50 protein-coding genes and 1 pseudogene (1 of these 51 running past the window's edge) are annotated in these 57,671 nt (G+C 61.7%); 35 read left to right on the forward strand and 16 right to left on the reverse strand.

Annotation, left to right across the window (positions count from 1 at the left end):
- Positions 1-16 precede the first annotated feature (16 nt).
- Positions 17-178, forward strand: coding sequence for a hypothetical protein (locus KVH01_RS18860; protein WP_005789305.1), 162 nt, complete (start codon positions 17-19; stop codon positions 176-178).
- On the opposite strand, the gene KVH01_RS18865 is transcribed toward KVH01_RS18860, so the two are convergent.
- Positions 175-585 (reverse strand): PA0061/PA0062 family lipoprotein, encoded by a 411-nt coding sequence (locus tag KVH01_RS18865; RefSeq protein ID WP_217882427.1) that lies wholly within the window; start codon positions 583-585, stop codon positions 175-177. The two genes, KVH01_RS18860 and KVH01_RS18865, sit on opposite strands and share 4 nt — an antisense overlap.
- A gap of 203 nt (positions 586-788) precedes the next feature.
- Between KVH01_RS18865 and KVH01_RS18870 the strand changes: the two genes are divergently transcribed.
- The 4 genes from KVH01_RS18870 (at position 789) to KVH01_RS18885 (ending at position 7,311) form a co-directional block, all read left to right on the forward strand.
- Positions 789-4,010: an efflux RND transporter permease subunit gene (locus KVH01_RS18870; protein ID WP_217882428.1), complete on the forward strand. Its 3,222-nt coding sequence runs from the start codon at positions 789-791 to the stop codon at positions 4,008-4,010.
- Positions 4,000-5,169, forward strand: a complete 1,170-nt coding sequence (locus KVH01_RS18875) for an efflux RND transporter periplasmic adaptor subunit (RefSeq protein ID WP_217882429.1) — start codon at positions 4,000-4,002, stop codon at positions 5,167-5,169. The genes KVH01_RS18870 and KVH01_RS18875 overlap by 11 nt, the downstream gene beginning before the upstream one ends.
- The gene (locus KVH01_RS18880; protein WP_217882430.1) at positions 5,153-6,571 is read left to right on the forward strand and encodes an efflux transporter outer membrane subunit; all 1,419 of its coding nucleotides are present in this window, start codon (positions 5,153-5,155) and stop codon (positions 6,569-6,571) included. Before KVH01_RS18875 ends, KVH01_RS18880 begins: the two co-directional genes overlap by 17 nt.
- Before the next feature lie 281 nt (positions 6,572-6,852).
- A complete protein-coding gene (locus tag KVH01_RS18885) occupies positions 6,853-7,311 on the forward strand; it encodes an REP-associated tyrosine transposase (protein ID WP_217882431.1) in 459 nt (152 codons plus the stop codon).
- 120 nt (positions 7,312-7,431) lie between these two features.
- Here KVH01_RS18885 and KVH01_RS18890 read toward each other — a convergent pair whose 3' ends face one another.
- Together KVH01_RS18890 and KVH01_RS18895 are read right to left on the reverse strand one after the other, a co-directional pair.
- Positions 7,432-8,715 carry a Zn-dependent hydrolase gene (locus tag KVH01_RS18890; RefSeq protein WP_043048719.1) on the reverse strand — a complete coding sequence of 428 codons (1,284 nt, stop codon included), beginning with the start codon at positions 8,713-8,715 and terminating at the stop codon, positions 7,432-7,434.
- A 163-nt stretch (positions 8,716-8,878) separates the two neighbouring features.
- Entirely contained in the window at positions 8,879-10,369 is a 1,491-nt protein-coding gene (locus KVH01_RS18895) for an NCS1 family nucleobase:cation symporter-1 (RefSeq protein ID WP_217882432.1), read from the reverse strand.
- Positions 10,370-10,962: 593 nt separating this feature from the next.
- Between KVH01_RS18895 and hydA the strand changes: the two genes are divergently transcribed.
- The 3 genes from hydA (at position 10,963) to preA (ending at position 15,122) form a co-directional block, all read left to right on the forward strand.
- Positions 10,963-12,402, forward strand: coding sequence for a dihydropyrimidinase (hydA, locus tag KVH01_RS18900; RefSeq protein ID WP_217882433.1), 1,440 nt, complete (start codon positions 10,963-10,965; stop codon positions 12,400-12,402).
- Between the two features lie 78 nt (positions 12,403-12,480).
- Positions 12,481-13,848, forward strand: a complete 1,368-nt coding sequence (locus tag KVH01_RS18905; protein ID WP_217882434.1) for an NAD(P)-dependent oxidoreductase — start codon at positions 12,481-12,483, stop codon at positions 13,846-13,848.
- Entirely contained in the window at positions 13,848-15,122 is a 1,275-nt protein-coding gene (gene preA, locus KVH01_RS18910) for an NAD-dependent dihydropyrimidine dehydrogenase subunit PreA (protein WP_124412605.1), read from the forward strand. Before KVH01_RS18905 ends, preA begins: the two co-directional genes overlap by 1 nt.
- Before the next feature lie 96 nt (positions 15,123-15,218).
- Here preA and KVH01_RS18915 read toward each other — a convergent pair whose 3' ends face one another.
- Positions 15,219-15,839: a TetR/AcrR family transcriptional regulator gene (locus tag KVH01_RS18915; protein ID WP_043048725.1), complete on the reverse strand. Its 621-nt coding sequence runs from the start codon at positions 15,837-15,839 to the stop codon at positions 15,219-15,221.
- 115 nt (positions 15,840-15,954) lie between these two features.
- Between KVH01_RS18915 and copC the strand changes: the two genes are divergently transcribed.
- The 8 genes from copC to KVH01_RS18955 all read left to right on the forward strand — a co-directional run bounded on the left by copC (position 15,955) and on the right by KVH01_RS18955 (position 23,536).
- Positions 15,955-16,320, forward strand: coding sequence for a copper homeostasis periplasmic binding protein CopC (gene copC, locus KVH01_RS18920; protein WP_043048726.1), 366 nt, complete (start codon positions 15,955-15,957; stop codon positions 16,318-16,320).
- A 3-nt stretch (positions 16,321-16,323) separates the two neighbouring features.
- Complete coding sequence (copD, locus tag KVH01_RS18925; protein WP_217882435.1) at positions 16,324-17,181, forward strand: copper homeostasis membrane protein CopD; 858 nt, start codon at positions 16,324-16,326, stop codon at positions 17,179-17,181.
- 261 nt (positions 17,182-17,442) lie between these two features.
- Positions 17,443-18,705 (forward strand): OprD family porin, encoded by a 1,263-nt coding sequence (locus KVH01_RS18930; RefSeq protein WP_217882436.1) that lies wholly within the window; start codon positions 17,443-17,445, stop codon positions 18,703-18,705.
- Positions 18,706-18,921: 216 nt separating this feature from the next.
- Positions 18,922-19,740: an NAD-dependent epimerase/dehydratase family protein gene (locus KVH01_RS18935; RefSeq protein WP_043048730.1), complete on the forward strand. Its 819-nt coding sequence runs from the start codon at positions 18,922-18,924 to the stop codon at positions 19,738-19,740.
- Positions 19,741-19,770: 30 nt separating this feature from the next.
- Positions 19,771-20,646 (forward strand): SMP-30/gluconolactonase/LRE family protein, encoded by an 876-nt coding sequence (locus KVH01_RS18940; RefSeq protein ID WP_217882437.1) that lies wholly within the window; start codon positions 19,771-19,773, stop codon positions 20,644-20,646.
- A gap of 51 nt (positions 20,647-20,697) precedes the next feature.
- Positions 20,698-21,660 (forward strand): TRAP transporter substrate-binding protein, encoded by a 963-nt coding sequence (locus KVH01_RS18945; RefSeq protein ID WP_217882438.1) that lies wholly within the window; start codon positions 20,698-20,700, stop codon positions 21,658-21,660.
- Positions 21,661-21,725: 65 nt separating this feature from the next.
- Positions 21,726-22,253, forward strand: coding sequence for a TRAP transporter small permease (locus KVH01_RS18950; protein WP_043048734.1), 528 nt, complete (start codon positions 21,726-21,728; stop codon positions 22,251-22,253).
- Positions 22,254-22,255: 2 nt separating this feature from the next.
- Positions 22,256-23,536, forward strand: coding sequence for a TRAP transporter large permease (locus tag KVH01_RS18955; protein ID WP_217882439.1), 1,281 nt, complete (start codon positions 22,256-22,258; stop codon positions 23,534-23,536).
- 140 nt (positions 23,537-23,676) lie between these two features.
- Here KVH01_RS18955 and KVH01_RS18960 read toward each other — a convergent pair whose 3' ends face one another.
- The 6 genes from KVH01_RS18960 to KVH01_RS18985 form a co-directional block, all read right to left on the reverse strand.
- The gene (locus tag KVH01_RS18960; RefSeq protein WP_043048736.1) at positions 23,677-24,828 is read right to left on the reverse strand and encodes an HlyD family secretion protein; all 1,152 of its coding nucleotides are present in this window, start codon (positions 24,826-24,828) and stop codon (positions 23,677-23,679) included.
- On the reverse strand, positions 24,825-26,471 hold the full coding sequence (locus KVH01_RS18965) for an MFS transporter (RefSeq protein ID WP_217882440.1): 1,647 nt from the start codon (positions 26,469-26,471) through the stop codon (positions 24,825-24,827). Before KVH01_RS18965 ends, KVH01_RS18960 begins: the two co-directional genes overlap by 4 nt.
- Before the next feature lie 158 nt (positions 26,472-26,629).
- A complete protein-coding gene (locus KVH01_RS18970) occupies positions 26,630-28,108 on the reverse strand; it encodes a DASS family sodium-coupled anion symporter (RefSeq protein ID WP_217882441.1) in 1,479 nt (492 codons plus the stop codon).
- A 108-nt stretch (positions 28,109-28,216) separates the two neighbouring features.
- Complete coding sequence (locus tag KVH01_RS18975) at positions 28,217-29,023, reverse strand: sulfite exporter TauE/SafE family protein (protein ID WP_043048741.1); 807 nt, start codon at positions 29,021-29,023, stop codon at positions 28,217-28,219.
- Entirely contained in the window at positions 29,024-30,268 is a 1,245-nt protein-coding gene (locus KVH01_RS18980) for an NAD(P)/FAD-dependent oxidoreductase (RefSeq protein WP_043048743.1), read from the reverse strand.
- A 51-nt stretch (positions 30,269-30,319) separates the two neighbouring features.
- Positions 30,320-30,655 (reverse strand): ArsR/SmtB family transcription factor, encoded by a 336-nt coding sequence (locus KVH01_RS18985; RefSeq protein ID WP_043048744.1) that lies wholly within the window; start codon positions 30,653-30,655, stop codon positions 30,320-30,322.
- Between the two features lie 94 nt (positions 30,656-30,749).
- On the opposite strand from KVH01_RS18985, the gene KVH01_RS18990 reads away from it, so the two are divergent.
- Complete coding sequence (locus KVH01_RS18990) at positions 30,750-31,613, forward strand: MBL fold metallo-hydrolase (protein WP_043048745.1); 864 nt, start codon at positions 30,750-30,752, stop codon at positions 31,611-31,613.
- Between the two features lie 121 nt (positions 31,614-31,734).
- Here KVH01_RS18990 and bkdR read toward each other — a convergent pair whose 3' ends face one another.
- Complete coding sequence (gene bkdR / locus KVH01_RS18995) at positions 31,735-32,223, reverse strand: Bkd operon transcriptional regulator BkdR (protein WP_003174877.1); 489 nt, start codon at positions 32,221-32,223, stop codon at positions 31,735-31,737.
- A 195-nt stretch (positions 32,224-32,418) separates the two neighbouring features.
- On the opposite strand from bkdR, the gene KVH01_RS19000 reads away from it, so the two are divergent.
- The 5 genes from KVH01_RS19000 to KVH01_RS19020 all read left to right on the forward strand — a co-directional run bounded on the left by KVH01_RS19000 (position 32,419) and on the right by KVH01_RS19020 (position 38,588).
- Positions 32,419-33,654 (forward strand): 3-methyl-2-oxobutanoate dehydrogenase (2-methylpropanoyl-transferring) subunit alpha, encoded by a 1,236-nt coding sequence (locus KVH01_RS19000; RefSeq protein WP_124401162.1) that lies wholly within the window; start codon positions 32,419-32,421, stop codon positions 33,652-33,654.
- 1 nt (position 33,655) lies between these two features.
- Positions 33,656-34,714 carry an alpha-ketoacid dehydrogenase subunit beta gene (locus KVH01_RS19005; RefSeq protein ID WP_005789444.1) on the forward strand — a complete coding sequence of 353 codons (1,059 nt, stop codon included), beginning with the start codon at positions 33,656-33,658 and terminating at the stop codon, positions 34,712-34,714.
- Positions 34,715-35,989: a dihydrolipoamide acetyltransferase family protein gene (locus KVH01_RS19010; protein ID WP_217882442.1), complete on the forward strand. Its 1,275-nt coding sequence runs from the start codon at positions 34,715-34,717 to the stop codon at positions 35,987-35,989.
- A gap of 4 nt (positions 35,990-35,993) precedes the next feature.
- A complete protein-coding gene (gene lpdA, locus KVH01_RS19015) occupies positions 35,994-37,373 on the forward strand; it encodes a dihydrolipoyl dehydrogenase (protein WP_217882443.1) in 1,380 nt (459 codons plus the stop codon).
- Positions 37,374-37,568: 195 nt separating this feature from the next.
- Positions 37,569-38,588 (forward strand): branched-chain amino acid aminotransferase, encoded by a 1,020-nt coding sequence (locus KVH01_RS19020; protein WP_043048752.1) that lies wholly within the window; start codon positions 37,569-37,571, stop codon positions 38,586-38,588.
- A 128-nt stretch (positions 38,589-38,716) separates the two neighbouring features.
- On the opposite strand, the gene KVH01_RS19025 is transcribed toward KVH01_RS19020, so the two are convergent.
- Positions 38,717-39,607, reverse strand: coding sequence for a GNAT family acetyltransferase (locus KVH01_RS19025; RefSeq protein ID WP_217882444.1), 891 nt, complete (start codon positions 39,605-39,607; stop codon positions 38,717-38,719).
- A gap of 223 nt (positions 39,608-39,830) precedes the next feature.
- On the opposite strand from KVH01_RS19025, the gene ctlX reads away from it, so the two are divergent.
- The 7 genes from ctlX to KVH01_RS19060 all read left to right on the forward strand — a co-directional run bounded on the left by ctlX (position 39,831) and on the right by KVH01_RS19060 (position 45,740).
- The gene (gene ctlX / locus KVH01_RS19030) at positions 39,831-40,757 is read left to right on the forward strand and encodes a citrulline utilization hydrolase CtlX (RefSeq protein WP_217882445.1); all 927 of its coding nucleotides are present in this window, start codon (positions 39,831-39,833) and stop codon (positions 40,755-40,757) included.
- Positions 40,758-40,768: 11 nt separating this feature from the next.
- A complete protein-coding gene (locus tag KVH01_RS19035; RefSeq protein WP_217882446.1) occupies positions 40,769-41,815 on the forward strand; it encodes an ornithine cyclodeaminase in 1,047 nt (348 codons plus the stop codon).
- A 226-nt stretch (positions 41,816-42,041) separates the two neighbouring features.
- The gene (locus KVH01_RS19040) at positions 42,042-42,821 is read left to right on the forward strand and encodes an ABC transporter substrate-binding protein (RefSeq protein ID WP_057704495.1); all 780 of its coding nucleotides are present in this window, start codon (positions 42,042-42,044) and stop codon (positions 42,819-42,821) included.
- Between the two features lie 171 nt (positions 42,822-42,992).
- Positions 42,993-43,694, forward strand: coding sequence for an ABC transporter permease (locus tag KVH01_RS19045; RefSeq protein WP_217882447.1), 702 nt, complete (start codon positions 42,993-42,995; stop codon positions 43,692-43,694).
- Positions 43,691-44,404 carry an ABC transporter permease gene (locus KVH01_RS19050; protein WP_043048764.1) on the forward strand — a complete coding sequence of 238 codons (714 nt, stop codon included), beginning with the start codon at positions 43,691-43,693 and terminating at the stop codon, positions 44,402-44,404. The genes KVH01_RS19045 and KVH01_RS19050 overlap by 4 nt, the downstream gene beginning before the upstream one ends.
- Positions 44,405-44,407: 3 nt before the next feature.
- Positions 44,408-45,238, forward strand: a complete 831-nt coding sequence (locus tag KVH01_RS19055; RefSeq protein WP_043048766.1) for an ABC transporter ATP-binding protein — start codon at positions 44,408-44,410, stop codon at positions 45,236-45,238.
- Positions 45,239-45,242: 4 nt separating this feature from the next.
- Positions 45,243-45,740 carry an Lrp/AsnC family transcriptional regulator gene (locus KVH01_RS19060; RefSeq protein WP_043048767.1) on the forward strand — a complete coding sequence of 166 codons (498 nt, stop codon included), beginning with the start codon at positions 45,243-45,245 and terminating at the stop codon, positions 45,738-45,740.
- A gap of 136 nt (positions 45,741-45,876) precedes the next feature.
- On the opposite strand, the gene KVH01_RS19065 is transcribed toward KVH01_RS19060, so the two are convergent.
- The 4 genes from KVH01_RS19065 to KVH01_RS19080 all read right to left on the reverse strand — a co-directional run bounded on the left by KVH01_RS19065 (position 45,877) and on the right by KVH01_RS19080 (position 50,043).
- A complete protein-coding gene (locus KVH01_RS19065) occupies positions 45,877-46,710 on the reverse strand; it encodes a TIGR03915 family putative DNA repair protein (RefSeq protein WP_217882448.1) in 834 nt (277 codons plus the stop codon).
- Positions 46,707-47,927 (reverse strand): putative DNA modification/repair radical SAM protein, encoded by a 1,221-nt coding sequence (locus KVH01_RS19070; protein WP_043048769.1) that lies wholly within the window; start codon positions 47,925-47,927, stop codon positions 46,707-46,709. Before KVH01_RS19070 ends, KVH01_RS19065 begins: the two co-directional genes overlap by 4 nt.
- Positions 47,928-48,101: 174 nt before the next feature.
- A complete protein-coding gene (locus KVH01_RS19075; RefSeq protein WP_217882449.1) occupies positions 48,102-49,439 on the reverse strand; it encodes a lysine N(6)-hydroxylase/L-ornithine N(5)-oxygenase family protein in 1,338 nt (445 codons plus the stop codon).
- A gap of 121 nt (positions 49,440-49,560) precedes the next feature.
- A complete protein-coding gene (locus tag KVH01_RS19080) occupies positions 49,561-50,043 on the reverse strand; it encodes a sigma-70 family RNA polymerase sigma factor (RefSeq protein ID WP_043048772.1) in 483 nt (160 codons plus the stop codon).
- A gap of 255 nt (positions 50,044-50,298) precedes the next feature.
- On the opposite strand from KVH01_RS19080, the gene KVH01_RS19085 reads away from it, so the two are divergent.
- The 6 genes and pseudogenes from KVH01_RS19085 to KVH01_RS19110 form a co-directional block, all read left to right on the forward strand.
- Positions 50,299-51,468 (forward strand): efflux RND transporter periplasmic adaptor subunit, encoded by a 1,170-nt coding sequence (locus KVH01_RS19085; protein WP_217882450.1) that lies wholly within the window; start codon positions 50,299-50,301, stop codon positions 51,466-51,468.
- Between the two features lies 1 nt (position 51,469).
- Positions 51,470-53,440 carry a MacB family efflux pump subunit gene (locus KVH01_RS19090; RefSeq protein WP_217882451.1) on the forward strand — a complete coding sequence of 657 codons (1,971 nt, stop codon included), beginning with the start codon at positions 51,470-51,472 and terminating at the stop codon, positions 53,438-53,440.
- A complete protein-coding gene (locus KVH01_RS19095; protein ID WP_217882452.1) occupies positions 53,433-54,845 on the forward strand; it encodes an efflux transporter outer membrane subunit in 1,413 nt (470 codons plus the stop codon). The genes KVH01_RS19090 and KVH01_RS19095 overlap by 8 nt, the downstream gene beginning before the upstream one ends.
- Positions 54,846-54,951: 106 nt before the next feature.
- A complete protein-coding gene (locus tag KVH01_RS19100; protein ID WP_217882453.1) occupies positions 54,952-55,698 on the forward strand; it encodes an alpha/beta fold hydrolase in 747 nt (248 codons plus the stop codon).
- 108 nt (positions 55,699-55,806) lie between these two features.
- The gene (locus tag KVH01_RS19105; protein WP_217882454.1) at positions 55,807-56,574 is read left to right on the forward strand and encodes a FadR/GntR family transcriptional regulator; all 768 of its coding nucleotides are present in this window, start codon (positions 55,807-55,809) and stop codon (positions 56,572-56,574) included.
- 226 nt (positions 56,575-56,800) lie between these two features.
- Positions 56,801-57,671: pseudogene (locus KVH01_RS19110) on the forward strand (ABC transporter substrate-binding protein) (it continues 331 nt past the right edge of the window).

Raw genomic sequence — 57,671 nt, forward strand, 5'->3', positions numbered from 1 at the left:
GCGAAAGGAGGCCCGAATGAGCCTTGCTACGACGATTTTCCTGTTGATCTGTGGTTGGCTGGCGGTCGCCGCCGCCATGCTGTGGGGCGTAATGCGCGTGACCCGCAGGCATCATCACCCCCACGTCAAACCCGCAGCCCCCGCCAAGCCTCCCAAGGCGACAGCGCATCACGCCTAGCCGGGCATGCAATTGAAGTCCTGGGTCGCCGCGATTTCCTTGCCGTGCCCATCCTCGAGGGTCGCACGCACGGTGGTGCCCAGGCTCGACTCCACCAGAGTGTAGTGTTCGCCCGCCTTGAAATGCTTGTACTCGATCCGGCCCTGGCAATCCTGCTGGTTGTCGTCGCCTGGCTCCTCTTCAAATAACGTCACGTCCAGGCGATGGTCCCCCGGGGTCACTTCAAAATAGCGGCCATCATCCACGCGCTTGCCGTCGACCCGTTCGGCCATCAGGTCATTCGGCGCTTCTTCCTTCAAGCCGATCCAGGCTTCGCTGGGGTCCGCCTTGGGGATTGGGCCGGCGCAGGCAGCTAGCAACAATACAACGCCAAGTGCGGGAATCAACATCAGTGGTTTAAGTGACATGGCAGGGCTCCAAAGGCATCAAAAAAGGGTGTATCCGATGGCTGACAAGCTTGATCAGCCCGCCTTTGTAGAACAAATGAATACATATGAAAGGATCTTCAGCCGTTAACTAAATCTTCCTTCACCTGGCTGAAAGGTGCGTGTTAGGTGGGTCGGGCAAGACTGCCGGGGTTTGCAACCCTGCTTTTCTCGGAGACTCACGCATGCTCGGGCTGGTAAAGACCGCACTGCAAAAGCCGTACACGTTCATCGTGTTGGCCATATTCATCTGCATCATCGGGCCCATGGCGGCCTTGCGTACACCTACTGACGTGTTCCCCGATATCGGTATACCGGTGGTCGCCGTGGTCTGGCAGTACAACGGCCTGTCCCCGGACGCCATGGCCGGGCGGGTGATCTACACCTATGAACGTTCCTTGAGCACCACCGTCAACGACATCGAACATATCGAATCGCAATCGTTGCCCGGCATGGGCATCGTCAAGATCTTCTTCCAGCCGGGGGTCGATATCCGCACCGCCAACGCCCAGGTCACGGCGGTGTCACAAACCGTGCTCAAGCAGATGCCGCCTGGCATTACCCCACCGCTGATCCTCAACTACAGCGCCTCCACGGTGCCGATCCTGCAAATGGCGTTCTCCAGCCCCAGCCTGTCGGAAGCCAGGATCCGCGACCTGGTGCAGAACAATATCCGCCTGCCCCTGAGCGCCCTGCCCGGCCTGGCCATGCCCACGCCGATGGGCGGCAAGCAACGGCAGATCACCCTCGACCTTGACCCACAGGCCCTGGCCGCCAAAGGCTTGTCGGCCCAGGACGTGGGCAATGCCCTGGCGTTGCAGAACCAGATCATCCCGGTGGGCACCGCCAAACTCGGCCCCAACGAATACACAATTTTGCTCAACAACAGCCCCAAGGCGATCGATGAGCTCAACGACCTGCCGATCAAGACCGTCGATGGTGCGCTGATCACCATCGGCCAAGTGGCCCACGTGCGCGACGGCTCACCACCCCAGACCAACATCGTGCGCGTCGACGGTCATCGCGCAGTACTGATGCCGGCACTGAAAAACGGCAGCATCTCGACCCTGTCGATCATCGACGGCATCCGCCAGATGCTGCCGCGCATCAACGAAACCCTGCCGCCTTCACTGAAAACCTCGCTGCTGGGTGACGCTTCGGTGTTCGTCAAGCAATCGGTGGGCAGTGTGGCCCAGGAAGGCATCATCGCCGCGTTGCTGACCAGCGCGATGATCCTGCTGTTCCTCGGCAGCTGGCGCTCGACCCTGATCATTGCCGCATCGATTCCCCTGGCGGTACTGTCGGCCATTGCGCTGCTGGCGGTCAGCGGGCAAACCCTCAACGTGATGACCCTCGGCGGGCTGGCGTTGGCTGTGGGGATCCTGGTGGACGACGCCACGGTGACCATCGAAAACATCAACTGGCACCTGGAACAAGGCAAGGCGGTGAAGACTGCGATCCTCGACGGTGCCGCACAAATCGTCGGCCCGGCGTTCGTCTCGCTGCTGTGCATCTGCATCGTGTTCGTGCCGATGTTCTTGCTGCAAGGCATCGCCGGTTACCTGTTCCGGCCGATGGCCCTGGCGGTGATCTTTGCCATGGCCAGCTCGTTCATCTTGTCGCGCACCCTGGTGCCGACGCTGGCGATGTTTCTGCTCAAGCCGCACACACCGGAGTCGGGCGTTGGGCATCATCCTGAAGATGAGTTCATCAACCACCATGAAGGCGAGCAGCACAAGCAGCCGCGCAATGCCGCGCTGCAAGCCATGTTGAATTTCCAACAAGGTTTCGAGCGCCACTTCTCGAATATCCGCGACACCTACCATGGCTTGCTGACGTTGGCCCTGGGTCATCGCAAGCGCTTTATCGTGGGTTTTCTGGCCTGTGTACTCGCGTCCTTCCTGCTACTGCCAAGCCTGGGTCAGGACTTTTTCCCGGCCACCGATGCAGGAGCCCTGGCGCTGCACGTGCGCTTGCCGCTGGGCACGCGCATCGAGGAAAGCGCCGCGGCCTTTGACCGCATTGAAGCGCGGATCCGTGAAGTGATCCCCGCCGAAGAACTGGACACCATCGTCGACAATATCGGCATCCCGCTCAGCGGCATCGACATGGCCTACAGCAGCAGCGGCACCATCGGCCCGCAGGATGGGGACATCCAGGTCACCCTGAAAAAAGACCATGCGCCCACCGCCGACTACGTGAAAAAACTGCGTGAAGCCCTGCCACAAAGTTTCCCCGGCAGCCACTTCGCCTTCCTGCCGGCCGACATCAGCAGCCAGATCCTCAACTTCGGCGCGCCGGCCCCGCTGGATGTAAAAATCTCCGGGCGCAGCGATGCAGAAAACCGCGCCTACGCCGTGGAACTGGAGCGGCGTCTGCGACATGTGCCGGGCATCGCCGACCTGCGCATCCAGCAGTCCACCGGCTATCCATCGTTGCAGGTGAATGTCGACCGCATGCGCGCCAATGGTCTGGGCATCACCGAGCGCGACGTCACCAACAGCATGGTCGCCTCCCTCGCTGGCAGCTCGCAAACCGCACCGACCTTCTGGCTTAACCCGGCCAATGGCGTGTCCTATTCCATCGTTGCTGCCACCCCGCAATACCGCCTCGACAGCTTGCCGTCCCTGGAAGCGCTACCCGTGACCGGCGCCGATGGCCAGTCGCAGATCCTTGGCGGCGTGGCCACCATTTCCCGTGTGCAAAGCCCGGCGGTGGTCACCCACTACAACATCGAACCGACCCTGGACCTGTATGCCAACGTACAAGGCCGCGACCTCGGTGGCGTCGCCCGCGACGTGCAAAAAGTCCTGGATGACACCGCCGCCATGCGCCCCAAGGGCGCGACGATCAGCCTGCATGGGCAGATCGATGCGCTGCATGAGGCGTTCAGTGGCTTGAGTTTCGGTTTGCTCGGCGCGGTGGTGCTGATCTATCTGCTGATCGTGGTCAATTTCCAATCCTGGGCCGACCCCTTTGTGATCATCACGGCCTTGCCGGCTGCACTGGCGGGCATCGTGTGGATGCTGTTCCTCAGTGGCACCTCATTGTCGGTGCCGGCCCTTACCGGAGCCATCTTGTGCATGGGCGTGGCCACCGCCAACTCGATCCTGGTGGTGAGCTTCTGCCGTGAACGCCTGGCCGAACATGGCGATGCATTGAAGGCGGCGCTGGAAGCTGGCTACACACGCTTCCGCCCGGTGTGCATGACCGCCCTGGCGATGATCATCGGCATGCTGCCCCTGGCGATTTCCGAAGAGCAGAACGCCCCGCTCGGCCGCGCGGTCATCGGCGGCCTGATCTTCGCCACCCTCGCCACCCTGTTGTTTGTTCCCGTGGTCTTCAGCCTGGTCCACGGTCGTCACCCTACTCGCGCTGCAGCTGGAGAAACCGCACATGTCGTCTGATCAAAAACCCTCGCGCAAGCGTCTGATGCTCATGGGTGCCGGCGGCCTGACGTTGGCCGCCCTGTTGGTCGCCAGCGGCCTGCACGCCCGCACGCTGCACAAACAATCGGTCACTGCCTGGACCGAGGCCGCCGCCATCCCCCAAGTGATGGTGTTTCAACCCAAGCAGAACGCCGCCGGCGATACCCTGCGCCTGCCCGCGCACCTCGAGGCCTGGAGCAAGGCGCCGATTCATGCGCGGGTCAGCGGCTACTTGAAGGACTGGAAAGTCGACATCGGCAGCCAGGTCCAGGCCGGGCAGATCCTCGCCGAAATCGACAGCCCCGACCTTGATCAACAACTGGCCCAGGCCCATGCGCGGCTGATCCAACAACAAGCGAATGCGCGCCTGGCCGCCACCAGCGCGACCCGTTGGCAAAACCTGCTGGCCAGCCACTCGGTATCGCGCCAGGAGGCCGATGAAAAAACCTCCAACGCCGCGGCGGCCAAGGCCAACGCCCAGGCCGCCGCTGCCGACTATGCGCGACTGTCGGCGCTGGAAAGCTACAAGACCATTCGGGCGCCATTCGCCGGCACTATTACTGCGCGCAACACCGATATCGGCCAGTTGATCAAGGCCGATACCGACAGCGACCCGGAGCTGTTCAACATTGCCGACACTCACCAGTTGCGCTTGTATGTGCCGGTGCCGCAGAACTATGCAGCAGTGATCCATCCTGGCCTGGAAGCCGAGCTGAGCGTGCCCGAACACCCCGGCGAGCACTTCAAGGCGCGCCTGATCGGTGACTCCACCGCCATCGACCGCCGCTCCGGCACCCTGCTCGCCCAGTTCGTCGCCGACAACCCGAACGGCGAGTTGCTGCCCGGCGATTACGCCGAAGCCACCCTGCCGATTCCGGCCGATACCCATGGCGTCAGCATTCCGGCCAGCGCCTTGATCTTCCGCGCCCAGGGCACCCAGGTTGCGGTGCTCGACAAGCACAATCATGTGCACTTGCAAGCCATTCATATCGGCCTCGACCTGGGCGAACGCCTGGTGATCGACCAAGGCCTGAAGCCCGCCGACCGCATCATCGACAACCCGCCTGACGCCCTGCGCGAAGGCGACTCGGTGCAACTGGCTGACGCCTCCGGAGGTGCCCATGCGCCCAAGGCTTAAACCCCTCGCCGCTCTGATACTGCTGGCATTGCAGGGGTGCTCGATGGCGCCCACCTACACAATTCCGAGGGTGGACCTGCCGACTCATTACCGCGAACAGACCAGCGACGGCCCGTGGCACAGCGCACAACCGTCCGATCAATTGGCGCCAGAATGGTGGAAGCGCTACAACGACCCAACCCTGGATAACCTGCAACAGCGCCTACTCGAGGCCAACCCGGACCTGGCGGCAGCGCTGGCGCATTTCGATGCGTCCCAGGCGTATGCCAGCCAGTTGCATGCCGGCCTGTTCCCGCAAATCACCGCCAGTGCACAACCGCTGCGCCAGCGACAATCGGATTCGCGACCGTTGCGCGGCAGCACGCAGCCGTCGGTGTACAACAGCAACACTGCTGGCTTTTCCCTGAGCTATGACCTCGACCTGTGGGGCAAAGTCCGCAACCAAGTGGCTGCGGGGGATGCCCAGGCGCAAGCGAGCGCCGATGACCTGGCGGTGGCGCGATTGAGCCTTCAACACCAATTGGCCAGCTTGTATGTGCAGCTCAACGGGTTGGATGCACAGGGCCGGATACTCGACAGCTCACTGGAGGATTTCAGCCAGGCGCTACAACTGACCCGCAGCCGTTATGAAGGCCAGATCGCTTCGGAGCTGGACCTGACACGCGCGCAAAACCAACTGGCGCAAGCCAAGGCCGAACGCGATGAAGTGCGCGGGCAGCGCAACCTGACCGAACATGCCATTGGTGAATTGGTGGGGGTGGCGGCCAGCGATTTTTCATTGCCGCCCAGCCCGCAGTTGCTTACGTTGCCAGGGGTTCCGTCGCAGTTGCCGAGCCACCTGCTGCAACGCCGCCCGGATATCGCCGCGGCGGAACGGCGGGTGTTTGCGGCCAACGCGAATATCGGCGTGGCCAAGGCCGCGTGGTATCCGGATTTCAACCTGACGGGGTTGATGGGCGGGCAAACCCAAGGCGTGGGTAACCTGCTGTCGGCAGGCAATCGCTATTGGGCGCTGGGACCGCTGGTGAATCTGCCAATCTTTGATGGCGGCCGGTTGAGTGCCAACGAACGCCAGGCCGAGGCCGAGTTTGAAGAGGCCTCGGCGCAGTACCGTAGTCAGGTGTTGAAAGCCGTGAGAGAGGTCGAAGATAACCTGGGCCAGCTGAGGGATTTGCAGCAGCAAGCGCAGGATGAACAAGCGGCGGCGGATGCAGCACGGCATACCCAAGCACTGGCGATGAACAGCTATCAGGCCGGAGCGGTGAGTTACCTGGATGTGGTCACCGCGCAGACGGCAGCGTTGCAGGCGCAGCGGACATTGCAGGCGGTGCAGACGCGGCAGTTGCAGGCGAGTGTGGGACTTGTGACCGCACTCGGCGGCGGCTGGCAGCCAGGGGCCTGACATCATTCTACGACCTAGCACAGCCCTAAATGTGGGAGGGGGCTTGCTCCCGATTGCGGTATTTCAAACACTGCATCATTGACTGACCGACCGTCATCGGGAGCAAGCCCCCTCCCACATTGGTTCTGCGCCAGACACACAATGTATGAACATCGCGGAACTCATGTGGGAGGGGGCTTGCCCCCGATTGCGCCCTTCCAGACACATCCGGCCAAAAGCCTGCCCAGCAGCTTCTTGCTCTGCGACCTAGCCTCTCTAGATACATCTGAGAGGGCCAGGGAATGGCAGATTTACCCGCTTCACACCGCCTGCGCATCGGTCGATTCAGCGAGCCGAATCGCATCTACCTCATCACCACCAACACCCATGAACGCCTACCGATATTCAACAACTTCCATCTCGGGCGCCTGGTGGTCTGGCAATTTCGCATCGCCCAGTACCAAGGGCTGGCGAAGTCTCTGGCATGGGTGATCATGCCCGACCACTTTCATTGGATCATCGAGCTACGAAAAGGCTCGCTGGCGGATTTGATGTGTCAGGTGAAATCGAAAAGCACGCGCACCGTGAATGGTGCAAGCGGCCGTAAGGGGCGGTTATGGCAGGAGAGCTTCCACGACCGTGCCCTGCGCAAGGAAGATGACTTGGTGAAAATGGCCCGGTATGTGGTGGCCAATCCATTGCGAGCGGGGTTGGTCGAGCGGATTGGCGACTACCCTCTGTGGGATGCCATCTGGGTATAACTTCAAATACAGTTCAAATGTGGGAGGGGGCTTGCTCCCGATAGCGGTGGTTCAGTTAATACACACGTACCTGACACACCGCTATCGGGAGCAAGCCCCCTCCCACATTTTTACCGCGTTTCAGGCCGCCAGCTTGCCACTGGCAATGGCTGCTGATGCAGCCACCATCGCACGCAACAACACCGCACACCCCGCCGCCAAATCATCCGGTGCGGCGTTCTCGATTTCGTTATGGCTGATACCACCTTCACACGGCACGAAGATCATCCCCGCCGGGCCCAGTTCGGCGACGAAGATCGCGTCGTGCCCTGCCCCGCTGACGATATCCATGTTCGACAGGCCCAGGCTGTTGGCCGCATCGCGCACGGCATCGACGCAGCCTTTGTCAAAGTACAGCGGCGGGAAATCGGCGGTGGGTTCCATCTCGTAAGTCAACCCATGTTTGGCACAGGTGTCATCGATCACCTGGCGTACCTGGGCAATCATCGAATCCAACCGCGCAGGCTCCAGGTGACGAAAGTCGAGGGTCATGCGCACTTCACCGGGAATTACGTTGCGCGAGCCCGGATACGCCTGCAGGCAACCCACGGTGCCGCATGCATGCGGCTGGTGCCCCAGCGCGGCCGCATTCACCGCTGCCACCACCGCTGCCGCGCCCACCAGGGCATCCTTGCGCAGGTGCATGGGCGTCGGCCCCGCATGGGCTTCCACGCCACGCAGTTTCAGGTCGAACCACTTCTGCCCGAGGGCGCCGAGGACCACACCGATGGTTTTCTTTTCATCTTCCAGGATCGGCCCCTGTTCGATATGGGCTTCAAAATACGCGCCAACCTTATGCCCGCTCTCAGGGCGTGTGCCCGCGTAGCCAATGGCGTTCAACGCCTCACCCACGCTGACGCCATCCACATCGACCTTGGCCAAGGTCTCGGCCAGGCTGAATTTCTTGGCGAACACCCCGGAGCCCATCATGCACGGCGGGAAGCGTGAGCCTTCTTCGTTGGTCCACACCACCACTTCCAATGGCGCCTCGGTTTCGATCTTTAGATCATTGAGCGTGCGCAGCACCTCCACGCCGGCCAACACACCAAAACATCCGTCGAACTTGCCGCCGGTGGGCTGGGTGTCGATGTGGCTGCCGGTCATCACCGGGGGCAGGTCGGGATTACGGCCCGGGCGGCGGGCGAAGATATTGCCGATGCCGTCGACGGTCACGGTGCAACCGGCCGCTTCGCACCACTGCACGAAGAGGTCGCGGGCCTTGCGGTCGAGGTCGGTAAGGGCCAGGCGACACACCCCGCCCTTGGGGGTGGCGCCGAGTTTGGCCAGGTCCATCAGCGACTGCCACAAACGGTCGCGGTTGATGTGCTGATGGGTCGATTGCAGAACGTCGATGGCAGCGTTCATGGGGATCTCCTCAGTCTGTATTTCTTATGATTGCAACAGGTGGAACGCGGTCCAAATGTGGGAGGGGGCTTGCTCCCGATTGCGGTGGGCCAGTCACACATGCATTGGCTGAATGACTGCTATCGGGAGCAAGACCGTCCCACATTTGGTTTGCATTTCACATTCACTGCAACGGTGATTTGGCAGTCACCGGGTTGATTGCACGCTTGGCATTCAAGCCGTAATACAACACTCCACCCAACGCCGAACCGGTGAACCAGCCATAGCTGTAGAACCAGCTGAACGCATCGCTGCCCAGAGACAGCAGCGTCAGCACCACCGGCACACCAAAGGCGATAAAACCGCTCCAGTTCCAGGCCGGGTACACGTCATCGCGGTACAGCCCCGCCAGGTCCAGCTGCTGTCTGCGGGTAATGAAATAGTCCACCACCATGATCCCGGCGATCGGCCCCAGCAGGCTCGAATAGCCCAGCAGCCAGTTGGAATACACCGTCTCCAGGCTCACATCGGAAACGATCAAGCCGAGTTTTTTCAGCAGCTCATGGGCCATCAGCGCCAGCCCGACCAGGCCGGTCAGGATCACCGCCGTGGTGCGGTTGATCAACTTGGGCGCGATATTCTGGAAGTCGTTGGTGGGCGAGACGATGTTCGCCGCCGTGTTGGTGGACAAGGTGGCGACAATGATCAACGCCATCGCCACGGCCACCCATACCGGGCTCTGGATATGGCCGATCAGGGTCACCGGGTCAGAGACACTGACCCCCACCAGTTTTACCGAGGCGGCGGTCATGATCACGCCGAGGGCGGCGAACAGGAACATGGTCAGCGGCAAGCCGAAAATCTGCCCGAGGATCTGGTCTTTCTGGCTCTTGGCGTAACGGCTGAAGTCGGGAATGTTCAGCGACAAGGTGGCCCAGAACCCCACCATCGCCGTCAGCCCCGCCATGAAGTAGCCGGTGAGGCTCGCGCCTTCGGGGCGCTTGGGTGGAATCGCCATCAGTTCGCTGAGGGACACATTCGGCATTGCCCACACCAGCAGGCCAACCCCCACGGCCACCAGCAGCGGCGCAGATAACGTTTCCAGGCGCTTGATCGACTCTGCGCCACGCAGCACCACCCACAGGTTCAGGCACCAGAAGATCATGAAACCGATCACCTCACCGGTGCCACCGAGGGCCTTCCAGCCGTCGAAAATCGAACCCAGGAACAGGTGAATCGCCAACCCGCCAAACATCGTCTGGATACCAAACCAGCCACAGGCCACCAACGCGCGAATCAGGCACGGCACGTTGGAACCGAGAATGCCGAATGACGAGCGCAACAGCACCGGAAACGGGATGCCGTACTTGGTGCCTGGAAAAGCGTTGAGGGTCAGCGGGATCAGCACCACGATATTGGCCAGCAGGATCGCCATCAGCGCCTCGCCCACCGACAGCCCGAAATACGCGGTGAGCACACCGCCCAGGGTGTAGGTGGGCACGCAGATAGACATGCCGACCCACAGCGCCGTGATGTGCCACTTGTTCCAGGTGCGCTCGTGCACCTTGGTGGGTGCCATGTCGTGGTTGTAGCGAGGGCTGTCGAGGACGTCGGGGCCGGCGTCGAGTTCGTACAGGCCGTTGCGCTCGATGACTTGCGATCTGTTCTGTTGCATGGCCGCTCCACGGTTTTTTTAAAATTATTGTTGCTCACCTGCACGTTGTGTCCAGGTGGCCGGAGTACCGCGTAAACAACATGACATCACGGGCTCCTGCCAGCCGCCACTGCACTCAATTACCGTGCCGACAACCCAACTTGAACCCGCACCGCTTATATAACGTGCTGATGTTATTCAACTTTCAGATTGAATTCCGGCGTCCGTCGACGTTATGCAGACTACATAACGCGAACGTTATCCGAACCGTCCGGACTCAATCTGGTGCAACACAATTATTTTTATTTGCCGACGCCGTCAAGAGGCATATCTCAAGCGTCTGATTTGCAATAAGAAATGTTGCTCAAAAGCAGAACCTGTCAAGTGCGTCAAAACGGTGAGGTATTGCTACATTTTGGTGACTTAGTATTTTTTACTCTATAAATCAGCAAGTTAACGTCAGAAAAAGCTGAAGAAAAATCTTCTTGCTCAATCTAAAAACTCGGGCTAGTTTCTATTCCTGTCACCGATGACAGGAATTAACCGACCATCGGCGTGCAGCATTACAACACTTAGAACTGGCACAAGCCGGTCAAGCCTGTGAGGAACTCGACATGTCGCTGTTGATCCGTGGCGCCACCGTTATTACCCATGATGAAAGTTACCGCGCCGATGTTTTATGCGCAGGCGGTCTAATTCGCGCCATTGGCACGGATCTGGATATTCCCGCCGGCACTGAAATACTCGATGGCAGCGGCCAATACCTGATGCCGGGCGGCATCGACCCCCATACCCATATGCAACTGCCCTTCATGGGCACAGTGGCCAGTGAAGACTTTTTCAGTGGTACGGCGGCGGGCTTGGCCGGTGGCACCACATCGATCATCGATTTCGTGATTCCCAACCCGCAGCAATCACTGATGGAAGCGTTTCACCAGTGGCGCGGCTGGGCGGAGAAGTCCGCCTCCGACTACGGCTTTCATGTGGCAATCACTTGGTGGAGCGAGCAGGTGCGCGAGGAAATGGCCGAATTGGTCAGCCATCACGGCATCAACAGCTTCAAGCATTTCATGGCCTACAAGAACGCGATCATGGCCGCCGACGACACCCTGGTGGCCAGCTTCGAACGCTGCCTGGAATTGGGCGCGGTGCCCACCGTACATGCCGAAAACGGCGAATTGGTGTACCACCTGCAACGCAAGCTGATGGCCCAGGGTATCACCGGGCCGGAAGCGCATCCGCTGTCGCGCCCGTCCCAGGTGGAAGGCGAAGCGGCCAGCCGGGCGATTCGTATTGCCGAGACCATCGGCACGCCACTGTACCTGGTGCATGTGTCGACCAAGGAAGCGCTGGATGAGATCACCTACGCCCGGGGCAAGGGCCAGGCGGTCTACGGCGAGGTGCTCGCCGGCCACTTGTTGCTGGATGACAGCGTCTACCAGCACCCCGACTGGCAGACCGCCGCCGGCTATGTGATGAGCCCGCCGTTCCGCCCGCGCGGGCATCAGGAGGCGCTATGGCACGGCCTGCAATCGGGCAACCTGCACACCACCGCCACCGACCATTGCTGCTTCTGCGCCGAACAGAAAGCCGCCGGGCGTGATGACTTCAGCAAGATCCCCAACGGCACCGCCGGCATCGAAGACCGCATGGCGCTGCTGTGGCACGAAGGCGTCAATACCGGGCGCCTGTCGATGCAGGAGTTCGTTGCACTGACCTCCACCAACACCGCGAAGATCTTCAATCTCTACCCACGTAAAGGCGCGGTGCGCGTAGGTGCCGATGCCGACCTGGTGCTGTGGGATCCGCAAGGCACGCGAACGATTTCCGCCAAGACCCACCACCAGCAGGTCGACTTCAACATCTTCGAAGGCAAGACCGTACGCGGCGTGCCAAGCCATACCATCAGCCAGGGCAAGCTGGTCTGGGCCGAGGGTGACCTGCGCGCCGAACGCGGTGCCGGGCGCTATGTGGAGCGGCCGGCGTATCCGTCGGTGTTTGAGCAGTTGAGCAAGCGGGCGGAGCATTCAAGGCCGGTTGCTGTGAAACGCTGAAACCGCAATCGGGGGCAAGTACAGGCAACAAAAATGCCCACTTAGAGGCGATCCAAAAAAAACCGTGAGGCCACCACCGTGATCCAGACCCTGACCCACCTCCCCCATCCCCGCGAAGACGGGGCTACCCTCGCCAGCCAATTCACCGACCTGGCACCGCCCCTCAACGCCCGCCAGGCCCAACTGGAAGCCTCGCGCTGCCTGTACTGCTACGACGCGCCCTGTGTGAATGCGTGCCCCAGCGAGATCGACATTCCGTCGTTCATCCGCAATATTCACACCGACAACGTCCAGGGTGCGGCGCAGAAAATCCTTTCGGCCAACATCCTCGGGGGCAGTTGCGCCCGGGTCTGCCCCACGGAAATCCTCTGCCAGCAAGCCTGCGTGCGTAACAACGCCGAAGAATGCGCCCCGGTGCTGATCGGCCTGCTGCAGCGCTACGCCACCGACAACGCGCACTTCAACGAACACCCGTTCCAGCGCGCCGCACCCACGGGCAAACTCATCGCCGTAGTCGGCGCCGGGCCGGCGGGCCTGGCCTGTGCCCACCGTGCCGCATTGCACGGCCATGACGTGGTGATCTTCGAAGCCCGGGAAAAAGCCGGTGGCCTGAACGAATACGGGATCGCCAAGTACAAACTGGTGGATGATTTTGCCCAGAAGGAACTGGATTTTCTCCTGCAGATCGGCGGCATCGAAATTCGCCACGGCCAGCGCCTGGGCGACAACCTGAGTTTGAGCGAACTGCACCAGCAGTTCGATTCGGTGTTCCTCGGCCTCGGCCTGGCCGCCAGCAAACAGCTCGGCTTACCCCACGAAGAGGCCCCGGGCCTACTCGCCGCCACCGACTACATCCGCGAACTGCGCCAGGCCGATGACCTCAGCCAATTGCCCCTGGCCGACCGCTGCATCGTACTCGGCGCCGGCAATACCGCCATCGACATGGCCGTGCAGATGGCTCGCCTCGGTGCCCGGGATGTGAACCTTGTGTACCGCCGCGGTCTGGCGGACATGGGCGCGACCCACCACGAACAGGACATCGCCAAGGCCAATCAGGTGCGGCTGTTGACCTGGGCCCAACCCGAAGAAGTGTTGCTCGACGATCAGGGGCGCGTACGCGGCATGCGTTTCGCCCGCACCCGCCTGGACAACGGTCGCCTGCTGCCCACCGGCGAAACCTTCGAGCTGGCCGCCGACGCGATCTTTAAGGCTATCGGCCAAGGGTTTGACGGCGACGCGCTGCATGACCCATTGGCTCAGCAACTGCACCGTGTGGGCGAGCGCATCTTCGTCGACGAACAGCTGCGCACCAGCATCCCTGGCGTGTATGCCGGCGGTGATTGCGTCAGCCTCGGCCAGGACCTCACCGTCCAGGCCGTGCAACATGGCAAGCTGGCCGCCGAGGCCATGCACGCTCAACTCATGCTGAATGTGGAGGCTGCGTAATGGCCGATCTCTCGATTGTATTCGCCGGTATCAAGGCTCCTAATCCATTCTGGCTGGCCTCCGCACCACCCACCGACAAAGCCTACAACGTGGTCCGCGCTTTCGAAGCTGGCTGGGGCGGCGTGGTGTGGAAAACCCTGGGTGAAGACCCGGCAGCGGTCAACGTGTCGTCGCGTTACTCAGCACATTACGGCGCCAATCGCGAAGTGCTGGGCATCAATAATATCGAACTGATCACCGACCGTTCCCTGGAGATCAACCTGCGGGAAATCACCCAGGTCAAAAAGGACTGGCCCGACCGTGCGCTGATCGTATCGCTGATGGTGCCGTGCGTTGAAGAATCCTGGAAAAACATCCTGCCCCTGGTGGAAGCCACCGGCTGCGACGGTATTGAACTGAACTTCGGCTGCCCCCACGGCATGCCCGAACGCGGCATGGGCGCCGCCGTCGGCCAGGTGCCGGAGTATGTGGAGCAAGTAACGCGCTGGTGCAAGACCTACTGCTCGTTACCGGTGATCGTCAAGCTCACGCCGAACATCACCGACATCCGCGTGGCGGCGCGGGCAGCGTATCGCGGCGGTGCGGATGCGGTGTCGCTGATCAATACCATCAACTCCATTACCAGCGTGGATCTGGAACGCATGGTCGCCCTGCCGATGGTCGGCACCCAGAGTACCCATGGCGGTTACTGCGGCTCGGCAGTGAAGCCGATTGCCTTGAACATGGTGGCTGAAATTGCCCGTGATCCTCAGACCCAAAGCCTGCCGATCTGCGGTATCGGCGGTATAGGCAACTGGCGCGATGCCGCGGAATTCGTCGCTTTGGGCTGCGGCGCGGTGCAGGTATGCACAGCGGCGATGCTGCATGGGTTTCGCATCGTTGAAGAGATGAAGGATGGCTTGTCGCGGTGGATGGACAGCCAGGGTTACACCAGCCTGCAGGACTTTTCCGGGCGGGCGGTGGGCAATACCACGGACTGGAAGTACCTGGATATCAACTACCAGGTCATCGCCAAGATTGACCAAGAAACCTGCATTGGCTGTGGGCGTTGCCATATTGCGTGTGAAGATACCTCCCACCAGGCGATTGCCAGCTTGAAGCAGGTGGATGGCACGCATAAATATGAGGTGATCGATGATGAGTGCGTAGGCTGCAACCTGTGCCAGATCACCTGCCCGGTGGCGGACTGTATCGAGATGGTGCCGATGGACACGGGCAAGCCGTTTTTGAATTGGACCCAGGATCCGAGGAATCCCTACCGGGAGGCTGTGTAGCCCTTTAGACCTCTATCGGGAGCAAGCCCCCTCCCACATTTGACTGTATGGTCCAATTCAAAAACGGCTTGCCCGTGTCCATCGGCACCATCCCACTCAAGGCTCCAACCCAATCCCCCGCAAAATCACACTGGTCACGGTCTGGATCGCCTTCTCGAACTGCATGTCCGACAACGGCTGGTGGTCGTTCAGGATCTTCACCTGGTGATCAAAGTCGGCATAGTGCTGGGTCGAGGCCCAGATCATGTACAGCAGGCTTGAAGGCTCCACCGGCAGGATGCGTTTGTCTTCCACCCACTGGCGAATTTTCGCCTCCTTCATCTTGGCCCAGTCGTACAAGCTTTCATCCAATGCCTCACCGAGGGTCGGCGCGCCGTGGATGATTTCATTGGCCCAGACCTTGGAGCCATAAGGTCGTGTCCGCGAGCGCTGCATCTTGGCGCGGATATAACTGCTGAGCACCACCCGCGGGTCGTCGAACGTCTCGAAGCTCAGGGCGTCCTGCTTCCACAACTCGAGCAGGTCGAACAGCACCGCGCTGTACAGCTCGCTCTTGGTGGTGAAGTAGTAATGCAGGTTAGAGCGCGGCAGTTGCACCTCTTCGGCGATGTCGGCCATGGCGGTGCTGCCATAGCCTTTTTCGGCGAAGACTTTTTCTGCGGCCAACAGGATTTTTTCGACGTTGACCCGACGAATTCCACTCTTGTGATTGCCCATAAGGGCTCCCTGACAACAACACGGCCTAAAGACTACCATCGGCTCTAGATCGGGGCGACAGGCGCGGTGCAAACTTCGTACACTGCTTGTCCTTCCCATTGATTGGTATTGAACAATGTTGATCAAGAAAGCCCTGACTACCGTTACGCTGTTGGCATCCCTGCTGGGCGCTTCGGCAGCGTTTGCCCATGCCCACCTCAAGAGTGCAGAACCTGCGGCCGACAGCAGCGTCGCCGCGCCGAAAGACCTGCGCCTGACCTTCAGCGAAGGCGTCGAGGCGACGTTCACCAAGGTATCCCTGAGCAAGGACGGCACCGAAGTCGCCATCAAGGGCCTGGAAACCCCGGACGCCGACAAAAAGGTCCTGGTGGTCACACCCGCTGCACCGCTCGCGGCCGGCAATTACAAAGTGGTATGGAACGCGGTGTCGGTCGACACTCACAAGAGCAACGGTGAATACAGCTTCAAGGTCGGCCAATAACCCATGGCAACGTTGCTGGTGCTGTGCCGCTTCCTGCATTTCGTGGTGGTGCTGTTGATGTTCGGGGCCTGGGTGTTCAGGCCCTGGCTGCTCGGCACTCAAAGGCAGCCGGCACTGGACCGGCAATTGCTGCGCATTACCCGTGGCCTGGCCTGGGTGGGACTCGGTTCCGGCCTGGTTTGGTTGCTGTTGATCACCGCCAGCATGGCCGGCAGTTGGGATGCGGCGCTGCAACCGGCCACAGTGCAGCTGGTGTTGGGCAAGACCTTCTTCGGCCAGGTATGGGCCTGGCATCTGCTGCTGAACCTGCTGCTGGTGATCGCGCTGATCAAGCCCTGGCCAGTCTTGCGCATGCCATTGATCGCCCTGCTGCTGGCGACCCTGGCCCCCGTTGGCCATGGCGCCATGCTCGATGGGCTGAATGGGCAATTGCTGATCCTCAACCAGGTGGTGCATTTGCTTTGCGTAGGGGCCTGGCTGGGGGGGTTGCTGGTTCTGGTGCTGATCCTCAGACACGCGCAAGAGCACCGGTTGGAGCCGATTCTGCGCCGCTTCAGCGGTGCGGGTTATGGCCTGGTCGCAGGCTTGCTGGTAACCGGCTTGATCAACGTGCGCGTGCTCACCGGGCAACTGTGGCCCACGCCGTTGTTCAGTGGTTTCGCCCTGATTCTGTTGATCAAGGTGATGCTGGTGCTGGGTATGTTGGCGCTGGCGCTGCTGAACCGGCTGCGCCTTGATCGCTGCGAACAGCGACTGGGCAGCTTGAAAGCCAGTGTGATGGTGGAGTGGCTGTTGGGGGTCTGTGCAGTGGCCGCGGTTTCACTCCTTGGCACCCTGCCGCCGATGGTCCTGGCGGGATAAAAACCCAAGTCTGACTCGGTCAAATGTGGGAGGGGGCTTGCTCCCGATAGCAGTGTGTCAGTCACATTCATTCCAACTGATACACCGCCATCGGGAGCAAGCCCCCTCCCACATTTGACCATGCCCGCTTATATCAAGGCTCGGCAGGTCATCGTATAACTTCTGCTTGACACACCCCGAAAACCCCGCAAATATCCCGCTCAATGTTGTACGACGACGTATAACAAATAATAAAAACAACAAAAGAAAGGGAGCCTCACTGTGAGTCAATTCGCCCGAAATTGCTCTGCGCGCCTGGGCCTTATCAGCCTCGGCAGCCTGGCCGTCACCCTACCCCTGGCCGTCCAGGCCGAAGGTTTTATCGACGACACCAAGGCCACGCTCAACCTGCGCAACGCCTACTTCAACCGCAACTTCACCAACCCGACCAACCCCCAGGGCAAGGCCGAAGAGTGGACGCAGAACTTCATTCTCGACGCCAAGTCCGGCTATACCCAAGGCACCGTGGGCTTCGGGATCGATGTGCTGGGCCTGTATTCGCAAAAACTCGATGGCGGCAAAGGCACCGCCGGCACCCAATTGCTGCCGGTGCATGACGATGGCCGCCCCGCCGATAACTTCGGCCGCCTGGGCGTAGCGCTGAAGACCAAGCTATCGAAGACCGAATTGAAGGTGGGCGAATGGATGCCGGTGCTGCCAATCCTGCGCTCCGATGATGGCCGTTCCCTGCCCCAGACCTTCCGTGGCGGCCAGGTCACGTCCAATGAGATAGCCGGTCTGACCCTTTACGGCGGCCAGTTTCGCGGCAACAGCCCGCGCAACGACGCGAGCATGGAAGATATGTTCATGAACGGCAAAGCCGCCTTCACCTCCGACCGCTTCAACTTCGGTGGCGGCGAATACGCCTTCAATGACAAACGCACCCAGGTTGGCCTGTGGTACGCCGAACTCACCGATATCTACCAGCAGCAATACCTCAATCTCACCCACAGCCAACCCGTGGGCGACTGGACCCTGGGCGCCAACCTCGGCTTCTTCAACGGCAAGGAAGACGGCAGCGCCCTGGCCGGCGACCTGGATAACAAGACCGTTTCCGCCCTGTTCTCAGCCAGATACAACGGCCACACCTTCTACGTCGGCCTGCAGAAGCTCACCGGCGACAGCCTGTGGATGCGTGTCAACGGTACCAGTGGCGGCACCTTGGCCAACGACAGCTACAACGCCAGCTACGACAACGCCAAGGAAAAATCCTGGCAGTTGCGCCATGACTTCAACTTCGTGGTGCTCGGCATCCCCGGGCTGACCCTGATGAATCGCTATATCAGTGGCAGTAACGTGCACACCGGGGCGATCACCGATGGCAAGGAATGGGGACGCGAATCGGAGCTGGCCTACACGGTGCAAAGTGGTGCGTTGAAAAACCTCAATGTGCGGTGGCGCAACTCCACCATGCGCCGGGATTTCAGTAATAACGAGTTTGATGAGAACCGGATATTTGTCAGCTATCCGATTTCACTGCTTTAAATGCGGGAGAGCTTTTGTAGGAGCGAGCTTGCTCGCGAGAAACCTATGGGCACCGCGTTTATTCAGGAAACACGCGTTATCGTTGCCGTTTTTCGCGAGCAAGCTCGCTCCTACATTGAAAGTCACTTGTCTGGAAGGGCGTTGACAACACAGGGAATCCCTAACACTATTTCCCCATAGTCATACGACAACCTACAACAAAAATCTGGAATGCCCATGACCACCACAACGCCCGCTCCCTTTAACCGCCTACTGCTCACAGGCGCCGCCGGCGGCCTCGGCAAAGTCCTGCGCGAACGCATGCGCCCTTACGCCAAGGTCCTGCGCCTGTCGGACATCGCCGACATGGCCCCTGCTGCCGGCGCTCACGAAGAGGTACAGCCCTGCGACCTTGCCGATAAACACGCTGTGCACCACTTGGTCGAAGGCGTCGACGCCATCCTGCACTTTGGCGGCGTATCGGTGGAGCGCTCCTTCGAAGAAGTGCTTGGTGCCAATATCAGCGGTATTTTTCATATCTACGAAGCCGCCCGCCGCCATGGGGTCAAGCGAGTGATCTTCGCCAGCTCCAACCATGTGATCGGCTTCTACAAGCAGGGCGAACAACTCGACGCCCACTCCCCGCGCCGTCCGGACAGCTACTACGGCCTGTCCAAGTCCTACGGCGAGGACATGGCCAGTTTCTACTTCGACCGCTACGGCATCCAGACCGTGAGCATCCGCATCGGCTCCTCGTTCCCGCAACCGCAGAACCGCCGAATGATGCACACCTGGCTGAGCTTCGATGACCTGACCCAGTTGCTCGAACGCGCGCTGTATACGCCCGATGTCGGCCACACCGTGGTCTACGGCATGTCGGCGAACCTCGACACTTGGTGGGACAACCGCTACGCCGCGCACCTGGGCTTTGCGCCCAAGGACAGCTCCGAAGTGTTCCGCGCCCAGGTCGAAACCCAGCCGCCAGTGGCCGCCGATGACCCGGCTGCGGTCTACCAGGGCGGGGCCTTTTGCGCGGCAGGGCCGTTCGGTGACTGAGTGCATAGCAACCCAAGGGAATGAGTAGCCATGAGCGCTGAATTGATTGTCGACGCCCGCAACGCCGTGGGCGAATGCCCGGTGTGGGTGCCCGAAGAAAACGCCTTGTATTGGGTGGATATCCCCAACGGCGGCCTGCAACGCTGGGACGCCTCCACCGGCAACCTCAGCGCATGGAAGGCGCCACAAATGCTCGCCTGCATCGCACGCACTCAAGCGGGCAACTGGGTGGCAGGCATGGAAACCGGTTTCTTTGAGCTGACGCCCCACAATGACGGTAGCCTCGACACTAGGCTCTTGGCCGGTGTCGAACACCCGCGCCCGGACATGCGCTTGAACGACGGCCGCTGCGATCGCCAAGGCCGCTTCTGGGCGGGCAGCATGGTGCTGAACATGGGTTTGAACGCCGCTGAGGGCACTCTTTATCGCTATGCGTCTGGCACGGCGCCCTGTGCGCAGCTCGATGGTTTCATCACCCTCAACGGCCTGGCCTTCAGCCCCGATGGCCGCACAATGTATGCCTCTGATTCACACCCGTTGGTGCAGCAGATCTGGGCATTCGACTACGACATCGACACCGGCACGCCGTCCAACCGCCGGGTGTTTGTGGACATGCATGGTTTCCTCGGCAGGCCCGATGGTGCAGCTGTCGACGCGGATGGCTGTTACTGGATTTGCGCCAACGATGCCGGCCTGGTCCACCGTTTTACCCCGGACGGTCGCCTCGACCAGTCCCTCACCGTACCGATAAAAAAACCCACCATGTGCGCCTTCGGCGGCAGCCGCCTGGACACCCTGTACGTCACCTCGATCCGTGACGATGCGAGTGAACAGTCGCTGTCCGGCGGCGTATTCGCGCTCAACCCGGGCGTCAAGGGGCTGGCCGAACCACACTTCATCCTCTAGCTGTACTGCTGTGCCTTGAATACAACAATAACAAGACAGGAGTGACACCCCATGGACTTCAAACGCACCTTGCTCGCCGCCGCCCTCATCACCCTCAGCAGCGCCGCCCACGCGCTGGAAATCAAATTCGCCGACATTCACCCCGCCGGCTACCCCACCGTGGTCGCCGAAGAAAACATGGGCAAGGCCCTGACGCAGCAAAGCAACGGCGAGCTGACCTTCAAGTACTTCCCGGGCGGTGTGCTCGGTTCCGAGAAGGAAGTGGTCGAACAGGCCCAGGTCGGCGCAGTCCAGATGACCCGCGTCAGCCTCGGCATCGTCGGCCCGGTGGTACCGGATGTGAACGTGTTCAACCTGCCGTTCGTATTCCGTGACCAGGCGCATATGCGCAAGGTCATCGATGGCGAGATCGGCGACGAAATCCTCGCCAAGATCACCAACTCCGAGTTCGGCCTGGTAGCCCTGGCCTGGATGGATGGCGGCACGCGCAACCTCTACACCAAGAAGCCGGTGCGCAAGATCGAAGACCTCAAGGGCATGAAGATCCGCGTGCAGGGCAACCCGTTGTTTATTGACGCCTTTAACGCCATGGGCGCCAATGGCATTGCCATGGACACGGGTGAGATTTTCAGCGCCTTGCAGACCGGGGTCATCGACGGTGCGGAAAACAACCCGCCGACCTTGCTGGAACATAACCACTACCAGACCGCCAAGTACTACACCCTTACCGAGCACCTGATTCTGCCCGAGCCTATCGTGATGTCGAAAATCACCTGGAACAAGCTCACGCCAGCGCAGCAGGACATGGTCACGCAAGCCGCCAAGGCCGCACAGGCCGACGAGCGCGTGCTGTGGGACAAGAAATCCGCCAGCAGCGAGGAAAAACTCAAGGCTGCCGGTGTCGAGTTCATCACGGTCGACAAAAAGCCCTTCTACGACGCCACCGCCCAGGTGCGCGCCAAGTACGGCGCACCTTATGCAGACATGATCAAGCGCATCGACGCCGTTCAATAACCTCCCTGCTCCCTGCATAAGGCCCGGCGCGGTCGGCATCGACGCGCCCGGTCACGGTGAACGCCATGAAGAATCTACTGCTGCGCATCAACGACCGTATCTACATGACCTGCATCTGGGTCGCCGGCCTCTCGGTCCTGGGGGTGGCGCTGATCATTCCCTGGGGCATCTTCGCCCGCTACATCCTCGGCACCGGTTCCAGCTGGCCGGAGCCCACCGCCATCCTGCTGATGCTGGTGTTCACCTTTATCGGCGCTGCCGCCAGTTACCGCGCCGGCGCACACATGTCGGTGGCGATGGTCACCGACCGCCTGCCCCCCGCCCAACGCCGCATCGTCGGCATCTTCTCGCAATTGTTGATGGGCACCATCTGCCTGTTCATGACCCTCTGGGGCACCAAGCTGTGCCTGTCGACCTGGAACCAGTTCATGAGCGCCATTCCCACCCTGCGCGTGGGCATCACGTACATGCCGATCCCCATTGGCGGTCTGCTGACCCTGATCTTTGTGGTGGAAAAACTCCTGCTCGGGGACCAGAGCAACCGGCGCGTTGTGCGCTTTGACCTGGTGGAAGAAAGCGAAGGGGCTGCCTGACTATGGACGCATTGATTCTGCTGGGCAGCTTTATCGCCCTGATCCTGATTGGCATGCCGGTGGCCTACGCCCTAGGGCTGTCGGCACTGATCGGCGCGTGGTGGATCGATATTCCCTTCCAGGCCTTGATGATCCAGGTGGCGGGCGGGGTGAACAAGTTTTCGCTGATGGCGATTCCGTTCTTCGTGTTGGCCGGGGCGATCATGGCCGAGGGCGGCATGTCGCGGCGCCTGGTGGCGTTTGCCGGGGTGCTGGTGGGCTTTGTGCGTGGCGGCCTGTCCCTGGTCAATATCATGGCCTCGACGTTTTTCGGCGCGATTTCCGGCTCGTCGGTGGCCGATACCGCTTCGGTCGGTTCGGTGCTGATCCCGGAAATGGAACGCCGTGGCTACCCGCGTGAGTTCGCCACGGCGGTGACCGTGAGTGGCTCGGTACAGGCACTGCTGACACCGCCCAGCCATAACTCGGTGCTCTACTCCCTGGCCGCCGGCGGCACGGTGTCGATCGCCTCGTTGTTCATGGCTGGCGTGGTGCCGGGCCTTCTAATGAGCGCGTGCCTGATGGCGCTGTGCCTGATCTTCGCGAAAAAGCGCAACTACCCCAAAGGCGAAGTCATCCCGCTCAAGCAGGCGCTGAAAATCTGCGCTGATGCCCTCTGGGGCCTGATGGCCATGGTGATCATCCTTGGCGGCATCTTGTCGGGCATCTTCACCGCCACCGAGTCCGCGGCCATCGCGGTGCTGTGGGCGTTCTTCGTCACCATGTTCATCTACCGCGACTACAAGTGGAGCGAGCTGCCCAAGCTGATGCACCGCACGGTGCGCACCATTTCCATCGTGATGATCCTGATCGCGTTCGCCGCCAGCTTCGGCTACATCATGACCCTGATGCAGATCCCGGCGAAGATCACCACGCTGTTCCTGACCCTGTCGGATAACCGCTACGTGATCCTGATGTGCATCAACGTCATGCTGCTGTTGCTCGGCACGGTGATGGACATGGCCCCGCTGATTCTGATCCTCACGCCGATCCTGATGCCGGTGATCCTTGGCATCGGCGTCGACCCGGTGCACTTCGGTATGATCATGCTGGTCAACCTCGGTATCGGCTTGATCACGCCTCCGGTGGGCGCGGTGTTGTTCGTCGGCGCGGCGGTGGGCAAGGTCAGCATCGAGAAAACCGTGACCGCCCTGCTGCCGTTTTATGCGGTGTTGTTTCTGGTGCTGATAGCCGTGACGTACATCCCGGCGTTGTCGTTGTGGTTGCCACACTTGGTGCTGTAACCCGAACGTCAGAACAAAGGTGAGCAAATGTGGGAGGGGGCTTGCTCCCGATTGCGGTGTGACAGTCACTACAGATATGACTGATCCACTGCTATCGGGAGCAAGCCCCCTCCCACATTTTGCTCTGCACTGTGTCAGTGTCAGGGCGGTGAGTTTTTGAGGCGCCCGGCAGTATCGATACTCACCACCACCGACAACCCCGGCCGCAACCGCTCACTCTCGGCCTGATCCGGGTCTACGGTAATCCTCACTGGCACGCGCTGGGCGATCTTGACGAAGTTGCCGGTAGCGTTGTCGGCCTGCAACAGGCTGAACTCTGACCCGGTTGCCGGTGAGATGTGCTGCACCGTGCCATGGAATTTGCGATGGTTCAGCGCGTCCACGGTGAAGGTCACCGGCTGGCCCACCTGCACATTGTCCATCTGGGTTTCTTTCATATTGGCGATCACCCACAGTTGCTTGGGCACCAGGGCCATCAATTGCGCGCCGGAATTGACGTAGGCGCCCAGACGCACGCCGATCTGCCCGAGCTGGCCGTCGCGGGGGGCGGTGATGCGGGTATTGGACAAATCGATCCGTGCCAGTTCCACCGCCGCCTCGGCACTCGCCACGGCTGCTTCCAGGGAGCCGCGGTTGACGATGACGGTCTGCAGGTCCTGGCGGGCAATTTCCAGGCTGGCCTGGGCCTGGGCCACGGCGGCGATGGTCTGGGCATTGGCGGCGCGGGTCACGTCCAGCTCGCGCTTGGACACAGAGCCGTCGCTGATCAGTTCTTCGTTGCGGCGCAAGTCAGCGGTGCTTTTGCGCGCCTGGGCCTGGCTATCGACCAACGCGGCCTGGCGCAGCTTGATAGTTGCTTCGGCGCTGTTGCGTTGCTGCACCACATTGGCCAGCGACGCCTTCTGCACCGCCAGTTGCGCCAAGGCCTGATCCAGGCGCTGCTTATAGATGCGGTCGTCCAGGCGCACCAGCAGGTCGCCGGCCTTCACATACTGGAAATCCTGCACCGGCACTTCGAATACATAGCCGCTGAGCTGCGGGCCGATAATCGTCACCTGCCCGCGCACCAGGGCGTTCTCGGTAGTCTCCACCGCGCTGCTGAACGGTGGCAGCTGCCAGGCATACAGCACGATCAACACACCGATGATGGCAATCGCGGCAAAGCCCAGGGACGAGACGATACGCACCCGCAGGGAACGCGGCTCAGTCACCGTGGCGCCGGGGGGCGTGGTGCCTTCCGGGGTCGCGGCGATGGCGTTGGTGGTCGTGGTGGTAGAAGTCGGTTCGGTCATGAAGAAGCGCCGCTGGGTTGAACGGAAGGGGTCGCTGCCTTGGTGGTGCTCATCAACCACAGGCTGCGGGTAAAGATCCAAAGCATGGTCAGGATCGCGATAATCGCGATCAGCATGAAGACATCGTTGTAGGCCATGACGTTCGCCTCACGGGTGGCCGCCGTGGCCAGGCTGCGGATGCCCATGAGGTTGCGTAGCTCCGGGTCGGCGACGATCCCGCCATAGGCCGAACCACCGCTCTGCACCCGCGCTGCCACACGTGGATCGATCAAGGTCAGGTGCTCGACGATCATGCTCGAGTGATACTTCTCGCGCACGATCTGGAAGGTGCCGAGCAAGGCCGCGCCAATCAGGCCGCCAAGGTTCTGGCAAATCCCGAACATCACCGAGAAGCTCACCAGGTTGCGTGGGTTGGTCAGCACGTTTTTGGTGCCCAGCACCATGGTCGGCCCGAGGAAGAACGTGCCGCCAAAGCCTAGCAGGAACTGGCTGATGTAGAGGTTTTGCGGGCGGGTCAGGTTGCTGGAGAAACTGTCCATCACCGAGCCTGTGGCCATCAGCGCCAGGGAAATCACCAGGGGCATCAGCAGGTGCGCCGGGTTGATCGTCAATGCGCTGACCACCAGCCCGGCGATCGCGCCGGCCAGCATCACCACATACAGGGTATGCATCTGCTGGTAGCTCATGTTGAGCATCTGCATGAACCCCACCGCACCGGTGGATTGCTCGGACAGCACCATACGGATCAGCACCACCGCCAAGGCCAGGCGAATCATCGCGCCGCTGCCCAGCCAGCGCGTCATCAGCATCGGGTTGCTGCGGTTATGCTCGATGGCCAGCCCCGTCATGATCAGCACCAGGGAACAGGCCGAGGCCACGCCGATCCAGGGTGCTTCCAGCCACCAGTCGATACGCCCCAACGACAGCACCGCGCAGAGCAAGGCCACGCCGCTGGCGAGGATGGCGAAGGTGAGAAAATCGAGTTTTTCAAAGGTCTTGAAGCGGTCGCCGGGTGGCAGCTTGAGCAGGAACACACAGCCCAGGCAGATCAAGGCCAGGCCCAATTCGAACAGGTATAGCCCGCGCCATTCGGCGATCTGCAGCAAGTCTTCGGAAAACAACCGCGCCAACGGTAACGCAAGCTGCGCGGTGCCCAAGCCGAGCACCAGGGCTTTCAAACGCCACTTGGCCGGGAACGCCTGGATCATGTAGTACAGGCCCAGTGAACTCAGCGCCGCGCCGACCATGCCATGGGCGGCGCGCACGGCAATGGCCGAGTTGAGGTCGTTGACAAACAAATGCCCGAAGGTCACCAGCGCATAGAGCACCAGGAACACCTCGGTAAACGCGCGCAGGCCGAACTGCTGGCGAAACTTCACCAGCAGCAGGTTCATGCACACGTTGGTCATTACATAGGCGGCCGGCAGCCAGGCCATTTCCGCAGTGGTCGCGCCGAGGGCGCCTTGCAGGTATTGCAGGTTGGCGATGACCAGGGCGTTGCCCAGGCCACCGGTGATCGCCACCAGCACTCCGACCATCGCGTACAGCCAGCGCTTGTGGGTGGGGTGCAGCGGCGTCGACGGCGAACCGGGCAGGCTCGGGCGCTCGTGGGGCTGCCAGGTGTGGGGGGTGTATTTGTCCATTCGATGACCTAGATGACCCGACGGGTGAGGTCGGTAAAACCATTACTCAGGCACAGTAAACCTGAGCGGCGTTCATCTTGCCATCTCGGACGTATTGTTAAGCGGCCATCCAGCCAGTCACTCGCGGCTTTCTTTGCTCGACGACATGCGCATTTCAATCAGACCCAACCGAGCCAACTCCAATAAGTGGCCGCAAACACCAACATCAACCCATAACCAATCAACGTCACCAGGATCCCCACCTTGGCAAACTGCCGCGCCGTAAACGTCCCGGTGCCCAAACACACCATATTCTGCGGCGCATTGATCGGCAGGATAAACCCGTAGCTCATCACAAACCCCAGCAGCATCGTCATCCCCAACCGGTTGAACTCCGTCGGCAAGGTCTGCAACACCGCAATCAATATCGGCAGCAACGCCGAGGTCAGCGCCGTCGCACTGGCGAACCCCAGGTGGATCACGATCAAAAACGCCGCCAGGATCGCAAACACACCCAATGGCCCGACATGGCCCAACCCGGTATGCGTCACCACCTGCGAGCCAAGCCATTGCCCAGCCTGGGTGGTCAGCAGTGCGGTACCCAGGCTGATCCCCACGCCGAACACAATCACAGTGCCCCAGGGGATGCGCGACTGCACATCCTTCCAAGTCATTACACCGATGCCGGGCAGCAGCAAACAGACCAGGCCTGCATAGGTCGTCGAAGTGGTGTCAAATGCGTGCAGGCGGCCTTCGGTGGCCCAGGCCAGCAATAGCAGCACCGAGACCGCCAACAGACGCTTCTGCGCTCCGGTCATCGGGCCGATGTCCACCAATGATTGGGCCACCGCTTCCTTGCCGCCGGGGATGCTGTCGGTTTCCGGCGGCAGCAACTTGATCACCAGCAACAGCAATACCGCCGACATGATCACTGCCCACGGCGCGCCGGCGATCAACCAGTCGATCCACGACACGCGCTGGCCGAGCATCTTGTCCATAAAGCCCACGGTCAGCAGGTTCTGTGCAGCCGCAGTCTGGATCCCGACATTCCAGATGCTGGTGCCCTGGGCCACCACGATCATCAGCCCGGCGGCGATGTTCGAGCGTTTGTCGACGCCAAACGCGGCGACCACCCCCATCATGATCGGCACCACGCAGGCACTGCGCGCCGTGGCGCTGGGTACAACGAGGCTGAGCAGGACAGTCACCGCAATCGCCCCCAGCAAAATACCGCGCGTGCTGGTGCCGACCCGGGTCAGGGTTACCAGCGCGATGCGCCGGTCCAGGCCCGTGTGGGTCATGGCCGCAGCTATGAACAACGCTCCCGCCACCAACGCCAGCGCCGGATTGGAGAAGCCGGTGAGCGCCATGCTGATGGCCGGGCTGGAGCCGATCAGGTGCGTGGGATCCTGCAGCGACGGCGCGGTGCCCAGCAGGAACGCCATGAGCGAGGTGATCATGATCGCGCTGGCTTCATAAGACACCGCCTCGGTGATCCACACCACCACGGCGAACGCGAGGATCGCCAGCATGCGATGCCCGGCCACCGGCAGGTCGGCGGGCAGCGGCAACAGCAGGACGCCGACCATCACCAGCACGCCGACCACCAGGCCCAGGGGTAATTTGAAGGATGCCGTGGTTATTGCCGGGTCGCTCATGGGGGGTTCTCCGTCGGCCGGTTAATCAGGCAGACACCATGGACCCATTCGCTGCAGCAGGTGTTGACGGGCATCAACGCACCACGCCGCCGCCCCCCCTGAAGAGGTTCAGCGCAACGCGTTAACCAGCATCCCGGCCGCGACCACCACACACAGGCTGGCAAAACCCACCTGCAAGCTGCGCGCAGGGATCACCGAACACAACCGTCGTCCGGCCAGCATGCCGACGACGCTTGCGCCGATAAACACCCAGCCTACCGGCTCGATGCTAACCCCGGCATGAAACGCGCCCACCACGCCGATCAGCGAAAGCAGGCTGACCACCATCAACGAAGTCGCGACGATCCCACGCATCTGCACGTCGGTCAGTTGCTTGAACGCCGGCACGATCAGGAAGCCGCCGCCCACGCCAAGCAACCCCGACACCGCGCCGGTCACCGCGCCCAATGCAGCCAGGGTGGCCGTGCATTTGGCCGTCCAGGCCAGGCGCCCGGTCTGCTGGTTGAGCATGCAGTTCTTCTGGCCCCACGAGGCCGAGCCATGGTCGCTTGGCCCGGCTTCGACTTTCTCGCGCCGCAACATGCGCCAAGCCACCAGCACCATCAAGGCGCTGAACAGGCCCATCAGCAGTTGCTCCGACAATTGGTGGGCGACGAACACGCCCAAAGGCGAAAACAACGCGCCCAGCAATGCGATCAACAGCGCCGCGCGATAACGCACCAGCCCATGACGCAAGCCATCAATCGCGCCCACTGCCGCCGCCGCGCCCACTGCGAGCAGTGACACCGGGGCCGCCTGGGTCATACTCAAGCCCAGCCCCAGCACCAGTGCCGGCACCCCTAGGATGCCGCCGCCGGCGCCGGTCAGGCCCATGACCAGGCCCATCAATACCCCCAGGATACTTGCCAGCAGCATTCAGTCCACCTTGCTCAGACGGGTCAGCCACTCGCGGCCCTTGAGCATGCCGTTCCAGTAGAACCACGGCAGCAACGTGGCCTTGAGGAACCACATCGAGCGACGCGCCCGGGTCGGGTCGAGGGGAAAGGTCGGCAGCAGCTTGCCGCCGTAGCCGAACTCGGCGAGTACCACCTTGCCCTTCTCCACCGTCAGCGGGCAGGAGCCATAGCCGTCATACTTGAGCGGCAGCGGCGCCTGTTTGCGCAGGGCCAGCAGGTTCTCGGCCACCACCACGATCTGCTTGCGCACGGCGGCGGCGGTCTTGGCGTTGCTGGTGCCGCACACATCCCCCAGGCCGAAGATATGCGGGTAGCGCAGGTGCTGCAGGCTGTGGGGGTTCACCTCGCACCAGCCGGCGGCGTCGGCCAGCGGGCTCTGGCGGATAAAGTCCGGGGCCACCTGCGGCGGTACAACGTGCAACATATCAAAGGTTTTCTCTTCGACGTTCACCTTGCCTTCGGCGTCCTTCACTTCAAACCAGGCTGTGCGCGCCGGGCCGTCGACTTTCACCAGGTTGGAATTGAACGCCAGGCGCGCCTTGTATTTCTCCACGTATTCCATCAATGGCGGCACAAAGGTCGCTACGCCAAACAGCGCGGCGCCGGCCAGGTTGAATTCGACGTCGATGTTGTTGAGATTGCCCTGCTTGAGCCAGTGGTCGCACGACAGATACATGGCTTTCTGCGGCGCGCCGGCGCATTTGATCGGCATGGCCGGCTGGGTGAACAGTGCCTTGCCGCCCTTGAGTTGCTGCACCAGTTGCCAGGTGTAGGCGGCATGCTCATAGCTGTAGTTGGAGGTCACGCCGTGGCGGCCGAGGGTGTCCTGCAGGCCCTCGATTTTCTCCCAGGCCAGGCGCAGGCCGGGGCAGACGATCAGGTTGTTCCAGGTCACGCGCTGGCCGCTGTCGAGCACCAGGGTTTGCTCGTCGGGCAGCAGCTCGCTGACGGCGGCCTGTACCCAACTGACGCCGTTGGGCAATACGTCGGCCAGAGGGCGGCGGGTCTTTGCCAGGTCGTAGGCGCCACCGCCCACCAGGGTCCAGGCCGGCTGGTAACAGTGATAGTCGTTGGGTTCGATCAGGGTGATGTTCAGGTGCGGGTCGCGCTTGAGCAGGCTGGCCACCAGGCCGATGCCTGCCGAGCCGGCGCCGATGACGACGATATCGCCACTGATGGTGGGTCCCCAGTGTTGTTCGGTCATTGTCTACTGCCTTTTTGAGTCAATGCACACAAGGGTCGCTGCCGGATGGCGTCACGCCCAGCTTTTTATGACCGCGCCGCAATACAGGCCGGACAGGGTCTTCATTACTTGAATCACTTCGTGGCTGGCCAGGCCGTAGAAAATGTATTTGCCTTCACGACGGGTTGCGACCAGCCCTTCATCGCGCAGGATGCCCAACTGTTGGGACAGGGTGGGCTGGCGCACGCCGGTCAGGGCTTCCAGCTCGCCGACGTTACGCTCACCCTGGGTCAACTGGCACAGGATCAACAGCCGGTCTTCATTGGCCAGGGCCTTGAGCAGGCAACAGGCCTTGGACGCCGACGCACGCAACTGGGCGACTTCGCCCTCACTCAAGGTAGATTCCATTTGCTTCGGGTCCTTTATGTCACTTAAGCTCAAGACATTATGTTTAAACATAAACTGATTGTAACCACTTTTTTCTTCATCGGGGACAGCCGCCATGCCAGCGTTGATTCAAGCCTTTCTGGATGACGCATCGTCGACCTACACCTATATCGTCTATGAAGCGGATGGCGGCCCCTGCGCCATTGTCGACTCGGTGCTCAATTACGACCCGGCGTCCGGGCGTACCGACACCGCCCAGGCTGACAAGGTCATTGCCTTTGTGCGCGAGCACGGCTTGCAGGTGCAGTGGTTGCTCGAAACCCACGCCCATGCCGACCACCTGTCCGCCGCGCCCTATCTTCGTCGCACGTTGGGCGGCAAGATCGCGATCGGCGAGTCGATCAGCAAGGTACAAGGCGTATTCAAGCACCTGTTCAACCTGGAGCCGGAATTTCGCGTCGACGGTTCGCAGTTCGATCACCTGTTTGCGCCGGATGAAATCTTTCATATCGGCGGTTTGAAAGCCCAGGCCCTGCATGTGCCGGGACACACCCCGGCCGACATGGCCTACTTGATCGACGGCCGCTTGATCCTGGTGGGCGACACGCTGTTCATGCCCGACGTCGGCACCGCCCGCTGCGACTTTCCCGGCGGTGATGCGCGGCAGTTGTACGCGTCGATGCGCAAGCTGTTGGCTTTCCCTTCGGACACCAAGTTGTACGTGTGCCATGACTACCCGCCTGAGGGGCGTGAGGCCAAGTGCCTGACCACCGTAGCGGAACAACGGGCGGGGAATATCCACGTGCATGATGGGGTGGATGAAGCGACGTTTGTAGAGATGCGCACCACCCGTGATGCCGGGCTGGGCATGCCGACGCTGTTGTTGCCGGCGATCCAGGTGAATGTGCGGGCGGGGAACATGCCGCCAGCGGAAGAAAACGGCGTGACCTACCTGAAGATCCCTCTCAACCAACTGTGAAAATACAGTAAAAAATGTGGGAGGGGGCTTGCTCCCGATAGCAGTGGATCAGCTACACATAAGTTGACTGACACACCGCTATCGGGAGCAAGCCCCCTCCCACATTTGGTCCTGTGTTGAATCAGGAACCGAGGCTGATGCCATTGGCCGGCAATGGCAGTGCGGTTTTGTAGCGCACTTGCTTTAACGCAAAGCTGGAGCGAATGTTCGCCACCCCCGGCACCTTGGTCAAAAAGTCCATCATGAAGCGCTCCAGCGACTGGATCGTCGGCACCAGCACGCGGATCAGATAATCCGGATCGCCGGCCATCAGGTAGCACTCCATCACTTCCGGCCGGTCGGAGATCGCCCCTTCGAATTGCTGCAATGCCAGCTCGTTCTGCTTTTCCAGGCTCACGTGGATGAACACATTGACGTGCAGCCCCAACAGGTCGGCATCCAGCAGCGTGACCTGCTCACGAATCAGACCCAGCTCTTCCATGGCCTTGACCCGGTTGAAGCACGGCGTCGGCGACAGGTTGACCGAGCGGGCCAGGTCGGCGTTGGTGATCCGGGCATTCTCTTGTAGGGCGTTGAGAATGCCGATATCGGTACGGTCCAGTTTGCGCATGAGACAAAATCACCTGCTTATTATGTTTATGCAGTTTTTTTATCCTCAAATGGCTCTGGGCGCAATGAAACACAGATAAATATTCTTCTACGCCACGCCTATGATTGTTGTAGGACAGGATTTCTTCTACCCGAAGACTGACTGTCAGCTAGCGCGCCCACTACAAGAAATTCACAAGATAGAGCGTAGAAAGCCATGACCCAGCCGTATGCACCGCTGCGCCTGCACGTTCCCGAACCCTCGGGCCGCCCAGGCTGCAAGACCGACTTCACCTACCTGCGCCTGACCGACGCAGGCCTGGTACGCAAACCCGCCATCGACGTAGAACCCGCCGACACCGCCGACCTGGCCAAGGGCCTGATCCGCGTGCTCGACGACCAGGGCCAGGCCCTGGGTCCGTGGGCCGAAGGCGTGCCTGTCGAGATCATGCGCCGCGGTATGCGCGCCATGCTCAAGACGCGCATCTTCGACAACCGCATGGTGGTCGCCCAACGTCAGAAAAAGATGTCGTTCTATATGCAAAGCCTTGGCGAGGAAGCCATCGGCAGCGCCCAGGCCCTGGCCTTGAACATCGACGACATGTGCTTCCCCACCTATCGCCAGCAAAGCATCCTGATGGCCCGCGATGTGCCGCTGGTGGACCTGATCTGCCAACTGCTGTCCAACGAGCGTGACCCGCTCAAGGGCCGCCAGTTGCCGATCATGTATTCGGTCAAGGATGCGGGTTTCTTCACCATTTCCGGTAACCTCGCCACCCAGTTCGTCCAGGGTGTGGGCTGGGGCATGGCCTCGGCGATCAAGGGCGACACCAAGATCGCCTCGGCCTGGATCGGCGACGGCGCCACGGCTGAATCAGACTTCCACACCGCCCTCACCTTCGCACACGTCTACCGCGCGCCGGTGATACTTAACGTGGTCAACAACCAATGGGCCATCTCCACCTTCCAGGCCATTGCCGGTGGTGAAGCCACCACCTTCGCCGGACGCGGCGTCGGTTGCGGCATCGCCTCCCTGCGGGTAGATGGCAACGATTTTATCGCGGTGTACGCCGCCTCGGCCTGGGCTGCCGAGCGTGCGCGCCGCAACCTTGGGCCAACCCTGATCGAATGGGTCACCTACCGCGCCGGCCCGCACTCCACCTCCGATGATCCGTCAAAATACCGCCCCGCCGACGACTGGAGTCACTTCCCCCTGGGCGACCCGATTGCTCGTCTCAAGCAGCACCTGATCAAGATTGGCCAGTGGTCCGAAGAGGAGCATGCGGCGGTCAGTGCCGAGCTTGAAGCCGAAGTGGTCAAGGCGCAGAAGGAAGCCGAGCAGTACGGCACCCTCGCCGGTGGCCAGATCCCAAGCGCCGCGACCATGTTCGAGGACGTCTATAAAGAGATGCCGGAGCATTTGAAGCGCCAGCGTCAGCAGTTGGGGGTGTGACATGAACGACCACAACAACAGCATCGAACTGGAAACCGCCATGACCACCACCACCATGACCATGATCCAGGCCCTGCGCTCGGCCATGGATGTGATGCTTGAACGTGACGACAACGTGGTGGTGTTCGGCCAGGACGTCGGTTATTTCGGCGGCGTGTTCCGCTGCACCGAAGGTCTGCAGACCAAGTACGGCAGCTCGCGGGTATTCGATGCACCGATCTCGGAAAGCGGCATCGTCGGTGTCGCGGTGGGCATGGGTGCCTACGGCTTGCGCCCGGTGGCTGAAATCCAGTTCGCCGACTACGTCTACCCCGCCACCGACCAGATCATCTCCGAAGCGGCACGCCTGCGCTATCGTTCGGCCGGCCAGTTCACTGCGCCCCTGACCATGCGCATGCCCTGCGGCGGCGGCATCTACGGCGGCCAGACCCACAGCCAGAGTATCGAAGCGGTGTTCACCCAGGTCTGCGGCCTGCGCACAGTGATGCCGTCCAACCCCTATGACGCCAAGGGCCTGCTGATCGCCTCCATCGAGAACGATGACCCGGTGATTTTTCTCGAGCCCAAGCGCCTGTACAACGGCCCGTTCGACGGCCACCACGACCGCCCGGTAACGCCGTGGTCAAAACACCCGCAAGCCCAGGTACCGGACGGTTACTACACCGTACCGCTGGACGTGGCCGCCATCGTGCGCCCAGGTTCGGCTGTCACGGTGCTGACCTACGGCACCACTGTGTACGTCTCCCAAGTCGCCGCCGAAGAAACCGGCATCGACGCCGAAGTCATCGACCTGCGCAGCCTGTGGCCGCTGGACCTGGAAACCATCGTCAAGTCGGTGAAAAAGACCGGTCGTTGCGTGGTGGTGCATGAAGCCACGCGCACCTGCGGCTTTGGTGCCGAGCTGGTGTCGCTGGTGCAAGAGCATTGCTTCCACCACCTGGAAGCGCCGATCGAGCGCGTCACCGGTTGGGACACTCCCTACCCGCACGCGCAGGAGTGGGCGTATTTCCCAGGCCCGTCCCGAGTGGGCGCGGCGTTGAAGCGGGTCATGGAGGTCTGAATGGGCACGCACGTTATCAAGATGCCGGACATCGGCGAAGGCATCGCGGAAGTTGAATTGTCGCAATGGCATGTGAAGGTCGGCGACCTGGTGGTTGAAGACCAGGTGCTGGCGGATGTAATGACCGACAAGGCGATGGTGGATATTCCCTCGCCGGTCCACGGCAAGGTGATTTCCCTCGGCGGCGAGCCGGGTGAAGTCATGGCGGTGGGCAGTATTTTGATCAGCATTGAAGTGGAAGGCGCAGGCAATACCAAGGATGTGCCGGCGGCGGCCGAACCGGTAAAGACCGCGCCTGTGGCCGAAGCCAAACCGGCACCGGCACCGGCACCGGCATCGGTAGAAAACAAATCCGCGCCTGCCGTGAAAGCGCCGCAAGCACCCGTGGCCCGTGAAGCCAGTGAACGCCCCTTGGCCTCCCCCGCCGTGCGCAAGCACGCGCTGGATGCCGGGATTCAACTGCGCCTGGTCCAGGGCACGGGCCCGGCGGGCCGAATCCTCCACGAAGACCTGGAGGCGTACCTGCAGCAGGGGCCGGCCGCCGGTGCGAGTGCAGTTAACCCTTATACCGAGCGCAATGACGAACACCAGATCCCGGTGATCGGCATGCGTCGCAAGATCGCCCAGCGCATGCAGGACGCCACCCGCCGCGCCGCGCATTTCAGCTATGTGGAAGAAATCGACGTCACCGCCCTCGACGAGTTGCGCGTGCATCTCAATGAGAAGCACGGTGCCACACGCGGCAAGCTGACCCTGCTGCCGTTCATCGTGCGCGCCATGGTGGTGGCGCTGCGCGAGTTCCCGCAGATCAACGCCCGCTATGACGACGAAGCCCAGGTCATCACCCGCCTCGGCGCGGTGCATGTGGGCGTCGCTACCCAGAGCGACGTGGGCCTGATGGTGCCAGTGGTACGGCACGCCGAAGCCCGCAGCCTGTGGGGCACTGCCGAAGAAATCGCCCGTTTGGCCAACGCTGCACGCACGGGCAAGGCCAGCCGTGATGAGCTGTCCGGTTCGACCATCACCCTGACCAGCCTTGGCGCCTTGGGCGGCATCGTCAGCACGCCGGTATTGAACCTGCCGGAAGTGGCCATCGTCGGCGTCAACCGTATCGTCGAACGGCCGATGGTCATCAAGGGCCAGATCGTGGTGCGCAAAATGATGAACCTCTCCAGCTCCTTCGATCACCGCGTGGTCGACGGCATGGACGCGGCGCAATTCATCCAGGCCATCCGCGGCCTGCTCGAACAACCCGCCAGCCTGTTCCTGGAGTAAAGGCATGACTCAGACATTGCATACCACGCTGCTGATTATCGGCGGCGGCCCCGGCGGTTATGTGGCGGCAATTCGCGCCGGTCAGCTGGGTATCCCCACCCTCCTGGTGGAAGGCCAGGCACTGGGCGGCACCTGCCTGAACATCGGCTGCATCCCGTCCAAGGCGCTGATCCATGTGGCCGAGCAGTTCCAGCAAACCGTGCACCATAGCCAGGGCTCGCAGCTGGGCATTGAAGTGGATGTACCGACTTTGGACATCCGCAAGAGCGTGGAATGGAAAGACGGTATCGTCGACCGCCTGACCACCGGTGTTGCCGCGCTGCTGAAAAAACACAAGGTGCAGGTGATCCACGGGTGGGCCAAGGTGGTCGACGGCAAGACCGTCGAGGTGGGCGACCAGCGTATCCAGTGCGAGCACCTGCTGTTGGCCACTGGTTCGAAAAGCGTCAACCTGCCGATGCTGCCGATTGGCGGGCCAATTATCTCGTCCACCGAAGCCCTGGCACCAACCCGCGTGCCCAAGCGCCTGATCGTGGTGGGCGGCGGTTATATCGGCCTGGAACTGGGCATTGCCTATCGCAAGCTCGGTGCCGAAGTGAGTGTGGTCGAGGCCCAGGAACATATCCTGCCCGCCTACGATGCCGAGCTGACCTTACCGGTGGCCGAGTCCCTGAAGAAACTCGGGGTGAAGCTTTACCTTGGGCACAGTGTCACCGGCTTTGCCGACAACCAACTGCAAGTGCGCGCGCCCGACGGCGACGCGCTTGCGCTGGACACCGACCAGGTACTGGTGGCCGTGGGCCGCAAGCCCAACACCCAGGGCTGGAATCTCGAAGCGCTGAACCTGGACATGAACGGCGCGGCGATCAAGATCGACAGCCGCTGCCAGACCAGCATGCGCAATGTGTATGCCATCGGCGACCTCAGCGGCGAACCGATGCTGGCGCACCGGGCCATGGCCCAGGGCGAGATGGTTGCCGAACTGATCAGCGGTAAAACCCGTGAATTCAACCCGGCGGCGATTCCGGCGGTGTGCTTTACCGACCCGGAGCTGGTGGTAGTCGGCAAGACCCCGGACGACGCCAAGGCCGCCGGCCTGGACTGCATCGTGTCGAACTTCCCGTTCGCCGCCAACGGCCGGGCCATGACCCTGGAGTCCAAAGCCGGCTTCGTGCGGGTGGTGGCGCGACGTGACAATCACCTGATTGTCGGTTGGCAAGCCGTGGGGGCCGGGGTGTCCGAGCTGTCCACCGCCTTTGGCCTGAGCCTGGAAATGGGCGCGCGCCTGGAGGATGTGGCCGGCACCATTCACGCCCATCCGACCCTGGGTGAAGCGGTGCAGGAAGCGGCGTTGCGGGCGTTGGGGCATGCGTTGCATTTATAAATGACACAACACTTGTAGGAGCGAGCTTGCTCGCGAAAATCGTCAAGGATAACGCGTGCAACCCGGTTAAACGCGGCGCCCTTATGTTCTTCGCGAGCAAGCTCGCTCCTACAGGGGATGCGAACAGCCCTGCGAATGCAGTATTGTTGCTCCCATCCAGAAAAAAAACCGACTTGACCAGAGATAGAGGGTGTCATGGGTAACGAAAGCATCAATTGGGACAAGCTGGGTTTTGACTACATCAAGACCGACAAGCGGTTTCTCCAGGTCTGGAAAAACGGCGAATGGCAGGAAGGCACCCTGACCGACGACAACGTGCTGCACATCAGCGAAGGTTCCACCGCCCTGCATTATGGCCAGCAGTGCTTCGAGGGCTTGAAGGCCTATCGGTGCAAGGACGGTTCGATCAACCTGTTCCGCCCGGACCAGAACGCTGCGCGCATGCAGCGCAGCTGCGGCCGCCTGCTGATGCCGCAAGTACCGACCGAAGCCTTCATCGACGCCTGCAAGCAAGTGGTCAAGGCCAACGAGCGCTTCATCCCGCCGTACGGCAGCGGCGGTGCGCTGTACCTGCGTCCGTTCGTGATCGGCACCGGTGACAACATCGGCGTGCGCACTGCACCGGAGTTCATCTTCTCGGTGTTCTGCATCCCGGTCGGTGCCTACTTCAAGGGCGGCCTGGTGCCGCACAACTTCCAGATCTCCGGTTACGACCGCGCCGCGCCGCAAGGCACCGGTGCCGCCAAGGTCGGTGGAAACTACGCCGCCAGCCTGATGCCGGGTTCGGAAGCGAAGAAATTCGGCTTTGCCGACGCGATCTACCTGGACCCGATGACCCACTCGAAAATCGAAGAAGTCGGCTCGGCCAACTTCTTCGGGATCACCCACGACAACCAGTTCATCACGCCGAAGTCGCCTTCGGTATTGCCGGGCATCACCCGCCTGTCGCTGATCGAACTGGCCCAGACCCGCCTGGGCCTGGAAGTAGTTGAGGGCGAAGTGTTCATCGACAAGCTGGACCAATTCAAGGAAGCCGGCGCCTGCGGTACCGCGGCGGTGATCTCGCCGATCGGCGGCATCCAGTACAACGGCAAGCTGCACGTGTTCCACAGCGAGACCGAAGTCGGCCCGATCACCCAGAAGCTCTACAAAGAGCTCACCGGTGTGCAGACCGGTGACGTGGAAGCGCCAGCGGGTTGGATCGTCAAGGTATAAGCCAGCGACACCGCAATACCCTGTGGGAGGGGGCTTGCTCCCGATGGCGGCAGGTCAGTCAACATCTTCATCGACTGACACTCCACTATCGGGAGCAAGCCCCCTCCCACATTGGATCTCCAGTATTTTCAGGATTGAGGGATATTCCCGACAATCTTTTTGCCCATACTGACCCTCGGTTCCACGCCATACCCCAGCGCCTCATAGAACCCCACCACTACGTCATTGCCTCCGGTGATCTGCAGGTTGATCTTCATGCAGCCCAGCGCCGTCAACGCCTGCTCGGCATGGCGCACCAGCGACGATCCCAAACCATGGCGCCGATAGTCGGCATGCACAGCCACGGAGTACAGCCAGCCACGGTGACCGTCATAGCCGGCGAGTATCGTGCCGATCACGGCTTTCTTGTCGGTGGCGACGAAGAACAACCCATCGTTGACCGCCAGTTTCTTGTCAATCGCCAGGCTCGGCAGGTTATGCGCGGTGTCATAGCCAAACGCCTCGTGCCATAACTCGATCACTTGGGTGCGGTGCTGACGGTCTCGATAAGGGCCGATGGGATGTCGTGACAGCAGCGCCTTTTCCATCACCAGCGTGCGCTCGTTGCCATGGTAGACATCGCGCACGGTATGAAAACCCAGCCTGGTATAGAAGGGCTCCGCAGTCAGTGAGGACGGCACGCTGAGTATCGTCACGCCCGCCTCCCGGGCACGCAGTTCGATCTCGATCATCAACAACCGGCCAATGCCCTGCCCTTGCAACGCAGGGTTGACGAACACCGAACGTACTACGTTGGCGTCAAGGGCGGCGGTGGCGACGATCACCTGGTCCTGGGTGGCCACCAGCACGACACGGCGCTTGAGCAGGTCCAGCACGGCGTCGGGAGTGAAACTGCTGGCGACTCGCGCAATCACATCCGCCGGATAATCCCGCGCATTACTGCTGTGCAAGGCGGCCAGGATGACCTGGCTGATGCCCTTGGCATCGGCTGGCTGGGCGAGGCGAACGGCGGTAGACATAATTCCTCCTGGCGGACACAACGATAACTATCACCACAATACCAATGTGTGAGATGGCTTGCCTGCTCCCACAGGTTGATCGCATTTCAATCCGGCAGCCGATTCGGCTGTGCCGCCGCCGGTTTCAGCTTTCCCGGCTGAGCAGCACCGCTGTTTCAGCCGGGATCCTTCCTCGACAGCGCACAAAATAGCGCTACAAGATCCCCCATGGACCCGTGCCCCCATGCAAACCACCAACACCGTCCTGATGATCCGCCCGGCGCGCTTTGCCTTCAACCCGGACACCGCGATCAACAACCGTTTCCAACGCCCGCCGCTGGACCCGCTCAGTGCACAGCACAAAGCGCTGGAAGAGTTCGACGGTTATGTCGACACCCTGCGCAATCACGGGGTGGAAGTGCTGGTGGTGCAGGACACCCCGGCGCCTCACACCCCGGACTCGATCTTCCCCAACAACTGGTGGAGCAGCCACGCCGACGGCAGCCTGGTGCTCTACCCCATGGAGGGCCAGAACCGCCGATTGGAGCGCAACAAGGGCGTGCTGCAAGTCTTGGAGCAACGCTTTGCGATCAATACCACCATCGACCTCAGCCACTTGGAACAACAGAACATCTTCCTGGAAGGCACCGGCAGCATGGTGCTCGACCGCCAGCACCGCATCAGCTACGCCTGCCATTCGGGGCGCACCCACTACGCGGCGCTGCGCCAGTTTGCCGAACGCCTCGACTACCAGCTCTGCGTATTCCATGCCCTCGACCGCCACCACGCACCGATCTATCACAGCAACGTGATGATGAGCGTCGGTCGCGACCTCGCGGTGGTGTGCCTGCAAGCCCTGCCCGATGAAAGCGAGCGCCTGACGTTGGAGCGCTCCCTGCGCGACACCGGCAAAGACATCCTCGCCCTCGACTTCGACCAGTTGGAAGCCTTTGCCGGCAACATGCTCGAAGTCCACGACCGTGACGGCCAGCCACTGCTGGTGATGTCCGCCAGCGCCTGGGGCGCGCTGCAACCTGCCCAGCGCCAGCACGTGGAGCGCCACACGCGGCCGGTGGTGGTGAATATCGACAACATCGAACGCATCGGCGGCGGCAGTGCCCGCTGCATGCTGGCAGAAGTGCATCTGCCAGCCCGTCCCTCATTTCAATAAGGAGTCTTGCCATGACCCGTTACATCGACGTCAACGACCTCAGCTACCTGGTTTCGCAGAAAGGCCTGCAAACCTGCATCACCGAGATGGCCGACTACATTCGCGCCGACTACCTGCGCTGGCAGGATTTCGAAAAGTGCGCGCGCCTGGCCAACCATTCACCGGATGGCGTGATCGAGCTGATGCCGGTGTCCGACGCTTCGCTATATGCCTTCAAATACGTCAACGGCCACCCGAAAAACACCCTGGCGGGCATGCTCACGGTGATGGCTTTCGGCGCTCTGGGCGATGTGGACACCGGCAAACCGGTGCTGCTGGCGGAAATGACCCTGACCACTGCGATCCGCACCGCCGCCACCTCGGCCCTGGTCGCCCGCTACCTGGCCCGCGCCGACAGTCGCAGCATGGCGCTGATCGGCAACGGCTGCCAGAGCGAGTTCCAGGCCCTGGCTTTCCACGCCATGCTCGGCATTACTGAAATCCGCCTGTTCGATATCGACCCCAAGGCCACCGCCAAGCTCGCCGCCAACCTCAAGGCGTTTCCGGCGATCAAGGTGATCCTGGCCGGCAGCGTCGCCGAAGCGGTCAAAGGCGCGGATATCGTCACTACCGTCACCGCCGACAAGGCCTACGCCACCATTCTGACGAACGAGATGATCGAGCCCGGCATGCACCTCAACGCCGTGGGCGGCGACTGCCCAGGCAAAACCGAGCTGGACCGGAGCATCGTTGAGCGCGCCCGCGTGATTGTCGAGTACGAACCACAAAGCCGTATCGAAGGCGAGATCCAGCACATGCCGCAAGACTCGCCAGTCACCGAGCTGTGGCAGGTGATCAACGGCCAGAAACCCGGCCGCGAGAATGAGCGCCAAGTCACCCTGTTCGACTCGGTGGGTTTTGCCATCGAAGACTATTCGGCATTGCGCTATGTGCTGGACGTGGCCAACGCCCTTGATATAGGCAGCGAACTGGAACTGGTACCCGACCTGGCCGACCCGAAAGACCTGTTTGCCCGCCTGGCCCAGCAGCCGGTCGCACAGCACAAAAAGCGCGCCTGAGACCGCTCTGGCCTGCCGCTTTGCGCCCAGGGCAGGCCAGATTTGCAGAGGCAAAAAGCCGATTCAGCGGGTGCCGCAGCCGATTCCGCTGCATTGCAGGTTTTAACAGCGCAATTTGCGCTTTGCACACCGGGTAAACGACACAAAAAACGCACCATCATGAAGCATTCTCTGCTCCCAGTTATTCACTGCCCTGACATCAATTACAAAATAAAGGGACCTCCACATGACTCCACTGCGATCACTCTTCGCTGCCTTGCTGTTGCCACTGTGCGCCACCGCCGCCCACGCCCAGGATTGGAAAGAAATCCGCTTCGGCGTGTTCCCCGAATACCCACCCTTCGAATCCGTAGCCGCCGACGGTAGCCTGCAAGGCTTCGATATCGAGTTGGGCAACGCCATCTGCGCCAAGCTTGAAGTCAAGTGCACCTGGGTGCACAACGAATTCGACGGCATGATCCCGGCCCTGCGGGCGCGCAAGTTCGACGCGATCATGTCGTCCATGGCGGTGACCCCGGCCCGGGAAAAAGTCATCGATTTCACCGATCGGCTGTTCCTCAGCCCGACCTCGGTGATCACTCGCAAAGGCGCGGACTTCGGCGACACGCCCGAATCGCTCAAAGGCAAGCAAGTCGGCGTATTGCAAGGCTCGCTGCAGGAAGCCTATGCGCGGGCGCACCTGGCCAAGCTTGGCGCGCAGATCAAAGCGTACCAATCCCAGGAGCAGAACTATGCCGACCTGCAGAACGGTCGCCTCGACGCTACCTTGACCGACAAGCTCGAAGCCCAGCTCAACTTTCTGTCCAAGCCCGAAGGCGCCGACTTCAAGACCGGCCCGGCCTTCAAGGACCCGACCCTGCCCCTGGACATCGCCATGGGCCTGCGCAAGAACGACCAGGCATTGCGTGAGCTGATCAACAAGGGCATCGCCGCCGTCCAGGCCGATGGCACCTACGCGCAGATCCAGAAGAAATACTTCGGCGATCAAGATATCTACAACGAGTAACCAAGCCATCGCCTGCCCTGTGGAAGAAGCTTGTGTGGGAGGGGGCTTGCTCCCGATAGCAGTGTGTCAGTCACTGAAAATATTGACTGAGCTACAGCTATCAGGAGCAAGCCCCCTCCCACACAGGTCGGTTCCCGCAGAGATTGTGTGTGCCTTTTAGAGATCTTGCCCATGAACGAACTCTTCAACCTGCAAGGCTACGGCCCGATGCTGGCACAGGGTGCCTGGATGACGCTCAAGCTGGCCTTCCTGGCCCTGGCCCTAAGCCTCACCCTGGGCCTGATCGCCGCCGGCGCCAAGCTTTCCAGCGCCAGATGGCTGCGCGTACCGGCCACGTTGTACACCACGCTGATCCGCAGCGTGCCGGACCTGGTACTGATCCTGCTGATCTTCTACAGCCTGCAACTGTGGCTCAATGACCTGACCGAAGTGTTCGGCTGGGAATATTTCGAAATTGACCCCTTTACCGCCGGGGTGATCACCCTGGGATTTATCTACGGCGCGTATTTCACCGAGAACTTCCGCGGCGCGATCCTCAGTGTGCCGGCAGGCCAATTGGAAGCCGCTGCCGCCTATGGCCTGAGCCGCTGGCAGCGCTTTCACCTGGTGCTGTTCCCGCAACTGATGCGCTTTGCCCTGCCAGGCCTTGGCAATAACTGGCTGGTGCTGCTCAAGTCCACGGCGCTGGTATCGATCATCGGCCTGTCGGACCTGGTCAAGGCCGCGCAGAACGCCGGCAAGTCCACCAGCGAGCCGCTTTACTTCCTGATCCTCGCGGGGCTGGTGTACCTGGTGATTACCACCCTCTCCAACCGCATCTTCAAGCGCCTGGAACGGCGCTATAACCTGGGCATCAAGGGGATGGCGCCATGATCGAACTGTTCCAGCAATACGGCATGGCCTACCTGTTCAGCGATGGCGCGGGGTTGTCCGGTGTGGCCATGACCTTGTGGCTGTTCATTATCTCGGTGGTGCTGGGCTTTGGCCTGTCGATCCCCCTGGCGTTGGCACGCGTCTCAGAGCATTTCTGGCTGCGCTGGCCGGTGGAGCTCTACACCTACCTGTTCCGTGGCACGCCGCTGTATATCCAATTGCTGATTTGCTACACCGGGCTGTACAGCCTGGAAGTGGTGCAGGACAACGCCCTGCTCAACCAGTTTTTCCGCAATGCGCTGAACTGCACGCTGTTGGCGTTTGTGCTCAACACCTGCGCCTACACCGTGGAAATCTTCGCCGGGGCAATCCGCAACATTCCCCATGGCGAGATCGAGGCGGCGCGCGCCTATGGCCTGCACGGCTGGCGGCTGAACCTCTATGTGGTGGTACCCGCCGCCTTGCGTCGAGCGCTGCCGGCCTACAGCAATGAAATGATCCTGATGCTGCACGCCACCTCGCTGGCGTTCACCGCCACGGTTGCCGACATCCTCAAGGTCGCCCGCGACGCAAATGCCGAGACATTCCTGACCTTCCAGGCCTTCGGCATCGCCGCCCTGCTCTACATGCTGCTGTCCTTTGCACTGGTGGGCCTGTTTCGACTGGCCGAACGTCGCTGGATGCGTTTTCTTGTTCCTACCCGAGGCTAACCCATGAATCAGTCCGCGCAGGCCCTGGCCGCTTATCCGGTGGATGTACCCGTGACCAACGCTGCAACTGCCGCGATCAAGCTGCAAGTCGAAGGCATCCATAAACGCTACGGCGAACATGAAGTGCTCAAGGGCGTATCCCTCAATGCGCGCCAGGGCGATGTGATCAGCCTGATCGGCGCCAGCGGCTCGGGCAAGAGCACCATGCTGCGTTGCATCAACTTTCTCGAACAGCCGGACGCCGGGGTGATCACCCTGGATGGCATCAGCATCCAGATGCAGCCAGGCCGCGCCGGCAGCCGCGCGCCGCATCAGGCGCAACTGCAAAACCTGCGCACGCGCCTGGCCATGGTGTTCCAGCACTTCAACCTGTGGAGCCACATGACCGTGCTGGAAAACATCACCATGGCCCCGCGCCGGGTGCTGGACGTGAGCGCCGCCGAGGCGGAAAAACGCGCACGCCTGTACCTGGACAAGGTTGGCCTGCCAAGCCGCGTGGCGGACCAATACCCGGCGTTCCTGTCCGGTGGCCAGCAGCAGCGCGTGGCGATTGCCCGGGCGTTGGCAATGGAGCCGGAGATTATCCTGTTCGATGAGCCGACCTCTGCCCTCGACCCAGAACTTGTAGGAGAAGTCCTCAAAGTCATACAGACGTTGGCCGAGGAAGGTCGTACCATGCTGATGGTCACCCACGAAATGGGCTTTGCCCGCCAGGTGTCCAGCCAAGTGCTGTTCTTGCATCAGGGCCGGGTCGAGGAACACGGCGGCGCCGAGATCCTCGACCATCCCAACAGCGAACGCTTGCAGCAATTTCTTTCCAACCGTTTGAAGTGAACCCATGGATACCAAGGCCAACGGACCCCATTCTTCCCCTGCGCTGGATCGCATCGACGAGGCGATCATCGACGTGCTGCGGCACCAGGGGCGTATCACCTACGAAAGGCTCTCATCGCTGGTGCACCTCACCCCAAGGCCCTGCCTGGAGCGGGTGCGCAAGCTGGAGCGACGCGGGGTGATCCGTGGGTATGGGGCGATCATCGACGTGCAGATGGTCTCGCCGGGGCTGTCGCTGCTGGTGCTGGTGGCCTTGTCCAACCAGAGCGGGCGTTCGGCGCAAAAGGCCTTCGAAGCCTGTGTGAAGGCCTGCCCGCAGGTGTTCGAATGCCAACTGATCAGCGGGCCGTTCGACTACAGCCTGCGCATGCGCTGCCGGGACATGGAACATTACCGGGTGCTGACCGAGACCTGGTTGAACAATGATGAGTTGCACATTGATAAGTTGGTGGCGCATCCGGAGTTGGCGGTGGTCAAGAACACTGCGACCGAACTGGCCTGAGCCCCTTACCCCAGTCACAGAAGAACAAATATGGGAGGGGCGGTGCGACGATTCGACTTGCTCCCGATAGCAGTGTGTCAGTCAGCTCATCTATCACTGACCTACCGCTATCGGGAGCAAGCCCTCTCCCACATTTTTAGCCATGCCCACTTAAGATTTTCTTACCAGGCCTTGCCCCAACAAGCTTCGCCTGCCCATCCTTCTGCTTGCCCGTGCGCGCCTCGCTGATCAACCCCGGTATCAACTTGCCCTCGGGCAGATTCTTCCAGAAGCGGCTGGGCAAATGCCCTTCCATCACTTTGGGATTCAGCCGCGCCGGGTTGAAGATGTGGCTGTAGTAGGTCAACCACATCGCGCTGTGAGGATCTTCGACATTCTGTGCCAGTTGCCGCCAGGCCTCGGGGCACTGACGCTGATGAATCAGTTGCTCGCCGTCGTAATACACCCCGTCCAGGGGCGTGGCGATCATCCAGCGATGGCGGCCCATACGCCCGATGAAATGCTCGCTGGCGCTCTTGAGAATGTCATGGGCCGGCTCATGCCAGGCCACGTACTCCGGCAGTTGCGGCCCGGCCCCGGCCGGCAGTGCAATGAAGCGCACAAACGCGTGCAAGTGGTGGGCTTCGCGGCTGACTTGCTTGATGCGCCGCTGCAATTCGCTGCCCAGCTTGTCCCCCGCGAGCATGGCCGTGCGATCACCGTGGCTGACCCGCCACAGCACTTCATATAACAGGCTCCAGCGTTGATCACCGTGATAACAGGCGGCGGACTCCAGTAATTGCAACAGCGCCTTGGGTATGCGCGCCTGAAACGGCCCCAACCCCGGCGGGATCGGTTCATCGGTGGCGAACAGATCCGCCGCCTGCACCTCGCCCCAACTCACCTGGCTGGGGTCGACCTGATGGCTGAGCAGCCAGCGCGCCTGTTCGCGCCAGGTGCTGAACAGGTTGTCGCATTCCAGGCTGATCATCCCCACAGCCCCATCTGTTGCGGCTGCGGACGGTCACGCAGTTGTTCGCGCAACAACACACTGGTGCTGTCGGCCTGTTGCGGGTGGTAGTCGCTGGTGATGAAAAACGGCTTGGCCTTGGCCAGCACGCAGCGCATGCGTGCGAGGTCTTCGAAGCGGATCTTGCGTTCGCGGCGCAGGTCCACCAGGCGCTGGGTGGTGCGCAGGCCGATGCCGGGAATACGCGCAATCAGGGTCGGCTCGGCGCGGTTCAGGTCCAGCGGGAACACCTCTCGGTGCTCAAGGGCCCAGGCCAGCTTGGGGTCGATATCCAGGGCCAGGTGGCCGGGGCCTGTAAACAGTTCGTTGGCGCTGAAACCGTAGCTGCGCAGGAGGAAATCGGCCTGGTACAAGCGGTGCTCGCGCATCAGCGGCGGCGCGGCCAAGGGTACGCTTTTCGGGCTGTTGGGGATGGGGCTGAACGCCGAGTAATACACGCGGCGCAGCTTGAAATTGCCATACAACGCCTCTGCACCGTGGAGGATGGTGCTGTCATCGGTGTCGTCGGCGCCAACGATCATCTGCGTGCTCTGCCCGGCCGGGGCGAAACGCGGGGCACGGGGTTCGTTCAGCACCGTCTGCTCGCCGGTGTAGATGGTCTGCATGGCCTGCTTGATCGAGACGATCTGTTTCTCCGGCGCCAGGGTTTGCAGGCTGGCATCGGTGGGCAATTCGATATTCACGCTGAGGCGGTCGGCATAGCGCCCCGCCTCGGCGATCAGCGCCGGGTCGGCCTCGGGGATGGTCTTGAGGTGGATATAGCCACGAAAGTCATGCTCTTCGCGCAGCAGCTTGGCCACCCGCACCAGTTGCTCCATGGTGTAGTCGGCCGAACGGATGATGCCGGAACTGAGGAACAGCCCGCTGACGCAGTTGCGCTTGTAGAAATCCAGGGTCAGGGTCACCACCTCTTCCGGGCTGAAACGCGCACGAGGCACGTCGCTGGAACGGCGATTGACGCAGTATTGGCAGTCGTACAGGCAGAAGTTGGTGAGCAACACCTTGAGCAACGACACGCAGCGCCCGTCGGGTGTGTAGCTGTGACAGATGCCCATGCCATCGGTGGAACCCAGCCCAGCCTTGCCCTCGGAACTGCGCTTGGGCGCGCCACTGCTGGCGCAGGACGCGTCGTACTTGGCGGCATCGGCGAGGATGCTGAGTTTTTCGATCAACTGCATGGCGGGCTACCGATACTGGTTTTTTGTACAGTATCAATAGCCACACATTGTCACAAGTGCCGTCTGTAGGAGCGAGCTTGCTCGCGAAGACCGCAAGAGCGCCGCGTTAATCCAGACAGGACGCGTTATCGTTGACGTTCTTCGCGAGCAAGCTCGCTCCTACAGAGGGGCCGCTCAGCTCGCGGTGGCCAGCAGCAGGTCCTGCACCGAACGGCCCTTGTCATGGTTTCGATCGTTCTCATACAACGACGCGGCAATCTCATCGGCGCGAATCGGCAGCACCGACAGCAAGGTATCGCTCAAGCCATGGCTGGCCTGGCTGAAGCCCTGGATGTAGATGCCGGCCTTGCAGCGCTCGTCGGTGACGATGCGGTAGTCGCGGGCCACTTCGAAATCGCCCATATAGGCCTGCAGCGGCGCCAACAATTCGCGGTGCATCTGGCGCTCGTAGCCGGTGGCCAGGATCACCGCGTCGTAATGGTTGAGGCTGGTTTCGCCGGTGGCGTTGTTGCGCAGCACCAGTTCGATACCCAGCGGCCCGACGGTGGCTTTCTCCACCACGGTCATGGTGCGGAATGCCTGGCGGGCGATGCCGGAGACTTTCTGGCGGTAGAAAATCCCGTAGATGCGCTCGATCAGGTCCAGGTCCACCACCGAATAGTTGGTGTTGCGGTATTCGGCAACCAGGCGCTCGCGCTCGGCACCGACTTGCTGGAACACCAGGTCGGTGAAGGCCGGCGAAAACACTTCGTTGACGAACGGGCTGTCATCGGCCGGCTTGAGTGCCGAGCCGCGCAGGATCATATCGACCTGCACCGACGGGAAGCTGTCATTGAGGTCGATAAACGCTTCAGCCGCGCTCTGGCCGCCGCCGATCACCGCAATGCGCATGGCCTTGCCGTTCACGCAGGGCTGGCTGGCCATGCGTTCCAGGTAGTGGGAATGGTGGAACACGCGGGTATCGTCCTTGAGCGCCTTGAACGCCTCGGGAATACGCGGCGTGCCGCCGGCGCTGACCACTACCGAGCGGGTGGTGCGCACATGCTGCTCGCCCTGGGCATCGCGGGAGATCACCCGCAACGCCTCGACCTGCTGCTGGTGCAGGATCGGCTCGATGGCCAGCACTTCCTCACCGTAGCTGGCTTGTGCCTGGAACTGTCCCGCAACCCAGCGCAGGTAGTCGTTGTACTCCATCCGGCACGGATAGAAGGTGCCCATGTTGATGAAGTCCACCAGGCGGTCATGGGCCTTGAGGTAATTGACGAAGGAATATGGGCTGGTGGGATTGCGCAGGGTTACCAGATCCTTGAGGAAGGAAATCTGCAGTTCACTCTGGGTCACCAGGGTGTTGCCGTGCCAGCGGTAGTCGGCTTGCTTGTCGAGAAACAGCACGTCCAGCTTGCCCTGGGCCTTTTCACGTTCCTGCAGGGCGATGGCCAGCGCCAGGTTCGAGGGGCCGAAACCGATCCCGATCAGGTCATGAACCGCGGGCGAAGCAATTACCTGTGTCATTCCAGTGTCCTCTGGATAAGCCCCTTGGCGGTGGGGGCGGGAATACCTTTCATGGCCTGAACAACCGGCCGTGTGTTGATAGGAAACGAGGACAGTGAAATAAAATTTAACCAACAGCTGATCAGTGCGCTTCCCACTCGCGCATGCGCACCCGGCAATGCTTCATCGCGTTGACGATGTGTTTTTCCACCAGACTGCGGGAAATGCCAAGGCGCGCGGCGATCTGCAGGTGGGACAAGCCTTCGAGCTTGCGCAGCAGGAAGCTGTCGCGACAGGCGGCCGGCAACTCGGCCAGGGCGCGTTCGAGCATCTCCAGGCGTTGGCGCTGGTCGTGGCTGGTGTGGGGCGAACAAGGGGCGAAACGTTCTTCGCTGTCCAGCACCTCAAGGGGTTCGCACTGACGCAAGGCATTGCGTCGATGGCCGTCAATCACCAGGTTCAAGGCCGTGCGATAAAGAAACGCACGGGGCTGCTCGATCGGGGTATCGCTGGCGCGCTCCAGCACCCGCACATAAGCGTCATGCACCACATCTTCGGCCACCTGACGGTTGCCCAGCTTGGCGTTGAGGAAACACACCAGCTCGCGATAGTAGTTTTCCAACATGACTCCTGGCCCCATGGCCGTGGTGCTGACGATGCCCGTCCGTGCAGGAACGAGCCCATCGATGATGGCAGTTTGAGTGCGTGCAATTTATAGTAATTCTCATCTACTTTTAAAGAAGTCTTGCATCAACGCAGGTTTTTTTTCTCCGCAGACCTGTTTCTGCGTGTGTAACAGCCTAAATCCCCGGGGCTTTTTCTCGTTTAACTGTCAGCTTTGCGCAACTGCGCCCCGATCTTTCCTGGCTGGAACCTACCCATGAAACGCCCTCGACCTGCCCGACGCGCCCTGCTAGCGGTAGCGTGCCTGATTCCCATCGTTGCGTTCGCCACCTGGCAGGGCCTGGCACCGGGCCGCGACGCCCTGGCCACCGTCACCGTGACCCGTGGCGATATCGAAAACAGCGTCACCGCCCTGGGCACCCTGCAACCGCGACGGTATGTGGATGTTGGCGCCCAGGCCTCCGGGCAGATCCGCAAGATCCATGTCGAGGCTGGCGACCAGGTCAAGGAAGGCCAGTTGCTGGTGGAGATCGACCCCTCGACGCAACAAGCCAAGCTCGACGCCAGCCGCTACGCCATCGAAAACCTCGAGGCCCAATTGCAGGAGCAAAAAGCCCAGCACGCGTTGGCCCGCCAGAAGTATCAGCGCCAGCAGCGCCTGAGCGCCGGTAATGCCACTCGCGAAGAAGATGTGCAGACCGCCCAGGCCGAACTCAGCGCGACCCAGGCCCGGGTCGACATGTTCCAGGCCCAGATCCGCCAGGCCCGGGCCAGCCTGCGCAGCGATGAGGCCGAATTGGGTTACACGCGCATCTATGCACCGATGACCGGCACCGTGGTGGCCGTGGATGCGCGGCTCGGCCAGACCCTCAACGCACAACAGCAAACCCCGCTGATCCTGCGCATCGCCAAGCTGTCGCCGATGACCGTCTGGGCCGAAGTGTCCGAAGCCGATATCGGCCACGTCAAACCCGGCATGCGTGCATATTTCACCACGTTGAGCGGCGGCAGCCGGCGCTGGGCCAGCACCGTGCGCCAGATCCTGCCGATCCCGCCCAAGCCCCTGAACGAAACCCAGGGCAGCGGCAGCCCGAGCAGCTCCGGCAAGAGCGGGACCGGCCGAGTGGTGCTGTACACCGTGCTGCTGGACGTGGACAACGCCGATAACGCGCTGATGGCGGAAATGACCACCCAGGTATTTTTCGTCGCCGGCCAAGTCAAGGACACCCTGACCGTGCCCGTCGCCGCCCTGCAGGGCACGCCCGGCGCAGACACCCAAATCGCCCGGGTCGTGGCGAAAAACGGCGCCATCGAGGAGCGCAAAGTACGCCTGGGTATCAGCGACCGCCTGCGCATCGAGGTGCTCGAGGGTCTCAATGAGGGCGATCACCTGCTGATCGGCCCTTCCGACAGCAGTGGGGGTTGACGTGCCCACGCCGCTGATCGAACTCAAGCACATCTGCAAATCCTACGGCGGCGGCGACAGCCCGCAGGTCGACGTGTTGCGCGGCATCGACCTGGCGATCCATGCCGGGGAATTCGTCGCCATTGTCGGTGCCTCCGGTTCCGGCAAGTCGACGCTGATGAATATCCTTGGCTGCCTCGACCGCCCGACGGAAGGCGACTACCTGTTCGCCGGGGAAAACGTCGCCCACCTGGGCAGCGACGAGCTGGCCTGGCTGCGCCGTGAAGCCTTCGGGTTTGTGTTCCAGGGCTACCATTTGATTCCCTCAGGCTCAGCCCAGGAAAACGTCGAGATGCCGGCGATCTATGCCGGCATCAGCGCTGCCCAACGGCAGGCCCGCGCCAATGCCCTGCTCACCCGCCTGGGGCTGGCTGAACGCACCGGCAATCGCCCGCACCAGCTTTCCGGTGGGCAACAGCAACGGGTATCCATCGCCCGTGCCCTGATGAACGGCGGCCATATCATCCTCGCCGACGAACCCACCGGCGCCCTCGACAGCCACAGCGGCGCCGAGGTCATGACCCTGCTCGACGAACTGGCGGGCCAGGGCCATGTGGTCATCCTGATCACCCACGACCGCGAAGTGGCGGCGCGGGCCAACCGTATCATCGAGATCCGCGACGGCCAAATCATCAGCGACTCGGCCGACACCTGCACGGTCAAGCCAGCCCTGGCGGCCGGCGCCCTGCATGCCGTGGACCTGCGCCAGCGGCTGGCCGACGGCGCCGAGCACAACGGCGCATGGAAGGCCGAGTTGCTGGACGCGGTGCAAGCCGCCTGGCGGGTGATGTGGGTCAACCGCTTCCGCACCGCCCTGACCTTGCTGGGGATCATCATCGGCGTGGCGTCGGTGGTGGTGATGCTGGCAGTGGGCGAAGGCAGCAAGCGCCAGGTCATGGCGCAGATGGGCGCGTTCGGCTCCAATATCATCTACCTCAGCGGTTCTTCGCCCAACCCGCGTACGCCATCGGGTATCGTGACCCTCAAGGATGTCGAGGCCCTGGCGGCGTTGCCCCAGGTCAAGCGCATCATGCCGGTCAACGGCGCCGAAGCCGGCGTGCGCTTCGCCAATGTCGACTACATGGCCTACGTGGGTGGCAACGACACCAACTTCCCGCACCTCTTCAACTGGCCGGTGGTCGAGGGCAGCTACTTCACCGAGGCCGACGAACAGGCTGCCGCCACGGTCGCAGTGATCGGCGCGCGCATCCGTCAGAAACTGTTCAAGGACGTGCCCAACCCGATCGGCCAGTACATTCTGATCGAGAATGTGCCGTTCCAGGTGATCGGCGTGCTCGCGGAAAAAGGCTCCAGCTCCGGCGACAAGGACAGTGACGACCGTATCGCCATTCCCTATAGCGCCGCCAGTGTTCGCCTGTTCGGCAGCTATAACCCCGAATACGTGGTGATTGGCACCACCGATGCGCGCAAGGTGCATGAAGCCGAAGTGGCGATCGACCATCTGATGTTGAAGCTGCACAACGGCAAGCGTGACTACGAGCTGACCAACAACGCCGCGATGATCCAGGCCGAAGCGCGGACCCAGAACTCACTGTCGTTGATGCTCGGCTCGATTGCCGCAATTTCCTTGCTGGTAGGCGGTATCGGCGTGATGAACATCATGCTGATGACCGTGCGTGAGCGCACCCGCGAAATCGGCATTCGCATGGCCACCGGCGCGCGGCAGCGCGACATCCTGCGCCAATTTCTCACCGAGGCGGTGATGCTCTCGGTGGTCGGCGGCCTGTTCGGTATCGCCCTGGCGTTGCTGGTCGGCGGCGTGCTGGTGCTGGCCGATGTGGCGGTACAGTTTTCCCTGGTGGCCGTGTTCGGCGCATTTGGCTGTGCACTGGTCACCGGCGTCGTATTCGGCTTTATGCCGGCCCGTAAAGCTGCCCGGCTCGATCCGGTTAAGGCGTTGACCAGTGAATAATCGATCCATTCCCGCGCAGCTGTCAGCGTTCAGCCTGTGCCTGTTGCTCAGTGCCTGTACCGGCAACCCGCCCACACTCGACAGCGGCATCGCCCCGCCCGCCGCCTGGCAATACGCCGAACGCGCGGCGACCCAGGCCACCAACCAGCGCTGGTGGATGCAGTTTGGCAGCCCGGCGCTGAACCGCCTGATCGATCAGGCCCGGCGCGACAGTTTCGACGTGGCTGCCGCCATGGCCCGGGTGCGGCAGGCCCAGGCCACGGCAGTGATCGCCGGCGCGCCGCTGTTGCCGGAGGTGAAATTCAACCTCGCCAGCAGTCACCAGAGGCTGTTGCGCGGCCAGGGCGGGCCGGACCTGGACGCCTCGCAAAGCGACGAAACGGTGAATAATTTCGGCGCCAACTTCAGCGCCAGCTATGAAGTGGACTTCTGGGGTGGCCGCGCTGCCGCCCGCGACAGCGCACTCTACAGCCTGCGCGCCAGTGAGTCGGACCAGGCCACTGTGGAGCTGACCTTACTCAGCAATGTGGCCGACCGCTATGCGCAAACCCTGGCCGCACAGCAACGCCAACAGATTGCCGAATTCAACCTGGCCAATGCGCGCAACGTCCTCGGCCTGGTACAGACCCGCTATGACGCAGGCTCTGCCACCGCCCTGGAGCTGGCCCAGCAGAAAAGCCTGGTGGCCGGCCAGCAACGGCAATTGCCGCTGATCCAACAGGTGGCCGAAGAAGCACGGATCACCCTCGCCGCCCTCCTCGGCCAGCCGGTGCAGGCCCTCGACCTGGGCAGTGAAGCCTTCCAGACGCTCACCTGGCCAGCCATAGGCCCGGGCGTACCGAGCCAACTGCTGAGCCGCCGCCCCGACCTGGCCAAGGCCGAAGCCGAACTGGCCGCTGCCCAAGCGGATGTCAGCGTGGCCCGTGCCGCCATGCTGCCCGCCGTGACCCTCGGCGCCACGCTCGGCTCCGACGCCTACAAGGCTGGGCAAATCCTGCGCAGCCCCTACTACACCCTGACTGCCGGCCTGGTCGCCCCCATCTTCAACAACGGCCGTTTAAGCGCAGAGCGCGACAAGGCTCGCGCGCGCCAGGATGAGCTGCTGCAAACCTACCGCGCAGCAATCATCAACGGCTTTGCCGATGTAGAGAAAGCCCTCAGCAGCATCACCCGCCTGGACCAGCAACGCCAATGGCAGAGCCAAGAGCTGCAACACGCGCAGGCGGCCTTCCAGATCGCGCAAAGCCGCTATGAGGCCGGGGCCGAGGGCTTGCTCACGGTGCTGGAGACCCAACGCACCCTGTACGCCGCCCAAGACTTGAATGTGCAATTGCGCCTCTCGCGCTTGCAGGCCGGCATCGCCCTGTACAAGGCATTAGGGGGGGGTTGGAACACCGAAAGCTGATAAACAAACTCTTATTTCATACACGAGTTGTTTCTTCACCTTACATTTTCCAACTCGAGGTCCTTGGTAAAAAAGCCGTTATCACACGGCTGCCCTGGACCTCTTGATGAAACCCAGCGTTTTCGTAAAAAGCCTGGCCTGCATCGGTTGCTGGCTGATACCCAACCTGGTGCTGGCAGAACCCTTGATTGCCCCTACGGCGATCGACTGGCTGCTGGACTGCCCCCTTCCCACGACGGCGCGCCTGGACCCCGAGGTAGTCGGACGTACCCAATGCGGCCTGGTCAGCGTGCCCCGCGATCATGCCGCCCCCGAGCGCGGCCACATACGCCTGAGCGTGACCCGTGTCGGCGCACGGCAACCGCTCAACCGCGAGGGCGTGGTGTTCATCCAGGCCGGCGAGCCCTCACCGGCCAGGGAAGCGCCTTTCGCCCTGCATCTGGCCAGCCGCTGGGAATCCCTTGCCACCCGCGCCTATCGAACACTGGTCGACCGTTATGACGTCATCGAACTGAGCGCCCGCGACCTGCGGCAGATGAATGCGGTCGAGCAAGCCGCACGAGACATGGAATTCGTACGCGGGCAACTCGGCGAGGCACGTCTCAACTACCTGGGAAACGACACCGCCACCCGCCTCGGCAGCCGCTACGGCGCGCTGTTTCCCGAGCGCGTGGCGCGCATGGTATTGATCAATGCCGCGCCTGGCGAACCTATGGCCATCGGTGTCGAGCAACTCTTGCTCAAGGAGTCGAATGCCGACGGCTGTGTCAGCCGCTGGCTGGGGGACTTCCTGGCCTTCGGCAAACTACCACCGCCGTCCGCCCGTTGCCTTGACCTCGGCACCTGGCGTTGATCAGCACATTTACGACCTCCTGCCACCGAAAACGACACCCTGCGTTGACGCTCAAGCTCAATCGTTATTAAGTGCTATTTATCCGCATTAATACGATAAATCGCACCCATGCTGACTCGTCCGCTGCGCCGCAAACGCCAGAAGCTTTCCGATGTGATTGTCGAATCGGTCAAGCGCTCCATCGTCACCGATGCCTTGAAGCCCGGCGACCGCCTGCCCACCGAGCGCGAGCTGATGGAGAGCTTCCAGTGCTCCAAGGGCTCGGCCCGTGAAGCGCTCAAGGCGCTGGAGGTCGAGGGCCTGGTGAGCACGCGCACCGGTCCCAGTGGTGGCGCCTATCTGAACCAGGCCGGCACCGAGCCGGCCAGCCGTGCCTTGCGCAACTACCTGCACTTCCAGCATCTGGATGGCGAGCAGGTCTATCAATTGCGCAAGGTCATCGAAGTGGAACTGGCGGTTTCGGTACTTGGGCGCTTGAGCGAAGACGACTATCAAGCCTTGCAAGCCAACGTGGATTTCTGCAGCGCCCCCGAAGACAGCGAAGCCGGCCAGCGCGAACAGCGCCTGGCGGAACTGGAGTTCCACAACCTGCTGGCCAGGGCTTGCCCCAACCCGCTGCTGAGCTTTATGGCGCAGTTTCTCAACGACCTGCTGCGCGACCTGGTGGTGCTGAAAAAAGCCTACAAGCCCAAGCGCAAGCAGTTCGACGCGGCCAACCTCGACTATCACAAGCAATTGTTGATTGCCTTTCGTGCAGGTGATGAGGGCGCGGTGCGCAGCTTGATGCATGAACATATGTGCGATGCCGAACACCACATGACCGCCCTTGAAGGTCAGGTCAGCCCACACTTCCTTCTGGAGTTCGATCACTCTTAAGCACACCGACAATCCAATGTGGGAGGGGGCTTGCCCCCGATAAGGCCGGCACATTCAACAGGGATGTCGACAGGCACACCGCTATCGGGAGCAAGCCCCCTCCCACAGTTTGACCCTGTTCCAACCAAGCTAGCACGTTGTCCCAATAACAAGCCTGCCCACAGGCCCTTGCACCACCGTATCGCCCTTGCCGCTCCTGCCAATAACTAAACCAGGGAGTCACCCCATGCAGCGTCGTACGTTATTGAAAGCCAGCCTCACCGCGGCCGCCGCCCTCAGCTTGCCGCTGAGCGTGCGTTCGGCATTCGCCGCCGAGCCCTTTACCTTTTACGGCCTCAAGTCCATGTCTGGTGCCTTTGCCAGCTATGGCAAATTTGCCGACATGGGTTCGCGCCTGGCAGTGGACCAGCACCCCGAACTGCTCGGACGGCCGCTGAACTACAAGGTCATCGACACCGAAGGTAACGCTGGCAAGGCGGTGCGCAAGGTGCAGGAGGCGATTCAGCAAGACGGCGCACGGTTCTTCCAGGGTTGCACCTTGTCCTCCTCCGCCCTCGCGGTGGCCAAGGAAGTCGACAAGGTCGGCGGCGTGTTCATGACCCCGGTGGGAGCCGATGAAGTCACCGGCAAAGACTGCAACAAGGCGACCTTCCGCTGGTCGGTGCCCACCTACGGCGCGATCCGCGAAACCATGGTGCCGCTGATCAAGCTGCTGCCGGACGCCAAGCGCTGGTACACCATCACCCCGCAATATGTATTCGGCGAAGCCTTGCTCGAAGGCGCCAGGAACGTACTCAAGGAACACGGCCTGGAACACGTCGGCAACAGCTATCACTCGCTGCAGGAGCAGGAGTTCTCCGGCTACCTGACCAACGCCATTTCCACCCGGCCCGATGTGCTGGTGCTGCTCAACTTCGGCAGCCAGTCGTCCAACACCCTGCGCCAGGCGGTGAACTTCGGCATCAAGGAGCGCATGAAGGTACTGCTGGTGTGGTCGGCCGGCCTCGATCAGTTCCAGGAACTGGGCAGCGATGTGCTCGAAGGCGTGTACCTCGGCGCGCAGTACTGGCACCAGGTCGACACCCCGCTCAACCGTG

It is taken from the genome of Pseudomonas khavaziana, assembly GCF_019145205.1.
GTDB classification, from domain to species: Bacteria; Pseudomonadota; Gammaproteobacteria; order Pseudomonadales; family Pseudomonadaceae; genus Aquipseudomonas; species Aquipseudomonas khavaziana.

Coding starts and splice junctions, on each gene's coding strand:
- KVH01_RS18860 (WP_005789305.1), top strand. CDS start 17: ATGAGCCTTGCTACGACGATTTTCCTGTTGATCTGTGGTTGGCTGGCG.
- KVH01_RS18865 (WP_217882427.1), bottom strand. CDS start 585: ATGTCACTTAAACCACTGATGTTGATTCCCGCACTTGGCGTTGTATTG.
- KVH01_RS18870 (WP_217882428.1), top strand. CDS start 789: ATGCTCGGGCTGGTAAAGACCGCACTGCAAAAGCCGTACACGTTCATC.
- KVH01_RS18875 (WP_217882429.1), top strand. CDS start 4,000: ATGTCGTCTGATCAAAAACCCTCGCGCAAGCGTCTGATGCTCATGGGT.
- KVH01_RS18880 (WP_217882430.1), top strand. CDS start 5,153: ATGCGCCCAAGGCTTAAACCCCTCGCCGCTCTGATACTGCTGGCATTG.
- KVH01_RS18885 (WP_217882431.1), top strand. CDS start 6,853: ATGGCAGATTTACCCGCTTCACACCGCCTGCGCATCGGTCGATTCAGC.
- KVH01_RS18890 (WP_043048719.1), bottom strand. CDS start 8,715: ATGAACGCTGCCATCGACGTTCTGCAATCGACCCATCAGCACATCAAC.
- KVH01_RS18895 (WP_217882432.1), bottom strand. CDS start 10,369: ATGCAACAGAACAGATCGCAAGTCATCGAGCGCAACGGCCTGTACGAA.
- hydA (WP_217882433.1), top strand. CDS start 10,963: ATGTCGCTGTTGATCCGTGGCGCCACCGTTATTACCCATGATGAAAGT.
- preA (WP_124412605.1), top strand. CDS start 13,848: ATGGCCGATCTCTCGATTGTATTCGCCGGTATCAAGGCTCCTAATCCA.
- KVH01_RS18915 (WP_043048725.1), bottom strand. CDS start 15,839: ATGGGCAATCACAAGAGTGGAATTCGTCGGGTCAACGTCGAAAAAATC.
- copC (WP_043048726.1), top strand. CDS start 15,955: ATGTTGATCAAGAAAGCCCTGACTACCGTTACGCTGTTGGCATCCCTG.
- copD (WP_217882435.1), top strand. CDS start 16,324: ATGGCAACGTTGCTGGTGCTGTGCCGCTTCCTGCATTTCGTGGTGGTG.
- KVH01_RS18935 (WP_043048730.1), top strand. CDS start 18,922: ATGACCACCACAACGCCCGCTCCCTTTAACCGCCTACTGCTCACAGGC.
- KVH01_RS18940 (WP_217882437.1), top strand. CDS start 19,771: ATGAGCGCTGAATTGATTGTCGACGCCCGCAACGCCGTGGGCGAATGC.
- KVH01_RS18945 (WP_217882438.1), top strand. CDS start 20,698: ATGGACTTCAAACGCACCTTGCTCGCCGCCGCCCTCATCACCCTCAGC.
- KVH01_RS18950 (WP_043048734.1), top strand. CDS start 21,726: ATGAAGAATCTACTGCTGCGCATCAACGACCGTATCTACATGACCTGC.
- KVH01_RS18955 (WP_217882439.1), top strand. CDS start 22,256: ATGGACGCATTGATTCTGCTGGGCAGCTTTATCGCCCTGATCCTGATT.
- KVH01_RS18960 (WP_043048736.1), bottom strand. CDS start 24,828: ATGACCGAACCGACTTCTACCACCACGACCACCAACGCCATCGCCGCG.
- KVH01_RS18965 (WP_217882440.1), bottom strand. CDS start 26,471: ATGGACAAATACACCCCCCACACCTGGCAGCCCCACGAGCGCCCGAGC.
- KVH01_RS18970 (WP_217882441.1), bottom strand. CDS start 28,108: ATGAGCGACCCGGCAATAACCACGGCATCCTTCAAATTACCCCTGGGC.
- KVH01_RS18975 (WP_043048741.1), bottom strand. CDS start 29,023: ATGCTGCTGGCAAGTATCCTGGGGGTATTGATGGGCCTGGTCATGGGC.
- KVH01_RS18980 (WP_043048743.1), bottom strand. CDS start 30,268: ATGACCGAACAACACTGGGGACCCACCATCAGTGGCGATATCGTCGTC.
- KVH01_RS18985 (WP_043048744.1), bottom strand. CDS start 30,655: ATGGAATCTACCTTGAGTGAGGGCGAAGTCGCCCAGTTGCGTGCGTCG.
- KVH01_RS18990 (WP_043048745.1), top strand. CDS start 30,750: ATGCCAGCGTTGATTCAAGCCTTTCTGGATGACGCATCGTCGACCTAC.
- bkdR (WP_003174877.1), bottom strand. CDS start 32,223: ATGCGCAAACTGGACCGTACCGATATCGGCATTCTCAACGCCCTACAA.
- KVH01_RS19000 (WP_124401162.1), top strand. CDS start 32,419: ATGACCCAGCCGTATGCACCGCTGCGCCTGCACGTTCCCGAACCCTCG.
- KVH01_RS19005 (WP_005789444.1), top strand. CDS start 33,656: ATGAACGACCACAACAACAGCATCGAACTGGAAACCGCCATGACCACC.
- KVH01_RS19010 (WP_217882442.1), top strand. CDS start 34,715: ATGGGCACGCACGTTATCAAGATGCCGGACATCGGCGAAGGCATCGCG.
- lpdA (WP_217882443.1), top strand. CDS start 35,994: ATGACTCAGACATTGCATACCACGCTGCTGATTATCGGCGGCGGCCCC.
- KVH01_RS19020 (WP_043048752.1), top strand. CDS start 37,569: ATGGGTAACGAAAGCATCAATTGGGACAAGCTGGGTTTTGACTACATC.
- KVH01_RS19025 (WP_217882444.1), bottom strand. CDS start 39,607: ATGTCTACCGCCGTTCGCCTCGCCCAGCCAGCCGATGCCAAGGGCATC.
- ctlX (WP_217882445.1), top strand. CDS start 39,831: ATGCAAACCACCAACACCGTCCTGATGATCCGCCCGGCGCGCTTTGCC.
- KVH01_RS19035 (WP_217882446.1), top strand. CDS start 40,769: ATGACCCGTTACATCGACGTCAACGACCTCAGCTACCTGGTTTCGCAG.
- KVH01_RS19040 (WP_057704495.1), top strand. CDS start 42,042: ATGACTCCACTGCGATCACTCTTCGCTGCCTTGCTGTTGCCACTGTGC.
- KVH01_RS19045 (WP_217882447.1), top strand. CDS start 42,993: ATGAACGAACTCTTCAACCTGCAAGGCTACGGCCCGATGCTGGCACAG.
- KVH01_RS19050 (WP_043048764.1), top strand. CDS start 43,691: ATGATCGAACTGTTCCAGCAATACGGCATGGCCTACCTGTTCAGCGAT.
- KVH01_RS19055 (WP_043048766.1), top strand. CDS start 44,408: ATGAATCAGTCCGCGCAGGCCCTGGCCGCTTATCCGGTGGATGTACCC.
- KVH01_RS19060 (WP_043048767.1), top strand. CDS start 45,243: ATGGATACCAAGGCCAACGGACCCCATTCTTCCCCTGCGCTGGATCGC.
- KVH01_RS19065 (WP_217882448.1), bottom strand. CDS start 46,710: ATGATCAGCCTGGAATGCGACAACCTGTTCAGCACCTGGCGCGAACAG.
- KVH01_RS19070 (WP_043048769.1), bottom strand. CDS start 47,927: ATGCAGTTGATCGAAAAACTCAGCATCCTCGCCGATGCCGCCAAGTAC.
- KVH01_RS19075 (WP_217882449.1), bottom strand. CDS start 49,439: ATGACACAGGTAATTGCTTCGCCCGCGGTTCATGACCTGATCGGGATC.
- KVH01_RS19080 (WP_043048772.1), bottom strand. CDS start 50,043: ATGTTGGAAAACTACTATCGCGAGCTGGTGTGTTTCCTCAACGCCAAG.
- KVH01_RS19085 (WP_217882450.1), top strand. CDS start 50,299: ATGAAACGCCCTCGACCTGCCCGACGCGCCCTGCTAGCGGTAGCGTGC.
- KVH01_RS19100 (WP_217882453.1), top strand. CDS start 54,952: ATGAAACCCAGCGTTTTCGTAAAAAGCCTGGCCTGCATCGGTTGCTGG.
- KVH01_RS19105 (WP_217882454.1), top strand. CDS start 55,807: ATGCTGACTCGTCCGCTGCGCCGCAAACGCCAGAAGCTTTCCGATGTG.